The following is a 53,513-nucleotide window of genomic DNA, read 5'->3' on the forward strand; positions in this document are numbered from 1 at the left end:
ACGCGCATGGAGCATCTGAGCTCGATGGCCACGGTCCGCCGGCGGGCCTTCGTCAACGATCAGTGGGAGGCGCCCGGCGCCCAGCTCCTGCGCGTGCGCTACCGGGACGCGGGGCGTTATTTCTCGCACGACCCGTCACAGATCGTCCGCCGCCCGGATTGCCGCGCGCGCAACGAGCCGATCCTCGAGCTGGCGCTGCAATATTTCCCGCGCAACGCCTTCGATTATGTCTGGATGATCGACATGCCGCGCGATCGCTGGCCGGTCGATCCGGACCTCGTGCCGATCTGGGAGGGCAAGCGCTTCGGCGTGCTCTACCGCGTCGTTCACCGCGGGGCGGGTTCGACCACCGCCAGCAACGAGACGCCGAAGGGCAGCGTGCCGCGCGTCACCCAGTGACGCTCGGCCGCGAAGACGCGCTCCAGAACCCGATTGACCAGCGGCGACGGCATCGCCTCGTCGCTGCCTTCGCGGTGGCGCAGCCGGCCGGCGATCCGCGCGGCGGCGATGAGCGGATAGAGCAATGTGTTGAAATAGCTCATGTGCCGGACGTGCAGGCCGCCCGCATCGAAGGCGGCGCGGAGCGTGCGGGCGGTGTAGCGGCGCTTGTGATGGTGGGCGACGTCGTGCGCGCTCCACATCCAGGGCGCGGCCGGTACGGTCAGTACCATCCGCCCGCCGGGCCTGAGCTTGCCCCGCAGCACGCGGAGCGAGCCATGATCGTCCCCGATATGCTCCAGCACGTCGAGCAGCAGGATCAGGTCGTAATGCCCATCCTCGAGATGCACCCGGTCGGGCAGCATCCCGCCCTCGACATGGATGCCCGCCCGCCGGCTGGCGAGGGCGCGGGCCCTGGCGTCGGGCTCGATCGCATCGACATGCCCCATCCCCTGAAGCATCGTCAGGTTGGAGCCGGTGCCGGCGCCGACTTCGAGAATCTCCGCATCCGGCTTCAACGGCACCTGATCGCGGATCAGCGCGGAGACGATCCGCCGCCGCGCCGCAAACCACCAATGTTCGGCATCTATTTCCGCCATGCGGTCATAGATGGCCCGATCCATCAGCCCGCCATCGGCTGGAGCGAGGCGCCTATCGTCTCGCGCACCACATAAATGGGCCGGTGCTTCGTCTCGACGAGAATGCGCCCGACATATTCGCCCAGCACGCCGAGCGAGAGAAGCTGCACGCCGCCGAAGAACAGGATCGCCACCATCAACGAGGGATAACCCGGCACGTCCCCGCCATGGATGAAGGTGCGCAGGACGAGGAAGCCCGCATAGACGAGCGCCCCCACCGCGACGAGGCCGCCCAGATAGCTCCACACCCGGAGCGGCAGCGTCGAGCCCGAGGTGATGCCGTCGAGCGCCAGCGTCCACAGCTTCCAGTAGTTGAACTTGGTGGTGCCGACATTGCGCTGCACGCGGTCATATTCCACCGCCGCTTGGCGGAAGCCCGCCCAGGCGAATAGCCCCTTCATGAAGCGGTTGCGCTCGGGCATCGAGCGGATGACATCCACCACCTTGCGGTCGAGCAGGCGGAAATCGCCGGCATGTTCGGGGATCTTGTCCGCCGAGAGATAATTGTGCGCGCGGTAATAGAGGTCGGCGGTCAGCCGCTTGGGGAAGCTGTCCGTCTCGCGGTTGCGGCGGACGCCGTAGACCACGTCATTGCCCTCGCGCCAGCGCGCCACCATCGTCCCGATCACCTCGGGCGGGTCCTGCAAGTCCACGTCGAGCGGGATCACCACCTGCCCCGCCGCATGGTCGAGGCCCGCGGACAGCGCCGCCTCCTTGCCGAAGTTGCGCGACAGCGAGATGCAGCGGACCCGCGGGTCGGTGCGGTGCGCCGCCATGATCGCGGCCAGCGTGTTGTCGCGGCTGCCGTCGTCGACGAACAGGATCTCCCAGCCCTGCGGCTCGTGCAACGCCTCCAGCACGGCGCCGACGCGATCGACGAAGGTGCGGATCGCATCCTCCTCGTCCTTCACCGGGACGAGGACGGTAATCAGGGGAGACGCATCGTTCATCATCATACCTTAGGCGCGTTCCGGCTTACTCGAAAACCCACATGCGGTTGAGCCAAAACAGAAGGGCGGGTGTCACGCAGAACATCGGCACGGACGGCCAGTGGGCGGAGAGATGCAGCACGGCGGTGAACAGCCACACCCAGAAGCTGTTGGCCGCGAAGCCCACCATGTTGGCCGCGACGAAGCGCAGGATCGCGCGCAACTCGCTCTCGCGCTCGCCATGGCCGTCGAAGGTGAAGCGGCTGTGGATGGTGTAGCCCACCACCATCGCGGCGGCGGTCGCCAGCGTGTTAGCGATGAGCGGCTGGCGATGGCCGGCGCCGATCAGCAGGTTGTAGATCGCGATCTGGAACAGCGTCACGCCGACGCCCACCACGCCATAGCGGATCAGCTGCACGAACAGGGCGCGACGCTCGGGCGCGAGCCCGTGCCACAGCCTTACCATTCCTTCACGCAAGACGCCGCCCCTTGTCCACCGCCGCGCAGGGACTAGAGCGGCGGACAGGGAATCTCAAATCCAATCGGACGAAACACCCATCGCATGACGGATACCGGCCTCCAGCCCCCTGCCCCCCTGTCGCTCGCCGATCGCCTCGAACAGATGTTCGATCGTTTCGTGGCGACGCGCTGGAAGCTCGTCACATTGCTGTTCTGGATCGGGACGGCGGCCGTGCTGATCTGGCAGAAGCAGAACGCCATCCACTGGTTCGCGCTCAGCGACACCGACGACAATATGCGCTTCGATCAGGTGCGCGACTGGCTGGGCGGGCAGGGCTGGTACGATCTGCGCCAATACCGCCTCAATCCGCCGGGCGGATTCAGCATCCACTGGTCGCGGCTGGTGGACCTGCCGATCGCCGGGCTGATCCTCGCCTTCCAGCCCTTCGTCGGCACGCAGGAGGCCTATCGCTTCGCCTGCGCCCTCGCGCCGACGCTGCCGATGCTGCTCGCCTTCCTGATGATGGCGGTGGTGGTGCGCAGGCTGGTGTCGAAGGGCAGCTATGTGGTGGCGCTCGCCCTCCTGCTCTGCGCGGGTAATGCGATGGGGATGTGGACGCCGCTGCGCATCGATCATCATGGCTGGCAGCTCGCCTTCCTGATGATGACGGTGGCGGGGCTGACCGAGCCCGACATGCGCCGCTCGGGCGCGATGATCGCGCTCTCCTCGGCGCTGTCGCTGGTGATCGGGCTGGAGATGCTGCCTTACGTCGCCTTCGCGGGCGCCGCCGTGGCGCTGCACTGGGCCTGGGACGCGCGCGAGACGGAGCGGATGCGCACCTACGGCCTCGTACTGGCGGTGACGACGGCGCTGGGCTTCCTGATCTTCGCGCCCAACGACAATTGGCGCGCCGTCTGCGACGCGCTCTCGCCCGTCTGGCTGACGACGGTGTCGGCGGCGGCGCTGCTGCTGGTCACGATCAGCTTCGCGCCCGCGCGCCACCCGGCGGCGCGGCTCGCGCTGGTGCTGGCGGCGGGCGCGGCGGCGGGCACGCTCTATGTCCTCGCCTTCCCGCAATGCTTCGGCCATCGGCTGGAGGGCATTCCCCCCGAAGTCGAGCGGCTCTGGCTCAGCCATGTCAGCGAGGCGCGCCCGATCTATCTCCACCCGCTCTCGACGCTGGTGCCGATGGCCACCCTGCCCTTCATCGGCGCGGTCGGCAGCCTGATGGCGATGTGGCAGCTTCGGGGGACGCGCAAGGCGGCCGAGTGGGCGCCCGTCTCGCTCTTCGCCCTGTTCGCGACCGCGCTGCTCTTCTGGCAGATCCGCACCGCGCCCAGCGCGCAGATGCTGAGCGTTCCGGGCGCGACCTGGCTGGCGTGGCGCATCTATCTGCGCATCGAGGCGGGCGGCTGGGTGCCGGGGCGGACCATCGGCGCGGCGATCGCGCTCTGCGCGCTGGCGGGCGTGGTCGTGGCGGGCGGCCTCGATGTCGTGCCGGCGCGCTTCGCCAACCTGAAGGTCGCCAACCTCTGGGCGATCGCCACGGGCCGCGAGAAGCTCCCCAAGGCCGCCACGCCGGGCAAGAAGCCCAAGACGCGGCAAGACCTCACCAAGCTCGCCAACCGCCGCTGCCCAACCATCCCGGCGCTGGCGCCGATCGGGAAGCTGCCGCCGGCCACCTTCTTCACGCTGATCGACAATGGCCCGCGGCTCATCACGCTGACGCACCACCGCGCCGTCGCCGGCCCCTATCACCGCAACTGGCAGGCGATCCTCGATACCGAACACGCCTTCCGCGGCACGCCCGACCAGGCGCATGCGATCATCGCCGGCCATCATGCCGACTATGTGCTGATCTGCCCGCACATGTCCGAGGCGACGATCTACGAGGTGGAGGCGCCGGGCGGCTTCTACGCCAAGCTGTCGCAGGGCTTCGTGCCGGACTGGCTGGCGCGCGTGCCGCTGCCGGCGAACTCGCCCTACCAGCTTTTCCGGGTGACGCGCTGAGGCCTCAGCCGCCGAAGGAGGCGCGCACCCCGTCGACCACGAACTGCGCCGCGAGCGCCGCCAGCAGCACGCCGAGCAGGCGGGTGATCACCGCCTCCACCTTGTAGCCCAGGAAGCGCATCAGCGGCCCCGCCGCGAGCAGTGCGGCCATCATCATCGCCAGCACCACGGCCAGCGCGCCCAGCACGACGATGTGCGCGATGAGGCCATGGCTGCGCTGCATCATCAGCATGACCGAGGCGATCGAGCCCGGCCCCGCGATCATCGGCATCGCCATCGGGAAGATGGAGATGTCCTCATATTGCTCGGGGTGCAGCTCGATCTCGTGGGCGCGTTCCTCGCGGCGCTGCTGGCGCTTCTCGAACACCATCTCCAGCGCGATCAGGAACAGCATGATGCCGCCCGCGATGCGGAAGGCGTCGAGGCTGATGCCCAGCGTCCCGAGCAGCGGCTCGCCGAGCAGCGCGAACACCAGCAGGATCGCGGCAGCCACGAGCGTCGAGCGGATCGCCATCTGGACACGGTGGGCCATGTCGGTGCCGCGCGTCAGGCCCGCGAAGATCGGCGCGCAGCCGGGCGGATCGATCACCACGAAGAAGGTGACGAAGGCGGAGACGAACAAAGCAATCATGAACGCGTCCCCGTCACATCGAACACCGCAAGACGATAGCGCCGCCCGTCCCACGACCAGATGCGCAGCAGATGCGCGCCGGTCGCGGCATCGCGCACCGGATTGATCCGCCAGCGCAGCGTGCGGTCCGTCGACGCCCCCTCCTCCGTCGCATGGCCGAGATGGAGCGAGGCCGGCATCGGCCCGTCGGAGGCCATGATCAGGCCGGCGAGCCCCCCGCCCTTCAAGGTCGCGACCGGCACCGCCACGTCGGGAAGCACCTCGGCCTGCTCGCCGACCGAGCCGATCGGCCCCGGACAGGCGGCATGATCCTCGGCGACGACGCCGATCGGCGCAGAAGCCAGCACGCCCCCGTCATGACCGCCGTCATAGATCCACTTCCAGCCGGCCGTGTCGTGCCGCCACAGCGTGCCGAAGCTCCCCGACTTGCCGTCCTTGGTCCAGGGGCCGGTCGAGTAAGCGAGCGAGCCGTCGCAGGAGGTGATCGTGTGCGCCGGCCGCCAGAGCAGCGGCGTCGGCGGCTCGGTCGAGCGCGAGAGCACGGTGCGGGCCGGCGTCGCGCTGGGCGAATAGAGCACGGCGTCGGGCGCGGCGAAGGCGCGGAAGGCGTTCCACTGGCCACCGGTGCGCGCCTGCTCGGCGAAGGCGCGTTCCGCATCGGCGACCGTCTGGCCCGCCGCGGCGGCCGCGGCGAGCAGGGCCAGCGCGGCGATCACCTCAGATCGTTCCCTTGTCCAACGGAACGCCGGCACGGCGATAGGCCGAGACGAGCGTGTTGCGGAGAAGCACGGCGATGGTCATCGGCCCGACACCGCCCGGCACCGGGGTCACGGCACCGGCCGCTTCGGAGGCTTCCGCGAAGTCGACATCGCCGACCAGCTTCGTGCCGCCCTCGCCATTGTCGATGCGGTTGATGCCAACGTCGATCACGGTGGCGCCGGGCTTGATCCAGTCGCGCTTCACCATCTCGGGCCGGCCGACCGCCGCCACGAGGATGTCCGCAGTGCGGCAGAGCGCGGGCAGATCCTTCGTCCGCGAATGCGCGATGGTGACGGTGCAGCTCTTCGAGAGCAGCAGTTGCGCCATCGGCTTGCCGACGATGTTGGAGCGGCCGATCACCACGGCGTTGAGGCCGGAAAGGTCGCCAAGGCGATCCTCCAGCAGCATCAGGCAGCCGAGCGGCGTGCAGGGCACGAAGCCGTTGAGCCCGGTCGCGAGGCGGCCGACGTTCACGACATGGAAGCCGTCGACATCCTTGTCCGGGTCGATCGTCGCGATGACGCGCTGCTCGTTGATATGCCTGGGCAGCGGCAACTGGACGAGGATGCCGTCCACCGCGCCGTCCGCGTTGAGCTGGCGGACGAGATCGAGCAGCGCTTCTTCGCTGGTCTCGGCGGGGAGCTTGTGGGTGAAGCTCGCCATGCCCGACGCCTCGGTCGCCTTGCCCTTGGAGCGGACATAGACCTGGCTCGCCGGGTCTTCGCCGACGATCACCACCGCGAGGCCGGGCTTGCGCCCCGCCGCCGCCTCAAAGGCCGGCACGAGGCCGGCAACCTTCTCGCGCAGACCGGCGGCGAACGCCTTTCCGTCAATGATCGCAGCGCTCACGCGGTCGCTCCGATCAGCGAGGAGAAGATGTTGGGCAGCAGGATCTTCTGGAGGATGGAGATCGCCAGCAGCACCACCATCGGCGAGAAATCGAGCCCGCCGAAATCGGGCAGGATGCGGCGGATCGGCCGGTAGAGCGGCTCCGTCACCCGATCGAGCGCATAGAGGAACTGGCGCACGAAATCGTTGCGCGTGTTGATGACGTTGAACGCCACCAGCCAGGACAGCACGATCTGGATCATGATGATCCAGAACAGCAGGTCGAGCAGCAGGTTCAGAATCTGGTAGATCGAAAGCATCGACAAATCCCTCTCGCCCGAGGCCCTTCTATCCGAGCCCCGCGCCGCTTTCCACTCAGCCCGCGCGCACCAGCGTGCCGGCGCCCTGACGGGTGAAGATTTCCAGCAGCATCGCGTGGCGGATGCGCCCGTCAAGGATGACGGCGGCGTCCACCCCCGCCTCGATGGCATGCACGCAGGTCTCCATCTTGGGGATCATCCCGCCGGAGATGGTGCCGTCCGCCTTCAGCCGCTCGACATCGCCGGGCACGAGGTCGGAGAGCAGCTTCTTCTCCTTGTCGAGCACGCCCGCCACGTCGGTCAGCAGGAAGAGGCGCGAGGCGCCCAGCGCCGCCGCGATCGCGCCCGCCATGGTGTCTGCGTTGATGTTGTAGGTGTGGCCGTCCATCCCGATCGCGATCGGCGCCACCACCGGGATCACGCCCGAGGCCGAGAGCTGGTCGAGGATGGTGCGGTCGACGTGGGTCGGCTCGCCGACGAAGCCGAGATCGACATGACGCTCGATGCCCTGGAGCTTGTCCGGCGTCGTGCGGCCGACCTTCTCGGCCGTCACCAGCCGCGCGTCCTTGCCCGAGATGCCGACGGCGCGGCCGCCCGCCGCCCCGATCCAGCCGACGATTTCCTTGTTGATCGATCCGGCGAGCACCATCTCCGCGATCTGCGCCGTCTCCGCATCCGTCACGCGCAGGCCGTCGACGAAGCGGGATTCGACGCCGAGGCGCTTCAGCATCGATCCGATCTGCGGGCCGCCGCCATGCACCACCACCGGGTTGATGCCCACCGCCTTCAGCAGCACGACATCCTCGGCGAAGCTGCGCGCCAGCTCCGGATCGCCCATGGCGTGGCCGCCATATTTGACCACGAAGGTCTTGCCCGCATAGCGCTGGAGATAAGGCAGCGCCTCGGTGAGCGTTTCCGCCTTGGCGAGCATGGCGGGATCGGGGAGGAGATCGGGCAGCAGCGTCATGGCTGCGCCATAGCGGGAGCGGGGCCCCGCCGGAACCCTCTTATGCCGCGCGCGCGTCGATCCGGCGGCCGAGCCACACCAGTCCGGTGATCAGCCATGGCACGAACACCACCGACAGCACCACCTTGGTGAGCATCTGCCCCGCCATCAGCGCCAGGATCGGGCGCTCGCCGAGGAAGGAGATGGTGATGAACAGCAGCGTGTCGATGATCTGGCTGACCATGCTCGCGATCATGCCACGCAGCCAGATCAGCTTCCCCTCGCCCCGCGACAGCTTGGAGAAGATCAGCACGTTGAGCGTCTGCGACGTGCCGTAGGAGATGAAGCCCGCCATCATCATCCGCGCGCCCTGCCCGACGACGATCGGGAAGGCGGCCACGGCCGGCGCGTACATGTCCTTGTCGGCCGGCAGCAGCAGCACGATCTGGATCAGCACGGCCGCCGTGATCATCGGCACGAAGCCGAAGCGGACCAGCCGGGTGGCGGTGGCCTGCCCGTAAAGCTCGGCCGTGGCGCTGCCCAGCGCGACCAGCAGCAGGAAGGCGAAGATGCCCGCTTCCACCGCGAGCGGCCCGAGCGCGACCTGTTTCACGCCGAGAATGCCCGCCATGCAGACCATCCCGCCATAGAAGAGCGAGAAGAGAAACAGCGAACGGGGAATCTGGTGGGTGGCGGGCGCCGTCGTCGTGGACATGCGCCCCACTATCCGCTTTCGGCGGAGACGAAAAGGCCGGACGCATCATGATCCGTCCGGCCTCTCCATCGATCAGATGCTGTTGCGCGGGATCGGGCCGGGCTTGGCCTCGGCCGGGGTCGCCGGCGCGGCCGAAGGCTGGGCCGCCGCCGTGCCGCAGGCGCCCGAGCTGCTGCGCTCGACCTTGGGCGCCTTGCCGTCGCCCATGGAGGTCACCTGCACGCTCCGGGTGCAGACGCCCTGCCCGTTCGAGGTCGACACCATGCTGAAGCTGCTCGCGCCCGCCGGAGCGCCGGCCAGCGTCGCCGCGTGGAGGGCGGCGTCGGGCGAGGCGTGCATCAACGCCGCCTGCCGCATCATCAGCGCGGCCTGCCGGTCCATCTCGGCGGAGATGCGGTCGAGTTCGGCGAAGGGCGAGTCGACACCGAAGGCAGCGTCGAGGAAACCCGCCGCGACCATCGGCGCGGCCTCGTCGCGCACAACGATGCGCGGGGCGACATTGCCGGTGTAGTGAATCTGCTCGACGCTGCCGTCGGGAAGCTGGACGGTCATCACATGAACGGGCACGCGCTCGGCCGCGGCAACCGCAGTGACGCCGGCCAGCGCCACGGCCACGCCCGTGAACATCAGGAGTCGCTTGGAAGGCATCGGAACATTTCCCTCATCGGTGGTGGACGGATGCGGGGCCTATCCTGCGCAACGCCACTGAACGCCCGTTGAACGGGCCGGGACGAACCGCGCGATCGAGGCTGGCCCAAATCACCGCGCTGTGTATGAGTGCGATCCCGGCGCAGCCGGGGGGCGAGCGCCTTCCGCCCATGGGGAAGCCTGCCACTCGATGACCAAGTTCCTGACCGGCCTTGCCGGCATCGCCGTAATCCTGCTGATCGCATACATCTTCTCGGCCGATCGCCGTGCCATCCGGCTGCGCGTGGTGGGCGCCGCCTTCGCGCTTCAGGCGGCCATCGCCGTGCTCGTCCTCTATGTGCCGACAGGCCGCTGGGTATTGGCGCAGATGTCGGGCGGGGTGGCCGATCTGCTCGGCTATGCGAACGCGGGCACGCAGTTCCTGTTCGGCGCGCTCGCGACCGACCGTCTCGGCCAGATGTTCGCGATCCAGGCGCTGCCGGTGATCATCTTCTTCGCAGCCTTGGTCTCGATCCTCTACCATGTCGGGATCATGCAGCTCGTCGTGCGCTGGATCGGCGGCGCGATCGAGGCCGTGGTCGGCGTCTCCAAGGTCGAGTCCCTGTGTGCTGCGGCCAACATCTTCGTCGGGCAGAGCGAATCGCCGCTCGTCATCCGCCCCTATCTGGCGGGCCTGTCGCAGACGCAGGTGTTCGCGGTGATGACCAGCGGCATGGCGGGCGTCGCCGGCACGATCCTCGCGGCCTATGCCTCGATGGGGATCAAGATCGACTATCTGCTGGCGGCGAGCTTCATGTCGGCGCCGGGCGGCCTGCTGATGGCCAAGATCATCATGCCCGACCGCGTCGACCCGCATGTGCAGGACGCGCAGATCGAGCTGGCGCAGGCCCGCATCAGCGGACAGGGGCCGGCCGCCCTCCTCCCCGAAGGCGAGGCGCCGCCGCAGATGGAAGTCCATCATGGCGACGAGAAGCCCGCCAACATCATCATGGCGGCCGCACAGGGCGCGCAGACCGGCGTCCGCCTCGCGGTGGCGGTGGGCGCCATGGTGCTGGCCTTCGTCGCGCTGGTGGCGCTCGCCAACGGCCTGCTGACCGGCGTCGGCCACTGGTTCGGGTTCGAGGACCTCACCTTCCAGCGGCTGCTCGGCTATGCCTTCGCGCCGGTGATGTTCCTGCTGAACGTGCCGTGGCATGAGGCGGGGATCGCGGGCGGGCTGTTCGGCGAGAAGATCGTGCTCAACGAGTTCGTCGCCTATATCTCGCTCGGCAAGGATCAGGCGATGCTCTCGCCGCACACGGTCGCGGTGGTGACGTTCGCCCTTTGTGGCTTCGCCAACTTCTCGTCGATCGCGATCCAGATGGCGGTGACGGGCAATCTCGCGCCCAACCAGCGGCCGACCATCGCCAAGCTCGGCCTGCGCGCGCTGCTGGCCGGCAGCCTCGCCAACCTGATGTCGGCGGCCTTCGCGGGGCTGCTGCTCGCCTGATCGCGGGAGGGGGCGCCGCGCCTCGGCGTCCCCCCGATCTGCTTACTTCTTCAGGCGGGTGTTGCAGGCGCTCCAATATTGCGGCCAGGTCTGGCCGGCCGGGATCTTGCCGGCGGCCTTGTCGGCCTTCCACATCTGGCCGCACTGGCGCTGGCGATCGTGCATGGCCTGCATCGCCGGGCTCTGTGCGGAGGGCAGATGCGAGGCGGGGTTCGCCTTCGCCGACGGCACCGCCGCCGCGACCGGCTTGACCACGGGCGCAGGCGCAGCCGGCTTCGCGGCAGGAGCCGGAGCGGCGGCGGCCCCCGATCCGCGGCACTGGGCGAGGAACTGGTTCCAGGTCTGGCCGGCGGGCAGCGTCTTGTTGGCCTTGGCCGCCTGATATTTGGCGCCGCAGACCTTCATGATGTTGTCGGCGGCGTGCGCCGGCATGGCCAGCCCCGCGACCAGCAGCATCGAACTCGCGAAGATCACCTTCATGCTCGTTCCTCCTCCTTGACCCCGAGGAACCATAACATAGGCGGCACGACATGCCATGGCCTGCTCAGCGCATGGCGGACCGGATTTTCGTCGCAATCGCGGCCAGTTCCCTCGGATCGGCGGGCGGCTGCTTGTAGGAGGTCTGTGCGAGCGGCACGGTCTTCCACTGCGGCGTGACGTGCATGTGGAAGTGGAAGACGGTCTGCCCCGCCGCCTCGCCGCTGTTCTGGCGGATGAAGATGCCGTCGGGATGGAGCGCACGGGCCTCAGCCTTCGCCAGCCGCTGCGTCACCCGCATCAGATGGTCGAGCACGGGCGGGGGAATATCCATCAGGTTGCGGTAATGCCCCTTGGGGATCACCAGCAGGTCGCCGGTCGACAGCGGATGGATGTTCATGAAGGCGAGCACCTGCTTGTCTTCATACACCCGCGTCGCCGGCAGCCTGCCCGCGAGGATGCGCGCGAAGGCGTTGCCCCGGTCATAGGCGCCGGTGAGCCCCGTGGCGGAGCCCGGCGTGGTGCCGGGCGCCACCTCGGCCGCCGCAGGCGCGGCGAGCGCGAGCGCCGCCAGCGCAAGGAGCGCCCGCATCAGCGGGTCGGCACGGGCTCGGCGCCCGAATAGTCGTAGAAGCCGCGCTTCGTCTTGCGGCCGAGCCAGCCAGCCTCGACATATTTCACCAGCAGCGGCGCCGGGCGGAATTTGGGATCGCCGGTGCCGGTGAACAGCACCTTGGTGATCTCTAGGCAGGTATCGAGGCCGATGAAGTCCGCCAGCGTCAGCGGGCCCATCGGATGGTTGAGCCCGAGGCTCACCGCCGCATCGATGTCGCGGACATTCGCCACGCCCTCGCCCAGCGCGAAGATCGCCTCGTTGAGCATCGGCATCAGCACGCGGTTGACGATGAAGCCCGGCGCGTCGTTGGCGTGGACGACCTCCTTGCCCAAGGCCTTCGCGAACGCCTCGACGCGCGCCACCGTCTCGTCCGAGGTGGCGAGGCCGCGGATCAGCTCGATCGGCTTCATCACCGGCACGGGGTTGAAGAAATGCACGCCCATGAAGCGGCCGGCATCGGGCGCGGCCTGCGCGAGGCGGGTGATCGGGATCGACGAGGTGTTGGTGGCGAGGATCGCGTTCGGACCCATCCGCGCGCCGACCTCGGCGAAGATGGTGCGCTTGATCTCCTCGCGCTCGGTCGCCGCCTCGATGACGATGAAGGCGTCGCCGAAGGCGCCATAATGGTCGACCGTCTCGATCCGGGCGAGCGCAGCCTCGGCCTCCGCCGCCGTCACCTTGCCCTTCTCGACCGCCGAGCCGAGCCGCTTGGCGATGCCGGCCTTGCCCTTCTCGGCCAGCGCCACGTCGCGATCGGACAGCAGCACGCGGAAGCCCGACTGGGCCGCCACCTGCGCGATCCCCGCGCCCATCTGACCAGCCCCGATGACGCCGACGGTTTCCATGTGACTCTCCTTCAGGATCTTTCCGCCCGCCTAGCGGGGTTCGCGCCCGAAGGACAGGGGCGTCAGGGGGCCGTGCGCGGCGGCTTCACCTCGGCGAGCAGGATGGCGAAGCGATCCTGCGGATCGGTCCATTCCGCGATCGGTGCCCAGCCGCCGGCGGCCAGCAGCAGGCGCGCGCTGCGGCGATCATATTTGTGGCTGTTCTCGGTGTGGATCGTCTCGCCGCCCCGGATCGCGAAGCGATGGCCGGCGGCGGTGAAGCTCATGTCACGCACTGCTTCCAGATGCATCTCGATCCGCGCCTCGGGATCGTTCCACCGTGCGACGTGGCGGAAGGCCTCCACCGGAATGTCGCCATCCAGCTCGCGGTTGATGCGGTGAAGGAGGTTGAGGTTGAACGCCGCCGTCACCCCCTGCGCATCGTCATAGGCGGAGATCAGCGCCGCCTCGTCCTTCACCCGGTCCATGCCGATCAGCAGCATCGCGCCGACGCCCAGCGTCCCCGCCATCGCGCGCAGCAGGTCGACGGCGGTCGGAGCCGTCAGGTTGCCGACCGTCGATCCGGGAAAGAAGCCCAGCCGGGGTGCGTGGCCGATCGCCTCGGGTAGCGCGATCGGGTGCATGAAATCCGCCTCGATCGGATGGACCGGCAGGCCGGGGAAGCGCTCCGCCAGCGCGGCGGCGGATTCGCGCAGAAAGTCGCCCGAGATATCAATCGGCACATAAGAGGACGGCTGGACGGCGCCCAGCAGCAAAGGCGTCTTGGCCGACGATCCCGATCCGAACTCGACCACCGCGCGGCCGGGGCCGGCGAGCTTGGCCACGTCGCACGCATAGATCTCCAGCAGCGCGCGCTCGGTGCGGGTGGGGTAATATTCGGGGAGGTCGGTGATCTCCTCGAACAGCTCCGATCCGCGCCGGTCGTAGAACCAGCGCGCCGGGATCGCCTTGCGCGCGCCCGAGAGCCCCGCAATCACATCGGCGCGGAACGCGGGATCGACATCGGGCTTCGTTTCGCGTTCCGCTTCCAGCAGCATGTCAGAGATCCTTCGCGAGGCGGACGCCGGTGAACTGCCAGCGCTGATGGGGGTAGAAGAAGTTGCGGTAGCTGGCGCGGGCATGGCCGCGCGGGGTGGCGCAGCTCCCGCCCTTGAGCACGAACTGCCCGGACATGAACTTGCCATTATACTCGCCGACCGCCCCCGGCGCCGCGCGGAAGCCGGGATGGGCGAGATAGGCGGACGCGGTCCATTCCCAGACATCGCCGAACATCTGCCGGAGCCCCGCGCCGGGCGCGGCAGGCAGCGGGCGGATCGCACCCGGCCCATCAAGGAAGGTGCCGTGCGCGGGATCGAGCCCTTCCGCCGCCGTCTCCCACTCTGCCTCGGTGGGCAGCCGCGCGCCGGCCCAGCGGGCATAGGCGTCGGCCTCGTAATAGCTGATGTGGCGGACGGGCGCGGACGGGTCCATCGCGGTCAGCCCGTCGAGCCCGAAGCGGCGACCCCAGCCGTCCTCCTCGTCCCGCCGCCAGTGGAGTGGCGCCTCGATCCGGTTCTCGCGCACCCAGCCCCAGCCGTCCGACAGCCAGAGCGAGGCGGTGGCATAGCCGCCATCCTCGACGAAGGCGCGCCACTCGCCATTGGTGACGACGCGATCCGCCAGCGCATGAGGCGCAAGCCAGACGGTATGGCGCGGCCCCTCGCAGTCGAAGGCGAAGCCCTTGCCGTCATGGCCGACCTCTTGGCGTCCGGTGCGACCCTCGATCCAGCGGAGCGGTTCGGGCGCGGGGCTCGGCCGGCGCGGCTCGGCGGGCCAGAGCGCGGGCGCCAGCGGGTTCTGCGCGAAGAGGTGGAGGATGTCGGTGACCAGCAGCTCCTGATGCTGCTCCTCATGATGGCAGCCCAGCTCGACCAGAAGACGCGCCGCCTCGGGCAAATCGTCCCACGTCGCCGTGATCGCGGCATCGACATGCGCGCGATAGGCCCGCACCTCGTCGAGCGAGGGGCGCGTCAGCATTCCGCGCGAGGCGCGCGCGATCCGTTCGCCCTCGGCCTCGTAATAGCTGTTGAAGAGGAAGGGCCAGCTCGCGTCGAACGGCCGGTAGCCCGCCACATGGTCGCGCAGCACGAAGGTCTCGAAGAACCAGGTGACGTGCGCCAGATGCCATTTGGCGGGCGAGGCATCGGGCATCGACTGGGCGGTGGCGTCGGCATCGGAGAGCCTTTCCGCCAGCGCAAGCGTCAGCGCGCGGACGCGCCCGAAACGATCGAGGAGCCCCGATTCCCCTTTTGACGTGTCGCATGTCGGCGCGATCGCGTCGGCTCGTGCGGCCATCCTATCACTCCCGGATCAGGAAGATTAACGAGTTCGATCGCGTAAAGGTTGCGACGATGGGTCCGATTTCAAGGGCTTCAGCCCTCGCGCGTCGCACCCGGCTGCCAGAGGACGTCCCGCGCGCCGCCGTCGTTGAGCACGCGGCAGAGCGTGAAGAGATGGTCCGACAGGCGATTGAGATAGCGCAGCGCCAGCGGATTGAGCGGGTGAGCGACCGCCGCCGCCACCGCGCTCCGCTCCGCCCGGCGCACCGTCGCGCGGGCGACATGGAGATGCGCCGCGCCGGGGTCTCCGCCCGGCAGGACGAAGCTGCGCAGCGGCGCGAGGCCCTCGTTCATCGCGTCGATCTCGCGCTCCAGCCGCTCGATCTGGGAGGCCACGATGCGCAGCGTCATCTCGGTCGGGGCGAAATCCTCGCCGGGCGTCGCGAGATCGGCGCCGAGATCGAACAGCTCGTTCTGGATGCGGCCGAGCATCGCGTCCGCTTCACCGCCGACATGCAGGCGGGCGACGCCGATCGCCGAGTTCGCCTCATCGACATCGCCGATCGCGGCGAAGCGGGGATCATGCTTGGGCGCGCGCGAACCGTCGACGAGGCCCGTCTCGCCGCCGTCGCCGGTGCGCGTGTAGATCTTGTTGAGCTTCACCATGGCCGGGCGGCGATCAGCCGTGCGGATGGGCGAGGAGGAGCAGCAGCACCGCCGCGATCACCGCCAGCGCCTGGAACTGGATGCGCCGCCACATCATCTGGTTCTGCTTGAGGCTCGACTGGCTCGGCCCCTCCTGCGGATCGCGGCGCAGCTCCTCGTCGGTCGTGCGCAGGAAGGTGATGATCCCCCGCACCAGCGCGACCAGCGCGCCGATCGCGAACAGGATCACGAGGATGAACAGCACCGTCTGCATCCCCTCACCCTAGACCTGTTGACGCCCTTGGCAATCCTCTCTTCACAGACTGCCGAGCATCGCCCCGAAGCCGCGGGGCAGCCGCCCGGCCCTGAGCGTCCCGACCAGATCGGCAGGGTCCGCCCCCGCCTCGCGTAGGTCCGCCAGCGTGCGCGCGCCGGCCCGCTTGGCCAGCCTGCGCCCCTCCGCGTCGGCGAGCAGCGGGTGGTGGTGATAGCGCGGCGTCGGCAGGCCGAGCAGCGCCTGGAGCAGGCGATGGACATGCGTCGCCTCGAACAGGTCCAGCCCGCGCACCACGTCGGTCACGCCCTGCCACGCATCGTCGACGGTGACGGCGAGATGGTAGGAGGCGGGCGCATCCTTGCGCGCCAGCACCACGTCGCCGAAACTTTGAGGATCGGCCTCGATCATGCCGGCGGTGGCGTCATGCCAGCGCAAAGGCCCCGCGAACGCCGCCGCGCGCGCCATGTCGAGGCGCCATGCATGGGGCTCGGCCGCGATCCGCGTCCGCCGCGTCGCGGGATCGAGCGCGCGGCAGGTACCGGGATAGGCCGCCCCTTCCGGCCCATGCGGCGCCGTCGCCGCGGCCGCGATGTCGGCGCGCGTGCAGAAGCAGGGATAGAGCAGCCCCGCCGCGCCGAGCGCGCCCAGCGCCGCGCGGTACGCATCGAGCCGCGCCGACTGGCGCAGCACCGGTCCGTCCCATGTCAGCCCCAGCCAGCGCAGATCCTCCTCGATCCCCGCCACGAACGCCTCGCGCGAGCGACCGGGATCGATGTCTTCCATGCGCAGCAGGAAGCGCCCGCCCGTCGCGCGCGCCAGATCATGCGAACGCAATGCCGAATAAGCGTGTCCCGGATGCAACCGCCCGGTCGGGCTCGGTGCGAAGCGGGTGACGACGGCGCTGGCAGGGGTCAAATTCATCAAGCCGGCTCTTGACCGCGAGTCGTGAGACATGTTGTCATGCTCCGGTCACGCTGTTCGGGCATCCGATGCGCGACGAAGAGACGACGCAGTGCCCTTACCGGCAACGCGTCCTGAGTGCGACAGGGCATGAAGCTGGCTCGGGCGGGCGCCGCCGAGCGGAGGTCATGTCGTTCCATGTATCACCCCGATCTGATCCGGCACCCCGATGGATGCCCCACGCTGGTGCTCAACGCGGATTATACGCCGCTGAGCTATTATCCACTGTCGCTCTGGCCCTGGCAGACCGCCATCAAGGCCGTGTTCCTCGAACGGGTCGACATCGTCTCCCACTATGAGCGCGAGGTGCATTCGCCCAGCTTCTCGATGAAGCTGCCCTCGGTGATCGCGCTTCGGCAATTCGTGAAGCCGTCGGCCTATCCGGCGTTCACGCGCTTCAACCTGTTCCTGCGCGACAGCTTCGCCTGCCAATATTGCGGTTGCCGCCACGATCTGACGTTCGACCATGTCGTCCCCCGTGCACAAGGCGGCCGCACCACATGGGAGAATGTGGCCACCGCCTGCGCCCCATGCAACCTGCGCAAAGGCGGCCGCACGCCCCGGCAGGCGCACATGGAGCTGGCCAGCACGCCCGAACGGCCGACGAGCTGGGCGCTTCAGGAGAATGGCCGGCGCTTCCCGCCCAACTATCTCCACGATAGTTGGCACGACTGGCTCTATTGGGATGTGCCGCTGGAGGCATGATTTCAGAAAGATTCTGACAGATATCAGGGAATACAACGCAACAAAGCATTGACGCGACCGCTGCTGCGATGCAGCACCCCCCGCCATGGCCACGACCTTTCCCATCACGCAGAATCCTGATGTCCGTTTCCTCGGCAAGCTGCTGGGGGATGTGATCCGCGCGCATGGCGGCGACGCGCTGTTCCGGCGCATCGAATATATCCGCTCCGTCTCGGTGGACCGCGCGCGCGGCATCGCCGGCGCCGACGCGATCGACACCGGGCTCGACGCGCTGACGCTGGACGACACGCTGGCCTTCGTGCGCGGCTTCATGCTGTTCTCGATGCTCGCCAACCTCGCCGAGGACCGGCAGGGCGTCGCCGCCGAGCCCGACGCCGACGTGGCGCGCACGCTGACCCGTCTGGAGCGGCAGGGCATCGGCCGCGACAAGGTGCTGGCGCTGCTCGAGCATTCGCTGCTCGTCCCCGTGCTCACCGCGCACCCGACCGAAGTGCGCCGCAAGAGCATGATCGACCATCGCAACCACATCGCCGAGCTGATGCAGCTCAAGGATGCCGGCGCGCTCGAGACGGAAGACGGCGATCTGGTCGAGGAGGCGATCGTCCGCCAGATCGCGCTGCTCTGGCAGACGCGGACGCTGCGCCGCGAGCGCCTCTATGTGGTCGACGAGATCGATACGGCCCTCGCCTATCTGCGCGACGTGCTGCTGCCGACGCTGCCGGCCCTCTATGCGCGCTGGGACCGGGCGCTGGGCGAGCACACGCCCTCCTTCCTGCGGCTGGGCAACTGGATCGGCGGCGATCGCGACGGCAATCCCAATGTCGGCGCGGATTCGCTGAATCATGTCCTTGCCCGCTCGGCGGAAGCGGTGATCGGCCATTATCTCGACGAGATCCACGCGCTCGGTGCCGAGCTTTCGATCTCGACCGAGCTGGCGCCAGTGAGCGAGGCGCTGGTCGCGCTGGCCGATGCCGCGCACGATCCGGGCCGCGCCCGTGGCGACGAGCCCTATCGCCGCGCGCTCACCGGCATCTATGCGCGCCTGGCCGCCACCTATGCCGAAATTGTCGGCCATGCCCCGCCCCGCCCGGCGCGGGTGGAGGCGGAGGCCTATCCCGATCCGCAGGCGCTGCGCCACGATCTCTCGATCCTCGCCGAGGAGCTGGGCAGCGAAGGCGGCGGCGCGCTCGCCCGGCTGATCCGCGCGATCGACATCTTCGGCTTCCACCTGGCGACGCTCGACCTGCGCCAGAATGCCGATGTGCACGAGCGCGTCGTCGCCGAGCTGCTCAGGGTGTCGGGCGTCGAGGCCGACTATCTCGCGCTCGACGAGGCGGCGCGCGTCGCCCTTCTCCGCCGCGAGCTCGCCCATGCCCGCCCGCTGTCGAGCCCGTGGGGCGACTATTCGGACGAGACGCGCTCCGAGCTCGCCATCCTGCGCGCGGCTGCCGAGGCGCACCGGCGCTACGGCCCGGCCTCGATCGGCATCTACAACATCTCCAAGTCCGAGAGCGTGTCGGACATGCTGGAGGTCCACACGCTCCTCAAGGAGGTCGGCCTCTATCGCCCGGCCGCCAACGAGGGCGAGGCGCCCCATGCCGCGATCATGGCCGTCCCCCTGTTCGAGACGATCGGCGACCTTGAGAATGCCCCGAGCGTGATGGCCGACTGGCTCGCGCTTCCCGAGATTGCCCTCCTCACCCGCGCGCGCGGGCATCAGGAGGTGATGGTCGGCTATTCGGACTCCAACAAGGATGGCGGCTATCTCACCTCGGTCTGGTCACTGCATCAGGCGAGCCGGGCGCTGGCGCCGGTGTTCGCCAAGGCGGGCGTCCGCATGCAGCTTTTCCACGGCCGCGGCGGCGCGGTCGGGCGTGGCGGAGGCTCCTCCTTCGCGGCGATCCAGGCGCAGCCGCCGGGCACCGTCAACGGCCGCATCCGCATCACCGAGCAGGGCGAGGTGATCGCCGCCAAATATGGCACGCGCGATTCCGCCGCGGTGAATCTGGAGGCGATGGCGTCCGCCACCCTCCTCGCCTCGCTGGAGGCGCCCAAGCTGTCGAATGCGGACTATGAACGCTTCGCCGGCGCGATGGCGTCGATCTCGGACACGGCATTCAAGACCTATCGCGATCTCGTCTATGGCGACGACCGCTTCCGCACCTTCTTCCGCCAGATCACGCCGCTGCCCGAGATTTCCGGCCTCAAGATCGGCTCCCGCCCCGCCAGCCGCACCAAGTCGGACCGGATCGAGGATCTGCGCGCGATCCCGTGGGTCTTCTCCTGGGCGCAGGCGCGGATCATGCTGCCGGGCTGGTACGGCGTCGGGCGCGCGCTCAGCGACTTCCCCGACATGGGGCTGCTGCGCGAGATGCTGGAGGGCTGGCCCTTCCTCGCCGCCACGCTCGCCAACATGGAGATGGTGCTGGCGAAATCGGACATGAAGATCGCCGCCCACTATCTCCCGCTCGTCGAGGACAAGGCCGCGGGCGAGGCGATCTTCGGCCGCATCCGCGACGGCTGGGAACGCTCGCACGATGCGCTGCTGGCGGTCACGCGCCAGACGCGGCTGCTCGAGAAGCTCCCCGCGCTCGACAGCTCGATCCGCCTGCGCCTGCCCTATATCGAGCCGCTCAACCTCCTCCAGGTCGAGCTGCTCAAGCGCCACCGCGCCGGCGAGACCGATCCGCGCATCCGCGAAGGCATCGAGCTGTCGATCAACGCGATCGCGACGGCGCTGCGCAACAGCGGCTAAGCCGCGGCCGGAAGCTCCACCGTCACGGCCAGGCCGCCGCCGTCGCGATTGCCGGCCTGGATCGTGCCGCCATGCGCCTGCGCGATCGACCGCGCGATGGCGAGGCCGAGCCCCAGCCCGCCGGTCGAGCGGCTGCGCGACGGGTCGCGCCGCTCGAACGGCTCGAACATGCGCTCCAGCTCGTCCTCGGGGATGCCCGGCCCGCGATCCGCGACGGTCAGCCGCGCCCGATCGATATCGCGCTGGACGATCAGCTCGGCGCCGCCGCCATATTGCACGGCATTGTCGATGAGATTCTGGATCATCCGCTCCAACGCCGAGCGGTCCCCGTCCACCACCGCACGCTCGATCATCGCGATCGAGACCGGCGAACCCGTGTCGCTCGCCTCGCCCGCCAGCCGGCGCGCCAGCGCCGCGAGGTCGACGGGATGGCGCTCGCCCGTCCCCGCGTCACCGCGCAGGAAGCCGATCGTCGCGGTCACCATCTGGCGCATCTGCTCGATATCGGCCTGCACCGGCGTGCGGATCTTGTCCGGCGCGCCCTCGATGCGGAAGGCGATGCGCGCCATCGGCGTGCGCAGATCATGCGCGATGGCGCCGATCATCGCGGTACGCTCGCGCAAATGGGCGTGGAGGCGGGCGTGCATCTCGTTCAGCGCCTGCGCGGTCAGGCGCAGCTCCGACGGCCCCTCGACTGGCACGGGCGGCGCGTCGCGATCATGGCCCAGCCGCTCGACCGCCCCGACGAACCGGCGGATCGGCCGCGTCAGCCGCCGCGCGAACAGCCAGCCGAAGGGCAGCAGCGCCAGCGCCGTCAGCCCGAACCAGATCATCGTGCGCTGCTGCCACGCGGTGATGCCGGCCTTGGGCGGCGTCCTCAGCACGCGCCAGCCGCCTGCGGGATCGCGCTCGGCGGCTTCCACCGTGTTGAAGAAATAGGGCTGGCCGTGACGGATCGGCACGGCGCTGCTGCCCGGCTGGCGGGTGAAGGGGAAGACCTCCGACTGATCCGCCTCGAACAGCAGGCGGACATCGTCCACCGGCCGGCCGAGCTGATAGGCCAGCCGCGCGGTGATCGCGGGATCGGAAATCATGCCGCCTTCGGCCACAGGCTCGCTGTCGACATGGCGGACGGTCAGTTCGTGGACCGAGCCCGGCTCCAGCCGCAACCGTTCGGCGATCTCCGTCATGGTGTAGAAGTCCGGCCGCGGCGCCGGCAGATAGATGACCAGCAGGATCGAGATGATCTGCGCCATCACCAGCCCCGCCAGCAGCAGGACCAGCGTCTGCCAGAAGATCGGCAGCGCCCCGAAGCGCAGGCTGGGCCGCCCCTCAGCCATCCTCGGGCCTCAGCGCGAGCATATAGCCTTCGTTGCGGATGGTGCGGATCGGATCGCCCGGCCCGAGCTTCTTCCGCAGCCGGCTGATGGTGACGTCGATCGCGCGATCGAACACGTCGGCGTCGGAGCCCTTGGCCAGCTCGATCAGCGTGTCGCGCGAGAGGACTCGCTGCGGCCGGTCGAGGAAGGCGGTGAGCACCCGAAACTCCGCGTCGGTGAGCGGCGCGTCGGGATAGCCGGTGCGATAGAGGGTCCGTTCCACCAGATCGAGCGACCAGTCGCCGAAGCGCCGGCGCGGCGTGGCACCACCGCCCAGATCGGTCGTCACCTCGTCAGGGCGGGACGTCCGCCGCAGCAGCGCGCGCACGCGAGCGAGCAGCTCGCGGGGATTGCAGGGCTTGGCGAGATAGTCGTCCGCGCCGACTTCGAGGCCGACGATGCGGTCCACATCCTCGCCCATGGCGGAGAGCATGATGACGGGCGTGCGGTCCTTCCCCCGCATCCGCCTGAGCACAGAGAGGCCGTCCTCGCCCGGCATCATCAGGTCGAGGATCACGCAGTCGAAGCGCTGGCGGGCGAGCGCCGCGTCCATGCCTTCGGCGTCGGCGGCGGTCTCGACATCGATATGATGGTCGCGCAGGAAGCCGGCGATCAGGTCGCGCAGGTCGGCATCGTCGTCGACGACCAGCAGGCGGGGCGGGGTGAGGTCGTTCATCGCTTCTTCCTATCGGCCTCGGCGCGGCACGCGTCGATGTCCTTCTGCGCCGGCGAGCGGGGCAGTGTATCGTATGTCAGATAGCCGCGCCCCGTGGGATCGAGCAGCGGGAAGCGACGGGACGCCACCTCCGCCAGCTCGGCGCGCGACACGCCGCGATTGAGATCGAGGTCGGCCGAGACGATCGGCTGCGGGATGTTGAGCGACGCCCAGATCCCCGCGCCATAAGGCGCTTCATAATCGGCGCGCTGGCGGGCAGCGGCCTTGGCCTCGCGCTTCTGCTTGCCCGTGCGGGGGCGCTTGTCCTGCCCGCGCTGATAGAGCTTGATCTCGGGCGCGAGCTGATTCTCGTAGAAGGACATTTCCTCGGGATCGATCTCACCCGAACGATCGCGATCCAGCACGGTGAAATAGCGATCCGCGTCCGCCTGGAACTCGGCCAGCGTCAGCTTCCCGTCATGGTCGGCGTCGGCGGCGGTGAACCACGCCTTCATCGGATCGCTCTGCCCGTCGGTGCGGAAAGGCTGGCCCATCGGCGCGATATAGGCGCGCGCGAAGGGCGGACCGCAGCCGGCCGCAGCCCCCGTGACGACGATGTCGGACGGCGGCGGTGCTGGCGGCGGCGGAGTGTCCTGCACCGCCGCGAGCAGGGCGAGGAGCAGCATCATTCGTGGCGCAGCGCGTCGATCGGGTTGAGCGAGGCCGCCCGCCGCGCCGGGAAGTAACCGAACACCACCCCGATCAGCCCCGAGAAGACGAACGCCATCAGGTTGGTCCAGGGATCGAACACGAAGGGCACATGGAGCAGCCTGGCGAGCCCGATCGAGGCGAACAGCGCCAGCACCAGCCCGATCAGCCCGCCGATGCAGGAGAGTACCACCGCCTCGACGAGGAATTGCAGCATCACCTCGCGCGCCACCGCGCCGATGGCGAGGCGGATGCCGATCTCGCGGGTGCGCTCGGTGACGGAGACGAGCATGATGTTCATGATCCCGATCCCGCCGACCAGCAGCGAGATCGCCGCCACCGCGCTCACGATCGCGGTCAGCACGCCGGTGATGCCGGAAAGCGTGTCGGCGATCTGGCGGTTGTCGAACACGGTGAAGTCGTCGACCTTGCCGCCAAAGATATTCCGCCGCTCACGCATCAGCGCGGCGATGGATTGCTGGATATCGGCGCTGTCATAAGCGGGGTCCGCGGCCACGATGATCCCGCGAATCTCCTGATTTCCGGTGACGCGGCGCTGAACCGCCTTGATCGGCATCAGCACGGCATCGTCTTCGTCCTGATGAATGCCGCCGCCGCGACTGGCGAGGATGCCCACGACCTGGCACGCCATGTTCCCGAGCCGCAGCCAGGAACCAAGGGCGCGGCTCCCCTCCTCACCCTGGTAAAGCTTGTCCTTCACGGTCACCCCAAGGAGGCAAACCGTTTTTCCGGCCTCCTCTTCCTCCGGCGTGAAGGTGCGGCCATCCGTGACCGCCCATGATTCGACATCGAGATAGTCGTTGCTCGCTCCGGTAAGCGTCGTGGACCAGTTGGACGCGTTGTGGACGGCCGTGACGCTGGTCGTCACGACCGGCGCGACGCCAATGACGCCAGCCACCTGACCGCGGATTGCCGTGACATCCTCCGGCTTGAACGGGGCCGGCGCCTGTCCTCCGCCACCCCGGCTCGCTGCCCCTCCCGGCACGAGCGTCAGCAGATTGCTACCAAGGCTCGCCACCTGATCGTGCACCGACTTGGTCGCGCCATGGCCGAGCGTCACCATCGTTACCACCGCGAACACGCCGATGACGATGCCGAGCACGGTCAGGAACGACCGCATCAGATGCCGCCGGATCGCCCGGATCGCGAGCAGCATCGTGGTGCCGAGCAGCCGCGTCGAGGAGATATGGCCCGGCGGCGGCGGGGCGTCCTGATCGAAGCTCATGCCGCCGCCTTCCGCTCGACTGTCTCGACGAGGCCGTCGCGGAAATGGACGATGGTGCGCGCGTAAGAGGCCATTTCCGCCTCGTGCGTCACCATCAGCACGGTGATGCCGCTCTCGCGGTTGAGCTTGGTGAGCAGCTCCATGATCTCGATCGAGCGCTCGCTGTCGAGATTGCCGGTCGGCTCGTCGGCGAGCAGCACGTCGGGCTTGGTGACGATCGCCCGCGCGATGGCGACGCGCTGCTGCTGGCCGCCGGAGAGTTCGGCGGGCGTATGCTTGGCCCAGTCGGCGAGCCCGACCTGCTCCAGCGCCGCCATCGCAGCGGCGTGGCGCGTCCAGCGGTCCTCGCCGCGATAGAGGAGCGGCAGCTCGACATTCTCCAGCGCGGTGGTGCGCGCGAGCAGGTTGAAGCCCTGGAACACGAAGCCAAGATAGCGCCGCCGCAGCAGTGCCCGCTCATCGCGCCCGAGGCTCTCAACATGGTGGCCGCGGAACAGGAAATGTCCCGTCGTCGGCACGTCGAGACAGCCGAGGATGTTCATCGTCGTCGACTTGCCCGAGCCCGACGGGCCCATCACCGCCATGAAGTCGCCCGCCTCGACATCGAGGTCGACGCCCTTCAGCGCCTGAAACGCCGCCGCCCCCGCGCCGAAGCGCTTGGTGACGCCGCTCAGCCGGATCAGCGGTTGGGTCACAGGCCCGCTCACTTGCCCTTCTGGGCGAGGCGGCCGGTGATGACGGCCATCCCCGGCTTGAGGTCCGCGCCGGTGACGGCGGTGAGCGTGCCGTTGCTGCTGCCGACCGTCACGCGGATCGCCTTGGGATCGCCCTTGCCGTCGAGGGTATAGACGGTCTGCTGGCTGCCCCGGCCGATGTCGGCGGTCTTCTCCTGACCTGCCACGCCGAAGCCGCTGTTACCGCGCTTGGGCCCGCCGAGCTGGAACGGGCCGCCGCCGCCGCTCGTCCAGCCCTCGGGCGTGAAGCGCAGCGCCGCGTTCGGCACCAGCATGGCGTTATGCAGCGTCTTGGTGAGGATCGCCGCAGTCGCCGTCATGCCGGGGCGAAGCAGCGTCTCGGGGTTCGCGACGGTCAGTGAGGCGGTGTAGGCGACCACCGTGCTCGTCGAATTGGTGGTGGTGCCGGCGCTGTTGACCGTCGGCGTGGCGTTGGCACCCAGGTCGATGCGCGTCACCCGGCCGAGGAAGGTGCGGCCCGGATAGGCGTCCACGGTGAAGTTCGCCGGATCGCCGACCGCGACCTCGCCGACGTCCGCCTCGTCGACCTTCACGTCGAGCTTCATCTGGGTGAGGTCTTCGGCGATCGTGAACAAAGTCGCGACGTTGAACTGCGCGGCCACCGTCTGCCCCGGCTCGACCTGCCGCGACAGCACCACGCCGTCGACCGGCGAATAGATCGTCGCCTTGGCGAGGTTGGTCTGGTTGGTCGAGACCTCGGCCTTGGACTGCGCCACCTGCGCCTCGGCCGACTTCAGGTTCGCCACCGCCCGCGCATAGTCGCCCCGCGCGGTGTCCATCTCGGTCGCGGATGGCACCTTGCCGCCCGAGAGGCGGGCGACCTCCTGATAGCGCTTCAGCGTCGCGCCCGACTGATCCACCGTCGCCTGATTCTGGAGCACCGCCGCCTGCGAGGCGAGGAGCTGCGCCTGACTCTGCACCAGCGCGTCTTTCAGACGCGAGGTGTCCAGCCGGGCGAGCGGTTCGCCCTTGGTGACATGATCGTTGTTCTGGACGAACACGTCGGTGACGATGCCGGACTCCTCCGAGCCGACATTGATCTGCTTGGTCGGCGTGAGGTTGCCCGTCGCCGAGACGGTGACGGCGAGGTCGCCCTGCTTCGCCGGCACGGTCGAGTAATGCGGCCGCTCCTTCGCGCTCGATACGCAGCGGATGACGAGCAGCAGCACCAGCACCACGCCCACCACAATGGCGGCACGGCGCGCGATGCGGCGGCCCTTGTGCTGGCCCTCCACGCCGAGGAAGCTGTCCAGATCGGTGTCGGCGGGCGCCGCGTTGGTTTGATCCACGTCAGGGCCTTTCGGAAGGGCGGATGGCGGTGGTCTTGATCGGGGCCGGGGTCGCATTGGCGTCCGGCAGCTCGATCGCCGCGGGGGTATAAGGAAGCGCGCTCGCCGGCATAGGGGCGGCCTGCCAGCCGCCACCGAGCGCCTTGTAGAGCTGGACGAGCGCGGTCGCCCGGTCGGCGCGCGCCTGCGCGAGGCTGTCCTGGCTGGAGAGCAGGGTCCGCTCGGAATCGAGCAGGGTCTGGAAATCGATCAGGCCGGCGCGATACTGGCTCTGCGCGAAGACATAGGCCGCGTGCGAATCCTCGACCGCCTCATCGAGCGTCACCACCCGGCGGCGGCTGTTGGCGAGCGAAACCAGCGCGTTCTCGACGTCCGAGAGCGCGGTCAGCACCGCCGTGCGATATTGCGCGAGCGCGAGATCGGCGCCGCCGCGCGCATTCTCGATCTGGGCGCGGATCGCCCCGCCGTCGAAGATCGGCGCGGTGACGGCCGCCAGCAAGGTGCCGGTCGAGAACCGGCTGATATCGCTGATCCGCGTGCCGTTGCCGCCGAGCGAGCCGGTGAGCCGGAGCGCGGGATAGAGCTGCGCCTTGGCGACGCCGATCCGGGCGGTCGCGGCGGCGAGCGTGCGTTCGGCGGCGCGGACGTCGGGCCGCTGGGCAAGGATCGCGGCGGGCACGTCGGCCCCCAGCGCGCGATCCGCCACCGGCACGGGGCGCGGCGGCTGCAATTCGTCGGTGACGGCGCCGGGCGCCTGACCGATCAGGATCGAGAGCGCGTTCGCCGACTGGGCGAGGCTCGTCTCCAGCGAGGGGACGGTCGCGGCGGTCTGCTCGCGCTGGGCGCGCGCCTGCGCGAGGTCGAGGCTGGAGACCAGCCCCGCCTTCACCCGCCATTCGACGAGCTGCACGGTCTCATTCTGACTCTTCAGGTTGGAGCGCGCGATCGCCAGCCGCTCCTGCGCCGAGCGCGCGTCGACATAGTTGAGCGCCACTTCGGCGACGATGCTGCGCTGGGTGTCGCGGAGCTGCTCGGCGGCGCTGGCGTAATCGCCCTTGGCCGCCTCGACCGAGCGGCGCACGCCGCCGAACAGATCAACCTCGTAGGAGGCGTCGAGCCCGGCGCTGAACTGATCGGAATCGCCGCCGGTCGCAAAGGAGGTGGTACCGCCGCCGGGATTGGTGATGAGCCCCGCGCTCCCCTTGCCGAGCACCGACGTGTGGCCGACCGAGGCATTGCCCGATATCGACGGGAAGAGCGACGCCCGCGCCCCCTTGTAGCTCGCCCGCGCCTGCCGGAGCCGCGCGCCGGCGGCCGAGATATCCGGATTGGCGGCGAGCGCCTGCGTCACGAGGCTGTCGAGCACCGGGTCGCCAAGCGACGCCCACCAGGTCGCCAGCTCCTGCTCGCCGGGCGCCACAGCGCCGGCGGGGATGGTCGTCGAGAAACGATAGGGCACGCCGAGCCTCGTCGCCGATGGCGCGTGATAATCGGGGCCGACAGCGCATCCCGACAGGGCAAGCGACAGCGCGGCCGCGGCGATGCCCGCCGCGCCCCGTCCTGTCTTCCCCCCATTCCCTCCGGCAACCGCCATGTCGGCTCTGTTCACCCCATGTCTTGCTTGGCGATGTCGGCGCTGCAACGTCGACCCCGCCAGTGATAGCGTTGCATCTCGCGAATGCGAAAGCCCCGATGCGGATCAGTCGGCGGCGAGATGAACCAGTTTCGCCACCAATACCGCCGTGCTGTCGACGAGCGGGACCGGACTCTGCTCAGGCCGGAGCAGCAGCGGCACCTCGGTGCAGGCCGCGACGATCAGCTCGGCCCCCCGTGCCGCCAGCGCTTCCGCCTGCGCCGCCATCCCGGCCTGCGCGGCCGTGCCCGTCTCGCCGGCTTTGACGCCGTAGATCAGCGCCATGAAGCCGGGCTGGTCCCCGCTGGTCAGCACCTCGTAGCCGGCCCGGCCGAGCGGCTCCTGATAGAGCCCGGCACCGAGGCACGCGTCCGCCGCCAGCAGGCCGACCCTGCGCAGACCCGGATGATCGCGCCCGATCGCCTCCGCCGTCGCGTCGATCATCGAGACGAGCGGAATGGAGGTCGCCGCGCGAATCTCCCCGGCCCAAGCGTGGGCGGAGTTGCAGGCGATGGCGAGCATGTCCGCCCCCTGCGCCTCCAGCCCCCGTGCCATGGCGGCGAGCGGAGGCCCCGGCGACGGCCCCTCGCCCGCGATCGCGCGGTTACGGTCCGGCACCGCCGGATTGCTGTCGACCAGCAGGCGGAGATGGCCGGCATCGCCCCCCGCAGGCGTCGCCGCGATGATCCGCGCCATCAGGTCGACGGTCGCCGCCGGCCCCATGCCGCCGAGGATGCCGATCGCACGGCTCACGCGAGCGGCACGCCCTTGGCCAGCGTCGGGCGATAGGCATAGAGCGCGGGCGATCCGCCGGTGTGGACGAAGAGGATATTCTCGCTTTTCTTCCAGCGGCCCTCGCGGACCTGACCGATCAACCCGGCCATCGCCTTGCCCGTATAGACCGGATCGAGCAGCACGCCCTCCAGGCCCGCCAGCATCCTGACCGCCTCGACCATCGTGTCGGTGGGGATGGCATAGCCCTCGCCCACCCAGCGATCGTCGACGCGGACGGTGCCGGCGACCACCGAGGAATCATGGCCAAGCAGCTCGGCCGTCCGCACCGCCAGACCTTCGACCAGCGCGGTCTGCTCGGGCACGGCGCGGCGGACGCTGACGCCGGTCAGCGGCATTTGCGAGCGCGCCGCCTCCAGCCCGACGAGCAGGCCGGCATGAGTCCCCGCGCTGCCGCTGGCGCACACCACCGCGTCGAACGCCACGCCCATGTCCGCCGACTGCGCCACAATCTCACCCGCGCAGGCCACATAGCCGAGCGCGCCCAGCGGATTGGAGCCGCCGCCGGGGATGACATAAGGCTTGCGGCCCTCCGCCTTCAGCCCTTCCGCGATCCGCGCCATGCCGGCAGCGAGATCGGTGCCGGCGGGCACCACCTCGATCGATTCCACGCCGAGCAGATCGAACAGGAAATGATTGCCGGTCGCGTCCTGAGCGAAGCTGCCGGGGATGCGCTCCTCGATCAGCAGGCGGCATTTCAGCCCCTCCTTCACTGCGGCAGCCGCGGTCAGCCGGCAGTGATTCGATTGCGGCGCGCCGGTGGTGACCAGCGTGTCGGCGCCCTGCGCCAGCGCGTCCGCGACGAGGAACTCCAGCTTGCGCGTCTTGTTGCCGCCCGCCGACAGGCCGAGCTGGTCGTCGCGCTTGATCCAGATCGTCGGCCCGCCGAGCGCTTCGCTCAGCCGGTCCAGTCGTTCGATCGCAGTCATTCCGGCTGTGTAACGGCGGCGGGGAAAGCGGGCGATGCTCATGCGATGCTCCGAGAGAAACCGGGTTTTGCAACGGCATGACGCGCATGTCCGCGATCGGCAAGCCCGCCCTATCCTTTTACGGGGGTGATTTTACCCCCCCGAAACGGGACAGCATACACGCTTCCTTAGGAGGCTTACGAAGATGATACCGATGATGTCGGCTGGCGGATGCCCGGTTACGCCGATTCCATCATCCTATTCTTGCGGACTGACGCCATGGACCTGCCCCTGATCCGGCCCAACCCTCCGAAGCTCAGCCAGCTCACCGCCGGGCTGGAGGCGATCGAGGCCTCGGGCACCTTCAGCAACAACGGCCCTGTCGCGCGCCGCTTCGAGCGCGAGGCGACCGAGGTGCTGTTCGGCGGACGCGGCGCCTGCCTCGCGGTCGCCAACGCCACGCTGGGGCTGATGCTGGCGCTGCGTCTCGCGCGGATCGGGCAGGAGGAGGATCGCCAACTCGCGCTCGTCCCCGCCTTCACCTTCGCCGCTACGGGCCATGCCGCGATCTGGGCCGGGCTCACCCCCCTGCTCGCCGATTGCGACCCGGACGACTGGGCGCTCTGCCCGCGCGCCGAGGAGCGGCTGCTCGCCGAGCATGGCCGCCGCATCTCGGCGATCATGCCCTATGCCACGTTCGGCAACTCGATCGACCTCGAACGCTATGCATGGCTGTCGCGCCGGCATGACGTCGCCATCGTGGTGGATGCCGCCGCCTCGCTCGGCTCGCTCGACGCGGAGGGGCGCGGCTTCGGCACCGACTGCCCCTTCCCGGTCGTCTATTCGATGCACGCGACCAAGACCTTCTCGACCTCCGAGGGCGGCCTCATCCATTGTTCGGACCCTGCCACCATCGAGAAGCTGCGCGCCATGGCCAATTTCGGCTTCGAGGCAGGCCGCGCCGCCACGCTGCCGGGGATCAACGCCAAGCTCGCCGAAGTCTCCGCGCTGATCGCCGAGGCCAAGCTCGGCGAGATCGGCCGCATCGCCGCCCACCGCGAGGCGCTGGCCGAGCGTTATCGCGAACGCCTCGTCGCCTTCTCGCTCCAGAAGCCGCGGGGCCATGCGCAGGCGATGCAGTTCATGGCGGTGCTGCTGCCCCGTGCGCTTGCGCCGCACCGCGCCCGCATCATCGCCATGCTGGCCGAGCAGGGCATCGGCGCCGGCACCTATTTCAGCCCGCATCTGGGCGAGCAGCCTTATTTCCGCGAGGCCTGCGTGCTCGACGCGCTGCCCGTCACCGACGATATCGCGGCGCGGATGCTCGTCCTCCCCGTCACCGACAATATGACGATGGCGGACGTCGATCGCGTGTCGGACGCGCTGATCGCGATCTGCGACACGCTGCCCCGCACACTGCCCACCACCGTCGCCGCGACGCCGCGCGACCGCGTGCTCGGCGCTGTGGTGGTCGGCGGCGGGCCGGGCGGCACGGCTTTGCTCTGCGCGGCGGGCAAGGCGGGGCGGCTCGACGCGCTGGCGCGGGCCGGCATCGCCATCCTCGACCGGGGCACGGCGATCGGCGCGGGCGAACTCGGCCGCTACGCCATCACCTCGGACAGCACGGCCGAGACCTTCCTCACCGCCGACAATGCACTGCCCGTCGGCCTCGGCATCGCGGAGGAGGCGGTCGGCCGCGCCATTGCCGAGCATAAGGGCGCGCTCGGCGTGCCGTTGCCCAAGGTCGGCGCCTATCTCGACCGGCTCGGCACGGTGCTCGCGCAGCGGCTCGCCGCGCTCGGGGGCGACATCCTCACCGGCCACGAAGTCGTCTCGGCGCAACAGACGGCCGACGGCCTGTGGCGCACCCGCGCGCGCCGCGTCGCCGACGGCGGATCGATCGAGCTGCTCTCGCGCAGCCTCATCGTCGCGACCGGCGGGCATCAGCCGCCGATCCGGCTGGTCGAGCAGAAGGTCGCCGGCGCCTCGCTGGTCGAGCGCTGCGGCGACCGGCTGATCCAGTCCGGCACGCTGCTCGCCGAGGGCGGCCTCGAAGCCATCCGTGAGCGTCTGCCGCAGGATCGCCCGGTGCGCATCGCCATCGTCGGCGGATCGACCAGCGCGGTGACGGCCGCCGTCCGCCTGCTGAAGGCGAACCCCGCGCTGTCGCTGGGCCCGCAATCGGTGACGCTGCTGCACCGCCGGCCGCTGCGCCCCTTCTATCCGTCCGCCGAATCCGCGCGGGCGGACGGCTACAGCGATTTCGGCCCGGACGACATCTGCCCGATCTCGGGCTTCGTCTATCGCCTCGGCGGCTTCCGGCTGGAGGCGCGAGAGGCGGTGATCCATGCCCTCGGCATCGGCGGGCGCATCGGCGATCCGCGCCTGCGTCTCCACCAGCTCGCGGGCGAGGATGACGCGGCCGCCGCCGGCATTCTCGACGAAGCCGATCTGGTGGTGGCCGCGCTCGGCTACCAGCCGCACGCGCTGCCGCTGATCGACGCGCGCGGCCGCGCGATCCGCCTGCGCTGCGAAGGGCCGGTGCGCGGGCCGATGGTCGACGATCTCTGCCGCGTGGTGGATACCGACGCGATGCCCGTGCCCGGCGTCTACGGCATTGGCCTCGCAGCGGGCTTCGTGCCGCGCGGCAAGCTCGGCGGCGAGGCGAGCTTCCGGGGGCAGGCCAACGGGCTGTGGCTGTGGCAGAATGACGTCGGCCAGCTTATCGTCGACCAGATCCTGTCGTCTTGTCCGGCCTATGCCGCGGAGCGTGCCCTGGGATGAGTCTCGAACATCCGGCGGTCAGCGTCGTCATGGCCGCCTATAACGGCGCGGCGTTCATTCGCGAGACGATCGACAGCCTCTTCGCCCAAACCATGACGGACTTCGAGATCGTCGTCGTCGACGACCGCTCGAAGGACGACACGCTGGTGGTGCTGGCGGCGATCGGCGATCCGCGCCTGCGCGTCTTCCAGGCCGAGGAGAATGGCGGCCCCGCCGTCGCGCGGACCATCGCCATGGGCCATGCGCGCGGACGCTTCATCGCCGGGCTCGATCAGGACGATCTCTGCCGCCCCGATCGCTTCGCGGTGCAGCTCGCCTATCTGGCGGCGCATCCCGATATCGTTCTGGTCGGCTCCGCGATCGAGCCGTTCGACGGCGAGCGCGTGCGTTCCGGCCCCTTCCCCGATCTCGTCGAGCCCGCGCGGATCGACTGGATGATGACGATGCTCAATCCCATCGCCTGGTCGACCGTGATGATGCGGGGCGAGGCGGCGCGGGCGCTCGATCCGTTCGAGCGCGACGACTATCGCTTCGCCGAGGATTTCGATCTCTATCGCCGCATCCGCGCGCAGGGCCGCATCGGGCGCATCGCCGAGCCGCTGGTCCGCTATCGCCTCCACCCCGGCGGCGCGTCGCAGCGCCATGAGGAAGGGATGATCGCCTCGGCCGCACGGGTGCTGCTCGAACGCTATCAGGCGCTGTTCGGGGATGGCGCGCTCGACGCCGCGCTGCTGATGAGCCGCTACGCCAGCGCGCGCCACGCCCCGCCCGACGCGCTGGTGCTCCGGCGTTGCGGCGCGGTGATGGAGCATCTGCTCGCGACGCAGGACGCGCTGCCGGCCGAGGAAGCCCTGGAAAGCGCCTCGCGGCTCTGGTGGCGGATGGCACGGACCGGCCTGCGCGCGGGCAGTTACGGCTTGCCGGCACTGCTGCGTGCGCAACCAGGCTTCGCGCGAGTGCGCGACGCGCGCGGACGCTCGATCGGAGATGCGGCGATCGGCGCGGCCCGGATGCTCCGCCGACGCCCCTGAGCGGGCATGCGAAAAACACGTCGGACGGCAATCGCCGGGCGCTTGGATGACCACCGTGGAGGGCTTGTCTTTCGGGATTGGGGCCGATCGAACCGCATTTACGCCCGAAATCGCCGCCAATTCATCGGCCGCCTTCACATTGACCATGCGAATATGCTGATATAGCGATGAATGCCCTATTTCATCGCCATCATTCCCAACTATCACCATCGAAATGCGATACAATAGTTCTGATACTGCTCGCAATAAATCAAACCTGACAGAATAATCCTCTTATCCAGTCGAAGATGGTCTCGTTTCGTCCATCCGCAGGGAGTAGAATTGTGAAGAGCGAGATCAATTGGCGTTTCCCGGCCCGCAATGCCGCCCTTCGCACGGTCGTCGGCGAGAAAATCGGGGACGTCATTCGCGTCCGGGCGCATCGCGGATGCGCACTGCACGGACCCTATCTCGATCTTCCCGCAGGGCGCTGCACCGTGCGCGTGCTGCTGCGCGGGCCGAGTCATGGCCGGGTGCGGATGGATCTGACCACAGCCGACGGCAAGCGGACGCTCGCGTCCGAAGCCTTCCACCTGCTCAACTGGAGCAGGAAGACGATCGAGATGTCCGTCGACATCCCCGCCGTCACCGGATTCGAGGTTCGCCTCTTCTGCCGGCTGGGCGTGTCGCTCGAAATCGAGGGGGTCGAGATCGACCATGCCTTCGAGACACTGGAGACCCTGACGCCGGATCGCACGGTCGGCTTCGAGAGCAGCAAGACCTATGGGGACAAGATAGCGAGCGGCTTCTTCGACCGTTACCTCTCCGGCCCGCGGATCATGGAGGTCGGCTACAAGGGCTATGACGGCGGCACGGTGCCCATCGTGCCGCAGGCGATCGGCGTGGACGTCGATTATCCGGGCTATGACGGATCGAGCTTCCCCTTCGCCGACGAGAGCTTCGACGGCATCTACAGCAGCCATTGTTTCGAGCATATCGGCCCGTGGAAGGAAGTGCTGCGCGACTGGTATCGCCTGCTGCGCTATGGTGGCCACCTCGTCATCGTCGTGCCGCACCAGTTCCTCTTCGAGAGGAAGCGGCACCTGCCGTCCTATTTCAATCCGGACCACAAGCGATACTACACCTCCAAGGGCTTGCTGGCCGAAATCGAGGAGGCGTTCGAGGAGAACTCCTATCGCGTCCGCCATCTGGTGGAGAATGACAAGGATTTCGACTATTGGCCCGCGCCGAGCGAGGGATCGTCGGGCTGCTACGAGATCGAGCTGGTGATCGAGAAGATCCGCCCGCCCTATTGGCATCCGGACGACGGCTCGGTGCGGGCCTATCCGGTGCATGAGTTTCGCACATCGCTCGACAGGGCGACTCCCTGGTCGGTCGATCTCGACCTGTCGGACAAGAATCGCTGCTTGTTCTGGGGCCCCTATGTCGGTCTGCGCCCGTCCGACTATGTCGCCGAATTTCACTTCGACGGCGACATCACCGAGGAAGGCATCGGCGATTTCCACCTCGTGCTCGACGTGGCCCGGTCAGGCGAACGCGTCGCCTTCCGCGAGCTGCGCGGTGACGGACTCAGGCAAGCCTTGCAACAGGGCAAGGTGAGCCTCGAATTCAGCAATGACGAGGCCGGTGGCATCCACGAGTTCCGCGTGTTCAACGGGAATGTGACGACCGGCCCGAAGCTCGCCTTCAACGGCGTCCTTCTGGACTATAAGAGGCCGGAGCGGACGGCCGCCTGAGCAGGGACGCTGCCAAGCGCCTTCTGCCCGAGGAAGGCGCCTGGTCCGCTCCCTGCGGTTTGAAGATGGTGGGAGCGGAGCCGCGATTCGCGATCCTCCGCACCGTGCGCAGAAAAATCCGGGTGGGCGGGAGCGATCCAAACGCCCGTTCCATTGAAGGAACGAAGTGCCCCGATGGGGGGATTGATCCAGCTCTGTCTGTAAGATGGTGCGGTCGAGAAGACTCGAACTTCCACGGCCTTTCGGCCACAGCGACCTCAACGCTGCGCGTCTACCAATTCCGCCACGACCGCACGTCGTCTTGCCCGCCAGAAGGACCCGGCGGCCGGTAGGCGGGTGCCTCTAGCAGGGGCTTTCGGACCACGCAATGCACTTTGTTGCGCTTTTTTTCAGTGGTCGCTCGTGCCCGCGAAGCTGAGGTTCAACGCCTTCGATCCGCGCGGCACGTCCACCTCGGCGCTGTCGAAGTCGGCCGAGCCCTTGGGGGCGAGCGCGCGCACCGGTGCGTTGATCGTCCAGCCGTAGACGACGCGCCCCTGCCCGTCGCGGAGTTCGGCCCGGATGTCGGGCACCGGCTGTCGCACGTCGGTGGGGTTCACGATCCGGCCTGACACGGCGAACAGCTCGTTGCCGGTCGCCAGCGTCCGCCGCTCGGGCTTGCGCACCACCTGAAGCATCAGCGGGCTTTCCGCTGCCTTGCCCGTCAGGCCGGCGAACAGGCGCGGGCCGGCCCAGGCCACCGCCACGGCGGCCGCAACCAGCACCACCGCGATCGCCACGGCGAGGATGGTCATCCGGCGCGCCGGATTGCGGCGCGGGCGGAAGGGCGGCTCGGGCGCATAGGGATCGGCCATCTCGTCCGCCGGCTGGCGGACATGGGCGAACGCCTCGGGCGGTGGAGGCGCCGTCTCGATCCCCGTCGGCGGCGCGGTCATGGCGCGCGCCGGCTCGGGCGGGGGCATCGGAATCTCGCCCTGCACCGGTTCCGATGCCCGGGGCGGCGGAGGCGGCGCGGCCTCGATGGGCGTCGGTTCCTGGAACCAGCTGTGACGACACGAAGCGCAGCGCACCTGGCGCCCGTTCACGCCGACCGCGCTGTCGGGCACCAGATAGCGGGTGCCGCACGCCGGGCAGGTCAAGATCATGCCTTTGTCGTCCGGCCTTTCTCACGCCGTATCAGAGGATCGCACCGGTCTAGGACGCAAGGCCGCCAACTGGCAAGCACCCCCGCGCTTGCTCCGGCCATCGGCCTTGTGCGAAAGCGGCCCGAGTGCTCACCGGTGAAAGGCGTGAAGGCGAACGAATGGCCGGCATCGTGCAGTTCGAGAATGTCGGTCTGCGATACGGCACCGGCGCCGAGACGCTGTCGGACCTGAGCTTCAGCCTCGCGCAGGGCGGGTTCTATTTCCTCACCGGCCCATCCGGCGCGGGCAAGACCTCGCTGCTCAAGATGCTCTATCTGGCGCAGCGGCCGTCACGGGGCAGCATCCGGCTGTTCGGCGAGGATGTGGTGCAGCTCCGTCGCACGCGCCTGCCGGGCTTCCGCCGCCGCATCGGCATGGTGTTCCAGGATTTCCGCCTGATCCCGCACCTCTCCGCCTTCGACAACATCGCGCTGCCGCTCCGCATCGCGGGCGTCGACGAGCGCGACCTCGTGACGCCGGTGCGCGAGATGCTGGCGTGGGTGGGCCTCGCCGACCGCGCGTCGGCCCGTCCGCCGACGCTCTCGGGCGGCGAGCAGCAGCGCGTCGCGATCGCGCGCGCGGTGATCGGCCGGCCGGAGATGCTGGTCGCCGACGAGCCCACCGGCAACGTCGATCCCGAGATGGCGGCGCGCCTGCTCCATCTGTTCGATGCGCTCAACACGCTCGGCACGACGATCATCGTCGCCACCCACGACATCCATCTGCTGAGCCGCGTGCCGAGCGCCAATGTGATGCGGCTCGATCGCGGCCAGTTGCAGGACCCGACCGGCGCCTTGCGCTATCCTCCGCGCCCCGATTTCGGACAGGAGGCGCGGCCATGATGATGTTCGGCGCCTCCAAGGCCGATCGCCGCCTTCTGCCCGAGGGGCGGCTCGCCGGGCCGATGCCGTGGGTGATCGCGATCATGATGTTCCTGACCGCGCTGGCCGCGGCGGGCGGCCTCGCGATGGAATCGGCGGCGTCCGGGCTGGGCGCCGATCTCGGCCGTCAGGTGACGGTGCAGATCGTCCTCGCCGACCCGGCGAAGCGCGATCAGGAGGCGGATGCCGCCCAGCGCCTCCTCGCCCGGCAGCAGGGCGTCACCGGCGTGCGCCGCATCGGCAACGACGAGATGCAGGCGCTGCTCCGTCCCTGGCTCGGCGATGCGGGGCTGGAGCGCGACCTGCCTCTGCCCGCGATGATCGACGTCTCGCTGTCGCGGGCGGGACGCGACCGGCTGGAGGCGATCACGAATGCCGTCCGCGCCGCCGCACCCCATGCGCGGCTCGACGATCATGCGAGCTGGCTGGCGCCTCTGGTGTCCCTGATCCGGGCGCTCGGGCTGCTCGCCGGCGGCATCGTCGCGCTGATGGTGGGGGCGACCGCCGCCGCCGTGGTGCTCGCCGCGCGCACCGCGCTCAACACGCACCGCCAGACGATCGACGTGATGCATCTGATGGGCGCGACCGACGTACAGATCGCTCGCCTCTTCCAGCGCCGCATCGCGCTCGATGCCCTGTTCGGCGGGGTGCTGGGCCTCGTCGGCGCGGTCGGCGTGATCCTGCTGCTCGGGCGGAAGCTCAGCGAAATCGGCTCGGGGCTGGTCGGTTCTATCGCCCTTCCGTGGACGGCGTGGATCGTGTTGCTCGCGCTGCCGCTCTTCGCCGGCATTCTGGCGTTGACCGTGGCGCGCATCACCGTGCAGCGCGCTCTGGGGCGGACGCTGTGATCCTGCGCATCTTCTCTTTCCTCGTGATGCTGTGGGCGCTCGGCTTCGCGCTGTTCGCGCTCACCCTTCCCCGCCCGGCCGACGGCCGCCAGACCGATGCCATCGTCGTGCTGACCGGCGGCAAGGGCCGGCTGGAACGGGGCATCGCGCTTCTCGCGCAGCACAAGGCGCAGCGGCTGTTCGTGTCGGGCACCCAGCGCACGGTGCGCAAGAAGGAGCTGGCCCTGCGCACCCACATGCCGGAGGCGCTGTTCGACTGCTGCGTCGATCTCGGCCGGGAATCGGTGGACACCCGCTCCAATGCGGTCGAGACGGCGAAGTGGCTGCGCGAGCATCATTATGCCAGCGTCCGGCTCATCACCACCGACTGGCACATGCCGCGCGCCCACGCGGACCTTGCACGCGAACTCGGGAAGGATCACATCAGCATCCTTCCAGACCCGGTGCGCAGCGAGCCCGGTTTCGCCACGCTGTTCACCGAGTATCACAAATATATCCTACGCCGCCTCGCAGCTCCCTTCGGCTACTGACGCTCGAGACCTATGACCGCGATCCGCTCGGTACTGTTCTATCTCCTGTCCTATGTGACGACCGCCGTGATGGTGCTGGTCGGCATTCCGGTCGCGCTGGCGAGCCGGCGGGCGCTGGCGCTGTATGCGCGGGCATGGGCGCGCATCCTCGCCGCCTATGCGCGAACTGTGCTGGGCGTACGGCTGAAGCTCGAAGGGACGATGCCCGAAGGACCGGTGCTCTACGCAGCCAAGCATGAGTCAGCCTACGAGACTCTGCTCCTCCTCGCGCTGATCGAGGACCCGGTGATCGTGCTCAAGCGCGAGATCGCCGACGTGCCGCTGTTCGGCAAGCTGACGCGCCGGCACGGCGTCATCCCCGTCGACCGCTCGGCCTCATCGGCAGCGCTGCGCGCCATGCTCACCGCCGCCGACGAGGCCAAGGCGCAGAATCGCCCCGTGCTGATCTTCCCCGAGGGCACCCGCGTGCCGCGCGGGCAGCGCCCGAAGCTCCAGGCGGGCTTTGCGGGGCTTTACGGGCGGCTCGGGCTGCCGGTGGTGCCGGTCGCGACCGACGCCGGGCTGGCGTGGCCGCGCGGCTTCCTCAAGCGCCCCGGCACCGTCCGCATCCGCTTCGGCGAGGTCATCCCTGCCGGTATGCCGCGCAAGGAGATCGAAGCCGAAGTCCACAGCGCGATCAACGCGCTGAACGACTGAGGCTTAGTGCTTGCGCCCGAAGTCGGGCGCGGGATCGTCCTGCCCCTGCTCGACGATCGAGCGGCGCACCGCGCGGGTGCGGGTGAACAGGTCGAACAGCTGGTCGCCATCCCCCCAGCGGATCGCGCGTTGGAGCATCGTCAGATCCTCGGTGAAGCGCTGGAGCATCTCCAGCACCGCTTCCTTGTTCGACAGGAACACGTCGCGCCACATCGTCGGGTCGGACGCCGCGATACGGGTGAAGTCGCGGAAGCCGCCGGCCGAGAACTTGATCACCTCACTCGACGTCACCTCCTCCATGTCGGAGGCGGTGCCGACGATCGTGTAGGCGATCAGGTGCGGCAGGTGGCTGGTGATGGCGAGCACGCGGTCATGGTGCGCGGCGTCCATCGTCTCGACCTCGGAGCCGAGCCGGTGCCAGAACTCGACCACGCGGGCGACCGCCGCCTCGTCCGCGCCCTCGGGCGGGGTGACGATGCACCAGCGCCCGCGGAACAGCGAGGCGAAGCCCGCGTCCGGGCCGCTATGCTCGGTGCCCGCGACGGGGTGCGCAGGGATCACCTGACGGCCCGGCAGCGCCGCCAGCAGCTCGGCCAGCACCGCTTCCTTGGACGAGCCCACATCCGACACCACCGCGTCGGCCGGCACGTCGGCGGCGATCTCGCGCCCGACCGCGCCGATCGAGCGCGGCGGCACGCAGAGGATGACGAGATCGGCATCCGTCACCGCAGCCCCCGCCGTGTCGGCCACGTCGTCGACCAGCCCCAGCGCGACGACACGCGCGCGCACCGCCGGATCGGCGTCATGGCCGGTGAGGCGGACGGTCGGCATTGTGTCGCGCACAGCGCGCACGATCGAGGAGCCGATCAGCCCCAGCCCGATCACCGAGACACGCGAGAAAGGCAGCATCAGCCCGCGACGATCTCTCGCAGCGCGGCCATCATGCCCTGCGTCTGCTCCTCGGTCCCGATCGAGATACGCAGGCCATGGCGCAGCCCCTGCCCCGGCAGCCAGCGCACGATATAGCCGCGCTCCATGAGGCCGGTATAGGCCTCCTCGGCACTCATCTTGCCCTCGAACAGCACGAGGACGAAGTTCGCCTTGGACGGCACGGCGCGCAGGCCCGCATTGCCGAGGCTCCCGATCTGCTCGACCAGCCAGCCGCGCCATGTCTCGTTGTGGACGCGGCTCGCCTCGACGAAATCCATCGCCTTCAGGCTCTGAATCGCGGCCTGCTGGCCGGCGGTCGAGACGTTGAAGGGCGCGCGGATCTTGTGCATCGCCTGAATGACCTCGGCCGGGCCATAGCCCCAGCCAATGCGCTCGGCAGCGAGGCCGAAGATCTTTGAGAAGGTGCGCGTGACGAGGACATTCGGCTCGTTGGTCGCGAGCTCGAAGGCGCCGTCGTCGTCCTCGGGCGAAAGATATTCGGTGTAGGCCTGATCGACCACGAACAAGCAGTCCTTGGGGAGCCCCGCGTGGAGGCGCAGCAGCTCGCTCTTGGGCAGATAGGTGCCGGTCGGGTTGTTCGGATTGGCGATGAAGACGACGCGCGTCTTCTCGGTCACGGCCGCGAGCAGCGAATCCACGTCGGTCGCGTAATCGACGTCGGGCGCCTCGACCGGGGTCGCGCCCACGCGCCGCGCCGCGATCGGATAGACCGAGAAGCCGTAGCGGACATAGAGCACCTCGTCGCCCGGCCCCGCAAAGGCGCCGCAGGCGAGATGGAGCACCTCGTCCGAACCCGTGCCATGGATCACCCGCGCCGGATCGACGCCATAATGCGCGCCGATCGCCTCGCGCAGCGCGGTCGCGCCGGCATCGGGATAGATGTTCAGCGTCGCCGCCGCGCTGGCGAAGGCCTCGCGGACGCTGGGCGCGGTGCCGAGCGGATTCTCGTTGGACGAGAGCTTGGCGGCCTTCACGCCGCTGTCGGTGGTGGAGCGGCCGGGCACATAAGGCGCGATCGCGTCGATCCAGGGTTTCGGCTTGAGCGTCGTCATGGGGTGCGGTGTAGCGGCGAAGCGGCGCGCTGCAAACGGCCGACCGGGATTTTTGAGGAACTGCTCCAAATCGGATCAAACCATCTCGATATGGGACGATGTATCGACTTTGGTCCACGCACAGCGCCCCCGATCTGCGGTAGCGAGGCGCCGAACCTGATGTAGCGCAAGGGCTTCCATGTTGCTCGGTGTACCGATGGTGACGATCCATCTTCTCTTCGCGGGCGCGTTCGCGGCCCTGATCGCGCAGGCCGCCTTCCGCCGCGATCCCGTCTGGATGCTCGCGCTGGCGCTGCCGCTCCTCTACTGCGCCGACCGGGCCGGCCTGCCGGAGACGCTCGTCGCATGGGGCTGCGCGCTCTTCGCCCTGGGAGCCGGCCTCTTCCTGATCGCCATGGTGGTGCGCTCGATCGGTTCGGGCGAAGTCGTGATGCTGCTCGCCGCGGCAGCGATGCTCGGGCTGGCGAGCGGCACGGCGGACGCGCGCTACATCGATCTCTCCCGCTCCTCCCTGCACAATCCGCCACTGCTCGGCGTGCAGATGGAATCCTGGCTTCGCGTCCTCACGCTGCGCTGAAGATTGACAAGCCTTCCCGGCCGCCCCTAGCGCGGTCGCCATGGAGCATGACGAGCGTTTCGGACCCGCGCGCAGCGTCACCCTGCCCGGGCCGCTGGCGCTCGACGGCGGGCAAAGCCTGTCCCCCGTCACCATCGCCTACGAGACCTATGGCCGGCTGAACGCGGACGGCAGCAACGCCATCCTGATCTGCCACGCGCTGACCGGCGACCATCATGTCGCCAGCGCCCACCCCCGCACCGGCAAGCCCGGCTGGTGGACGCGCATGGTGGGCGAAGGCAAGCCGATCGATCCCAAGCGCCACTTCATCATCTGCTCGAACGTGCTGGGCTCGTGCATGGGCTCGTCCGGTCCGGCGACCTGCGCTGCCGACGACACGCCTTATGCGATGCGTTTCCCGGTCATCACCATCCGCGACATGGTGCGTGCACAGGCGATGCTGATGGACCATCTCGGCGTCCGCGCGTTGACCACCGTCGGCGGATCGATGGGCGGGATGCAGGTGCTCGAATGGGCCGCGACCTATCCCGATCGCGTGAAGTCCGCCGTCATCATCGCATCGGCCGCGCGCCATTCGGCGCAGAACATCGCCTTCCACGAGGTAGGCCGCCAGGCGATCATGGCCGATCCGAAATGGCGCGGCGGCGATTATTACGAGGCGAACGACCCGCCCGCCGCCGGCCTCTCGGTGGCGCGGATGGCGGCGCACATCACCTATCTTTCCGAAGCCGGCCTCACCGAGAAATTCGGGCGGCGATTGCAGGCCCGTGACGCCAAGGGTTTCGGGTTCGATGCCGACTTCCAGGTCGAGAGCTATCTGCGCCATCAGGGGATCAGCTTCACCGATCGCTTCGACGCGAACTCCTATCTCTACATCACCCGCGCGATGGACTATTTCGACCTCGCCGAGGAGCATGGCGGCCGCCTTGCCGATGCCTTCCGGGGATCGAAGACGCGCTTCTGCCTCGTCTCCTTCGACACCGACTGGCTCTACCCCACCCGCGAATCGCGCAGCGTGGTCCACGCGCTGAACGCGGCGGGTGCTGCGGCGAGCTTCGTCGAGCTGTCCTCCCCCTTCGGCCATGACGCCTTCCTGCTTGAAGTGCCCGAGTTGTTCCGGGTGGTAGACGGTTTCCTCAAGGCGGGCGGGCTATGAGCTGGACCCTCTCCTTCGATCCGCGCGCGCTGGATCTCGACACGATCCACGGCTTCCTGACGACGAGCTACTGGTCGCCCGGCATCCCGCGCGAGACGGTGGCGCGCGCCATCGCAGGGTCGCTCTGCGTCGGCGCCTATCGCGCGGGGCGGCAGATCGGCTTCGCCCGCGTTGTGTCCGACCGCGCGACCTTTGCCTATCTCGCCGACGTGTTCGTGCTGGAGGAGGCGCAAGGGCAAGGTATCGGCCGCGCGATGGTACGCGCGCTGATGGAGCATCATGAGTTGCAGGGCCTGCGCCGCTGGTTCCTCGCCACGCTCGACGCGCATGGCGTCTATGAGGCGCTCGGCTGGCAGCCGGTCGCGCACCCCGAGCGGCTGCTCGAAATCACCGTCCCGGATATCTATCGCCGATGAACACCAGCGCTCTCCTCGGCCTGCGCCCGGACCTGCGGATCATCGCGGACAATGTCACGGCGGGCAGTCGCGCGCTCGACATCGGCTGTGGCGACGGCGCGCTGATGGCGGCGCTGCGTGACCATGCGGCCGTCGATGCGCGCGGGATCGAGATCGACGCCGTCAATGTCGCGAGCGCGGTCGGGCGCGGGCTCTCGGTGGTGCAGGGCGACGCCGACATCGACCTCGCCGACTATCCCTCCGACGCCTTCGACTATGCGATCCTGAGCCAGACGCTCCAAACGACCCGCGCGCCCGACAAGGTGCTCGACGAGTTGCTGCGGATCGGGCGCAAGGCGTTCGTGTCTTTCCCGAACTTCGCCTATTGGCGGGTGCGCGCGTCGCTGATGTGGGGTGGGCGGATGCCGGTGACGCGGACGCTGCCGGTGGCGTGGTATGCGACGCCCAACATCCACCACCTAACCATCGACGATTTCCGCGCCTTCCTGAAGGAGCGCGACATCGTCACCGAGGGGGCGTGGTTCCTGAACGGCGACAAGCTCACCAGCGCGGCGGCGGCCAATTTTCGCGCCGAGCACGCGGTGTTCCTGATCCGGCGGGGATAGGCTCCCCGCCGGACCGGACGTTCATTCCCCGATCGCCGCCTTGCGCTGGCCGCTCCAGAGAACGGCCTGACACACGATCGGATGCTCGCCGTTGAAGCTGATCGAGGGCGAGCCATAGAGCGTATAGCCCATGGCCAGCGCCTCCGAGACGCGGCGGCAGAAGGCGTCATCGTCCTTGCCGGTCAGCAGGCGATAGACGAGCTTGCCCTCGGGCGGCATGGTCATGTCCTCAGCCACGAAGCGTCGCTCCCTGCTTGGCGGCCGCCGCGACGATCTTGTCGGCGATGGCCTTCAAGGCCGCTTCGTCGAAGCTCTTGTCGGCCGGCTGCAACACCACCTCGAGGCCGAGCGACTTCTGCCCCTCGGGCACGCCCTGTCCGGTGAACACGTCGAACAGCGAGACTTCGACGATCGCCTGCTTGTCCGCGCCCTGGATGGCGCGGATCAGCTTGTCGGCCTGAAGATCGGCCGCGACGAGGAAGGCGAAGTCGCGACGCACCGCCTGCAATGCCGACGGCGCATAGGCAGGCCGCGTGCGGCCGGTGTCGCGCTTGGCCGGGATCGCATCGAGATAGATCTCGGCGGCGACCACAGGCCCTTCGACATCGAGCGCGCGCAGCGTCTCCGGGTGAAGCTCGCCGAAGGTCGCGAGGATCATCTTCGGGCCGAGACCGAGCTGGCCCGAGCGACCCGGATGCCACGTCTCACCACCCGGACCGATGAGCTGGAGCCGCTCGACAGGAGCCCCTGCCGCCGCGAGGACGGCGAGCGCCTCCGCCTTGGCGTCGAAGGCATCGGCGGCGTGCGCCTTGCCCGTCTGCCAATCGCGGCCCTGCGATTCACCCGCGATCAGCACGGTGAGCGTCTGCCGCTCGGCATCCGCCAGATAGCGGCGGCCGAGTTCGAACAGCTTGACCGAGCGCTCGCCCCGATCGCGGTTGCGCTGGGCGGCGCGCGCGAGGCCGGGGATCAGCGACGGGCGCATCACCTTCAGATCCTCGCTGATCGGGTTGGAGAGCGTCCAGTGCCCGCCACCGAACACGGCGGCCTCCTTCTCGGAGAGGAAGCTCCACGTCACCGCTTCCGCGAAACCGCGCGCAGCGGCCGCACGGCGCGCCTTGCGCTCGATGCGCTGCTCGGGCGTGGCGGTCGGCTTGGCGACGCCCTCGGCGCGGGGGAGCGGCGTCGAGGGGAGCTTGTCGAGCCCCTCGATGCGGATCACCTCCTCGACCAGATCGGCCGGGCCGTCGACGTCGCGGCGCCATGTCGGCACCGTCACCGGCCACGCACCCTCGATGGTCGAGAACAGCGCGTCGCTGAACGCATCGGGACTCGTGATCGCGCCGACCGAGAAGCCGAGCGAGAGCAGGATGCGCGCCTGCCGCTCGGGCGCGACGAACATGCCGCCGAGATCAGCGCAGAGGCGCGGATGGTAGGCTATGACACGCTTCGCCAGCGGCGGTTCGCCAGCGCGCGTGATGGCGCTGGCCGTGCCGCCGCAATGGTCGAGCACCAGCTTGGTCGCGATGGCGAGGCCGTCGTCGAGGAAGGCCGGATCGACACCGCGCTCGAAACGCTGGCGCGCGTCGCTGGTGAGCACCAGCTTCTGGCCGGTCAGCGCGATATGGTCGGGATCGAAGTAGGCGCACTCGATCAGTACGTCGGTGGTCGTCTCCGACACGCCCGAATGCTCGCCACCCATGATGCCGCCGATGTCGTGCACCGCCGCGTCATCGGCGATCACCGTCATCGTGGCGTCGAGCGTATAGGTCTTGCCGTTGAGCGCCTCGACCTGCTCGCCGTCCTTCGCCTTGCGCGCGACCAGAGCACCCGAGAGCTTGGCCCGGTCATAGACGTGGAGCGGGCGGCCGAGATCGATCGACACGAAGTTGGTGATATCCACCAGCATCGAGATCGGCTTCTGCCCGATCGCCTTGAGCTTGGCACTCATCCACTCGGGCGAGTCACCGTTGGTGACGCCCGACACGCTCTGCGCGAAGAAGGCGGGGCAACCGGCGGTGTCGTCGGTCCGCACGTCCGGCGCGGGGTCGTCGCCCGCGACTGGCATGAGCGATTCCATGCGGTAGACGTCCGCCAGCGGCTTCAGCGTGCCGAGACCCGCCGCCGCGAGGTCGCGCGCGATGCCGCGCACTCCCATGCAGTCCTGCCGGTTGGGCGTGATCGCCACGTCGAAGAGCGGATCGTCGAGGCCCGCCCACTCGGCATAGCTCTCGCCCACCGGCGCATCCTCGGGCAGCTCGACGATGCCGTTATGATCCTCGCCCAGCAGCAGCTCGCGGAACGAGCACATCATGCCGTTCGATTCGACGCCGCGGATCGAGGTGAGCTTGAGCGTCATCTCCGGGCCGGGCACATACATCCCCGGACCACCGAAGATGCCGACGAGGCCCGCGCGCGCGTTCGGCGCGCCGCAGACGACCTGCAACGGCCCCTCGCCCGCATCGACCGACAGCACCTGGAGCTTGTCGGCCTGCGGATGTGGGGCGGCGGTCAGCACTCGCGCGATGCGGAACGGGCGCAGCACATCGGCGGGGTTGGAGATATCCTCCACCTCCAGACCGATGCGGGTCAGCGCGTCGGCCACCTGCGTGGCGTCGGCGGTGGTGTCGAGATGCTCCTTGAGCCAGCTCAGCGTGAACTTCATGCGCCCACTCCCTGCGCGAGCGTGGGCACATCCAGCGCCGCGAAACCATAATGACGAAGCCAGCGCAGATCGCCGTCGAAGAAGGCGCGCAGGTCGTCGATGCCATATTTGAGCATCGCCAGACGATCGATGCCGCAGCCGAAGGCGAAGCCCTGCCACTCGTTCGGATCGAGATCGCAGGCCTCGATCACCTTGCGGTGGACCATGCCGGAGCCGAGGATCTCCATCCAGCCGTCGGGCTCAGCGCCGCCGATGATGCGGCGGCCCGACTTGTCGCGCGTATAGCCGACATCGACCTCCATCGACGGCTCGGTGAAGGGGAAATAGCTCGGGCGCAGGCGCAGCACGATGTCGTCGCGCTCGAAGAAGGCTTTGACGAACGTCTCAAGCGTCCACTTGAGATGGCCCATCGTGATGCCGCGATCGATCACGAGGCCCTCGACCTGATGGAACATCGGCGTGTGGGTGGCGTCGCTGTCGGAGCGATAGGTCCGGCCCGGCGCGATGATGCGGATCGGGGGCTTCTGCCCCACCATGGTGCGGATCTGCACCGGCGAGGTGTGCGTGCGGAGCAGCATCTTGCGGCCCTCACCGTCCACTTCATCGAAGTAGAAGGTGTCGTGCATCGCGCGCGCCGGATGCGTCTCCGGAATGTTGAGCGCGGTGAAGTTGTGCCAGTCGTCCTCGATCTCCGGGCCGGTCGCGACCGCGAAGCCCAAGTCGGCGAAGATCTCCGCCAGCTCTTCCATCACCTGCGACACCGGGTGGACCGAGCCGGTCGCAAGCCCGCCGATCGGCAGCGACATGTCCAGCGTCTCGGAGGCGAGGCGCGCGTCCAGCGCCTCGCGGTCGAGCGCGCCCTTGCGCGTCGCCAGTGCCTCGGTGACGGCTTCGCGCAGGCTGTGGATGCGGGGGCCGGTCGTCTGCCGCTCTTCGGGCGACAGCGCGCCGAGCGTCTTGAGGAGGCCGGTCACGGTCCCCTGCTTGCCGAGGGCGGTGACGCGCACGGCTTCGAGCGCGGCCAGATCGGCGGCGCCTTCCACGGCAGCCAGAAGCTCGCTCTGGAGCTGGTCGATGTCGGTGGTCATGTCGATCCGCATGATAGGAGAGGTGGCCGAGCCCTTAGGACAGACGAGGCCCAAAAAGCAAAGGGCGCGGCAGCCATATGGCCACCGCGCCCTCTACCGAAGCTATTCGCGTGTCGGCTTAGGCCGCGACGCGGGCACCCTCGGGCAGAGCCGCCTTGGCCTGCGCGACGATGGCCTTGAACGCCTCGCCCTCGTGCATCGCGAGATCGGCCAGGACCTTGCGGTCCAGTTCGATGTTCGCGAGCTTCAGGCCGTGCATGAACACGCCGTAGGTGAGACCCTCGGTGCGGACCGCGGCGTTGATACGCTGGATCCAGAGCGCACGGAACGAGCGCTTCTTAACCTTGCGGTCGCGATAGGCGTACTGGCCGGCCTTCTCGACGGCCTGACGGGCGATGCGGATCGTGTTCTTGCGACGGCCATAATAGCCCTTCGCTGCGTCCAGGATCCGGTTATGCTTGGCGCGGGTGGTCGTACCGCGCTTGACGCGTGCCATTGCTCAGTACTCCTTAGTTCAGACCGTAGGGCGCCCAGAGCTTCACGCGGGCCGTATCGGCCTCGGCGAGCACGGTGGTGCCGCGGTTGGTGCGGATGTACTTCGAGTTATGGCTGATCAGGCGGTGGCGCTTGCCGGCGACGCCGTGCTTCACCTTGCCGGTGGCGGTGAGCTTGAAGCGCTTCTTCACGCCGCTCTTCGTCTTGAGCTTGGGCATTTTCGACTCCTTTTTGATGTCGATTGCGGAACGCCACGGCAGCCCTTCCAGCCGGACGATCCCTCGATCGAAGCGCGGGCCTATAGGGGGATAACCGATTCGATGCAACCGGCGGGCGGATCAGCCGCCCAGCCGCTCCAGCACCGGCTCGAGCAGCCGCGAATCGCCGAGCGCCACGACGCGACCGTCGCTTGCCGCCCCGAGCGGCTGGCCCTTCCAGTCGCGCATCACGCCGCCCGCTCCCTCGACCACGGGCACCAGCGCCGCGAAGTCGTAGAGCTTCAGATTCGCCTCAATCACGCCGTCGAGCTGGCCGAGCGCGACGAGGCCGTAATTGTAGCAGTCGCCGCCCCAGATCGCGTCGCGCGCGTCCTGAGTCACGCGGGTGTAGGCGGCGAGCTGGTCGCCCGAGAAGGCGGCCGGCGCGGTGCTGCCGAAATGCGCCTCCGCGAGGTGCGCGCAGTGGCGGACGCCGGCAAGGCCCTGATTGAAGCGCGTGCGCTGGCCCTCGGCGCCCGTCCAGCGCTCGTGGAGGATCGGCTGGTCGATCACGCCGACGACCGGGCGGCCGTCCTGCAGGAGCGCGATCAGCGTGCCGAACAGCGGACGGCCGGTGATGAAGGCACGGGTGCCGTCGATCGGATCGAGCACCCAGACGCGGGCCGCATCCTCGCGGACATTGCCATATTCCTCGCCGACGATGCCGTCCTCGGGGCAGCGCTCTTCGAGGATCGCGCGCATCGCGGCCTCGGCGGCGCGGTCGGCCTCGGTAACGGGCGAGGCATCGGCCTTCTGCTCGCGGTCGAAGCGGTTGCGGAAGAAGGGACGGATCGCCGCCCCGGCCGCCTCGGCGAGAGCGTGGGCGATGGCAATGTCGGCGGAACGGTCGGCTACGGTCATGTGGTCGGCCCTTACGAAAGCGTCTAGGCTCCCTGCCATCCTTCCGCCCTTACGGGGAGCCCCGAATCATGTCCGTCCGCCCAGCCATCATCCCCTGCCTGCGCTATGAGGATGCTCCGCAGGCGATCCTCTTCCTCTGCGACGCCTTCGGCTTCGTGCCGCACGCCATCTACACCGACGAGGAGGACCAGCAGATCGTCCACCACGCCCAGCTCCTGCTGGCCGACAACATGGTCATGCTGTCGAGCGCGCAGGAAGGCGAGGTGCAGGAGCTTTATGGCTGGAAGACGCCGGGCGAGGCCGGGGGGATCACGCAGTGCATCTATGTGGTCGTGGACGACCCGGATGCGCACCACGATCAGGCCAAGGCGTCGGGCGCGGACATCCTGACCGAGCCGCACGACAATGAGGGCTATCCCGGCCGCGGCTATACGGCGCGCGACCCGGAAGGGAATGTGTGGAGCTTCGGCAGCTACGATCCCTTCGCCCCGCCGCCGGCCGACGCCTGAACCCTATTTGGGCGGAAGCGTCCGCACGAAGGACAGCGCCGCCGCGATGAGGCGGCGGCGCAGCTCCTTATCCTCTAGGCTCGCCTCGTGCGTGACGCGGACCCAGCCGGGCATGGCACGGTCGCGCATCACCATCGTCTGCACATCGGGATGCGCCAGCGCCCAGCCATCCTCGCCCTTGCCGAGCCGGGCGAGCATCCCCCGGCTGCTGGCGATGCACAGCATATGCCCGTCGAGCAGCCAGACGAGGCCGCCGAACATCGCCTTCTCGGTGAGGCCGCCTACGTCCTCCAGCTCCGCGCGGACCATCTCCTCCAGGATCAGGTCGCGCGGCACCGGGATCAGTCGAACAGCGAGGAGACCGAGCTTTCGTCGGCGATGCGCTTGATCGCCTCGGCGAGCAGCGGCGCGATGGGAAGCTGGCGGACCTTCTTCGCCTCGGCCACCGCCGGCGGGGCGGCGATCGAATCAGTCACCACCAGCTCGGAGAGCTGCGAGCCCTCGACGCGCGCCACGGCACCGCCGGAGAGCACGCCATGGCTCACATAGGCCACCACGTCCTCGGCGCCCGCCTCGCGCAGCGCGGCGGCCGCGTTGCAGAGCGTGCCGGCCGAATCGACGATATCGTCGACGAGGATGCAGAAACGGCCTGCCGGATCGCCGATGATGTTCATCACCTCGGACTCGCCCGGCTTCTCGCGGCGCTTGTCGACGATGGCGAGCGGCGCGTTGTTGAGCCGCTTGGAGAGCGCGCGGGCGCGCACCACGCCGCCGACGTCGGGCGAGACGACCATCAGGTTCCTGCCCGAGAAGCGCGCGAGGATGTCGGCCGACATCACCGGCGCGGCATAGAGATTGTCGGTCGGGATATCGAAGAAGCCCTGGATCTGCCCGGCATGGAGATCGACCGACAGCACGCGGTCGGCACCCGCCACCGTGACGAGATTCGCCACCAGCTTCGCCGAGATCGGCGTGCGGGGGCCGGGCTTCCGGTCCTGCCGCGCATAGCCGAAATAAGGGAGCACCGCCGTGATCCGCCGCGCCGACGCGCGCTTCAGCGCATCGATGATGATCAGCAGCTCCATGAGATTGTCGTTGACCGGGAAGGCCGTCGACTGGACGACGAACACGTCCTCGCCACGCACATTTTCCTGGATCTCGACGAAGATTTCCTCATCGGCGAAGCGGCGCACGCTCGCCTTGGTCAGCGGAATGTCGAGATAGCCGGCGATTTCCTTCGCCAAGGTCAGGTTAGAGTTGCCCGACAGCAGTTTCATGGACAATTATCCCCAGCGGCACCGCTCAGGCGGGCATCTGTTCGCGCGCCTTAGCGGCGAGTCGCGCGCCTGCCAAGTTGCCGACCTGCCACAGGCTGCTAGAGAGCGCCGCATGACCGTCGTCACCCGCTTCGCTCCTTCGCCCACCGGCCGGCTCCATGTCGGCAATATCCGCACCGCTCTGGTCTGCTGGCTGGCGGCGCGGGCGGCGGGCGGACGCTTCATGCTGCGCCTCGACGACACCGATCGGGCGCGCTCCACCGAGGCGTTCGTCGACGCGATCCGCGCCGATCTCGACTGGCTCGGCCTCGTGCCCGACGGCGAGGTTCGTCAGTCGGATCGCTTCGCCCTTTATGAGCGCGCCTTCGAGACGCTCCACGCCGCTGGCCGCGTCTATCCCTGCTACGAGAGCGAGGAGGAGCTGTCGATCAAGCGCAAGGTGGCGCTCGGCCGCGGCCTGCCGCCGATCTACGACCGCGCGGCGCTGAAGCTGACGGCGGAGGAGCGGCAGAAGCTGGAGGCCGACGGCATCCGTCCGCACTGGCGCTTCCAGCTCGACGCGAAGCCGATCGAGTGGACCGATCTCGTGCGCGGCCCCCAGCATTTCGAGGGCGCGGCGCTCAGCGATCCGGTGATCCGGCGCGCGGACGGGAGCTGGCTTTATCTGCTGCCCAGCGTCATCGACGACATCGACATGAAGGTGAGCCATGTGGTGCGCGGCGAGGATCATGTCGCCAACACCGCGATCCAGCTCCAGATGTTCGAGGCGCTGGGCGCGGCCGTGCCCGAGTTCGCGCATATGGCGCTGCTCGTCGGCACCGACGGCAAGCTTTCCAAGCGCGAGGGCGCGATCGGGGTCGGCCAGCTCCGTGACGAGGGGATCGAGCCGCAGGCGATGCTCGCGCTGCTGGCACGGCTCGGCACCAGCGAGCCGGTGGTCGCGGTGGCGGAGATCGCCGATCTGATCGGGGGTTTCGCCTTCTCGCACATGGGCCGCGCGCCGGCCCGCTTCGATCCGGCCGAGCTGACCCAGCTCAACGCCAGGACGCTGCATCTCCTCTCCTACGAGGCCGTGCGCGAGCGCCTGCCCGAGGGCATGGGCGAGGCGGCATGGCTCGCCATCCGCCCGAATCTGACGACTCTGACCGACGCCGCCGATGGATGGGCGATGATCGAGGGCCCCATCCCCGCCCCTGCCTTCGAGGCCGAGGACAAGGCCTTCTGCGCCCGCGCCGCCGAGATCGCCGAAACGCTCGACTGGTCGGCCGATCCGTGGGGCCAGCTCGTGGGCGCGCTCAAGGCCGGGACGGGGCGCAAGGGCCGCACGCTCTTCCTGCCGCTGCGTCAGGCACTTACCGGGCGCGACCATGGCCCGGAGATGGCCGCCCTCCTCCCCCTGATCGGCAGGGATCGCGCCGTGGCGCGGCTCGCCGCCTAGCGTCCCGGCCCGAGGAGTCCTATCTTGCGAGCCATGGCCATCCCCGTTCTGTCGCGCTTTGCCGGCGCGTGGCGCGATCTGCGCGCCTTCCTGGTGACCCGCCAGCGGCACCAGATCGTCTTCGCGACTCTCTCGGTCGGCATCTGCGTGCTGCTGGTGCTGGGTTTCTACCACGACTCGAAATTCCCGTATCAGGAGCGGGTCATCTACGTCCAGAACTGGCCCGCCAACCGCACCGACGCCGAGATCATCGCGCAGCAGAAGGTCGAGCGGGCCCAGAAGCAGAAGGCGATGGCCGAGCGGCAGGCCGCCTATCGCCGCCTCGCCAAAATGACCGGCATCGAGTGATCCCACGGGGATGACGAAGGCCACCGCCGATGACGCGCGCTGGATGGCGGCAGCGGTGGCGCTGTCCGAACGCGGGCGCGGGCGGACCTCCCCCAATCCCAATGTCGGCTGCCTGATCGTGCAGGACGGCCGCGTCGCAGGGCGCGGCTGGACCCAGCCCGGCGGCCGCCCCCATGCCGAGGCGATGGCGCTGGCCGAAGCCGGCGCAGGGGCGCGGGACGCCACCGTCTATGTCACGCTGGAGCCCTGCGCCCACCAGAGCCCACGCGGCCCCGCCTGCGCCGACCTGCTGGCCGCGGCCCGCCCTGCCCGAGTCGTCGGCGCGCTGACCGATCCCGATCCGCGCACCTCGGG

General features: G+C 68.9%; 58 protein-coding genes and 1 tRNA gene (2 of these 59 cut by a window edge). 20 read left to right on the forward strand and 39 right to left on the reverse strand.

The window, feature by feature from the left end; all coding sequences use genetic code 11:
• On the forward strand, positions 1 to 399 hold the final stretch of the coding sequence (locus tag ST3T6A_RS0116595; protein ID WP_019834079.1) for a hypothetical protein. Its footprint begins 1,212 nt before the window's first position; the window shows 399 of its 1,611 coding nt (coding positions 1,213-1,611); its start codon lies off the left edge, out of view; the stop codon is at positions 397 to 399.
• Here the strand turns inward: ST3T6A_RS0116595 and ST3T6A_RS0116600 are convergent.
• Genes ST3T6A_RS0116600 through ST3T6A_RS0116610 form a run of 3 tightly spaced genes read right to left on the reverse strand, consistent with a single transcriptional unit; the run spans position 327 to position 2,483 of the window.
• On the reverse strand, positions 327 to 1,061 hold the full coding sequence (locus ST3T6A_RS0116600; RefSeq protein ID WP_019834080.1) for a class I SAM-dependent methyltransferase: 735 nt from the start codon (positions 1,059 to 1,061) through the stop codon (positions 327 to 329). The genes ST3T6A_RS0116595 and ST3T6A_RS0116600 overlap by 73 nt on opposite strands.
• A complete protein-coding gene (locus tag ST3T6A_RS0116605; RefSeq protein WP_019834081.1) occupies positions 1,061 to 2,032 on the reverse strand; it encodes a glycosyltransferase family 2 protein in 972 nt (323 codons plus the stop codon). The genes ST3T6A_RS0116600 and ST3T6A_RS0116605 overlap by 1 nt, the downstream gene beginning before the upstream one ends.
• 19 nt (positions 2,033 to 2,051) lie before the next feature.
• On the reverse strand, positions 2,052 to 2,483 hold the full coding sequence (locus ST3T6A_RS0116610; RefSeq protein WP_157602949.1) for a GtrA family protein: 432 nt from the start codon (positions 2,481 to 2,483) through the stop codon (positions 2,052 to 2,054).
• 84 nt (positions 2,484 to 2,567) lie between these two features.
• Between ST3T6A_RS0116610 and ST3T6A_RS0116615 the strand changes: the two genes are divergently transcribed.
• Positions 2,568 to 4,475 (forward strand): hypothetical protein, encoded by a 1,908-nt coding sequence (locus ST3T6A_RS0116615; RefSeq protein ID WP_019834083.1) that lies wholly within the window; start codon positions 2,568 to 2,570, stop codon positions 4,473 to 4,475.
• 4 nt (positions 4,476 to 4,479) lie between these two features.
• Here ST3T6A_RS0116615 and ST3T6A_RS0116620 read toward each other — a convergent pair whose 3' ends face one another.
• The 7 genes from ST3T6A_RS0116620 to ST3T6A_RS0116650 all read right to left on the reverse strand — a co-directional run bounded on the left by ST3T6A_RS0116620 (position 4,480) and on the right by ST3T6A_RS0116650 (position 9,322).
• Complete coding sequence (locus ST3T6A_RS0116620) at positions 4,480 to 5,106, reverse strand: MarC family protein (RefSeq protein WP_026359806.1); 627 nt, start codon at positions 5,104 to 5,106, stop codon at positions 4,480 to 4,482.
• Positions 5,103 to 5,822 carry a hypothetical protein gene (locus ST3T6A_RS20960; RefSeq protein WP_019834085.1) on the reverse strand — a complete coding sequence of 240 codons (720 nt, stop codon included), beginning with the start codon at positions 5,820 to 5,822 and terminating at the stop codon, positions 5,103 to 5,105. Before ST3T6A_RS20960 ends, ST3T6A_RS0116620 begins: the two co-directional genes overlap by 4 nt.
• A gap of 1 nt (position 5,823) precedes the next feature.
• Positions 5,824 to 6,714 carry a bifunctional methylenetetrahydrofolate dehydrogenase/methenyltetrahydrofolate cyclohydrolase FolD gene (folD, locus tag ST3T6A_RS0116630; RefSeq protein WP_019834086.1) on the reverse strand — a complete coding sequence of 297 codons (891 nt, stop codon included), beginning with the start codon at positions 6,712 to 6,714 and terminating at the stop codon, positions 5,824 to 5,826.
• Positions 6,711 to 7,013 (reverse strand): YggT family protein, encoded by a 303-nt coding sequence (locus ST3T6A_RS0116635; protein WP_019834087.1) that lies wholly within the window; start codon positions 7,011 to 7,013, stop codon positions 6,711 to 6,713. The genes folD and ST3T6A_RS0116635 overlap by 4 nt, the downstream gene beginning before the upstream one ends.
• 55 nt (positions 7,014 to 7,068) lie before the next feature.
• Positions 7,069 to 7,980, reverse strand: coding sequence for an acetylglutamate kinase (gene argB, locus ST3T6A_RS0116640; RefSeq protein WP_019834088.1), 912 nt, complete (start codon positions 7,978 to 7,980; stop codon positions 7,069 to 7,071).
• A gap of 40 nt (positions 7,981 to 8,020) precedes the next feature.
• Positions 8,021 to 8,674 carry a queuosine precursor transporter gene (locus tag ST3T6A_RS0116645; RefSeq protein ID WP_019834089.1) on the reverse strand — a complete coding sequence of 218 codons (654 nt, stop codon included), beginning with the start codon at positions 8,672 to 8,674 and terminating at the stop codon, positions 8,021 to 8,023.
• 72 nt (positions 8,675 to 8,746) lie between these two features.
• Entirely contained in the window at positions 8,747 to 9,322 is a 576-nt protein-coding gene (locus tag ST3T6A_RS0116650; RefSeq protein ID WP_019834090.1) for a hypothetical protein, read from the reverse strand.
• 190 nt (positions 9,323 to 9,512) lie between these two features.
• On the opposite strand from ST3T6A_RS0116650, the gene ST3T6A_RS0116655 reads away from it, so the two are divergent.
• Positions 9,513 to 10,811, forward strand: a complete 1,299-nt coding sequence (locus ST3T6A_RS0116655) for a NupC/NupG family nucleoside CNT transporter (RefSeq protein WP_019834091.1) — start codon at positions 9,513 to 9,515, stop codon at positions 10,809 to 10,811.
• Positions 10,812 to 10,853: 42 nt separating this feature from the next.
• Here ST3T6A_RS0116655 and ST3T6A_RS20965 read toward each other — a convergent pair whose 3' ends face one another.
• The 8 genes from ST3T6A_RS20965 to gluQRS form a co-directional block, all read right to left on the reverse strand.
• Positions 10,854 to 11,291, reverse strand: coding sequence for a hypothetical protein (locus tag ST3T6A_RS20965; protein ID WP_019834092.1), 438 nt, complete (start codon positions 11,289 to 11,291; stop codon positions 10,854 to 10,856).
• 64 nt (positions 11,292 to 11,355) lie between these two features.
• A complete protein-coding gene (locus ST3T6A_RS0116665; protein ID WP_019834093.1) occupies positions 11,356 to 11,880 on the reverse strand; it encodes an HIT family protein in 525 nt (174 codons plus the stop codon).
• Entirely contained in the window at positions 11,880 to 12,749 is an 870-nt protein-coding gene (locus tag ST3T6A_RS0116670) for a 3-hydroxyacyl-CoA dehydrogenase NAD-binding domain-containing protein (protein ID WP_019834094.1), read from the reverse strand. Before ST3T6A_RS0116670 ends, ST3T6A_RS0116665 begins: the two co-directional genes overlap by 1 nt.
• A gap of 62 nt (positions 12,750 to 12,811) precedes the next feature.
• Positions 12,812 to 13,786: an L-histidine N(alpha)-methyltransferase gene (gene egtD, locus ST3T6A_RS0116675; RefSeq protein WP_019834095.1), complete on the reverse strand. Its 975-nt coding sequence runs from the start codon at positions 13,784 to 13,786 to the stop codon at positions 12,812 to 12,814.
• 1 nt (position 13,787) lies between these two features.
• Positions 13,788 to 15,083, reverse strand: coding sequence for an ergothioneine biosynthesis protein EgtB (gene egtB / locus ST3T6A_RS0116680; protein WP_019834096.1), 1,296 nt, complete (start codon positions 15,081 to 15,083; stop codon positions 13,788 to 13,790).
• 77 nt (positions 15,084 to 15,160) lie between these two features.
• Positions 15,161 to 15,733: a cob(I)yrinic acid a,c-diamide adenosyltransferase gene (locus ST3T6A_RS0116685; protein WP_019834097.1), complete on the reverse strand. Its 573-nt coding sequence runs from the start codon at positions 15,731 to 15,733 to the stop codon at positions 15,161 to 15,163.
• Positions 15,734 to 15,746: 13 nt separating this feature from the next.
• The gene (locus ST3T6A_RS0116690; protein ID WP_019834098.1) at positions 15,747 to 15,986 is read right to left on the reverse strand and encodes an HIG1 domain-containing protein; all 240 of its coding nucleotides are present in this window, start codon (positions 15,984 to 15,986) and stop codon (positions 15,747 to 15,749) included.
• A 42-nt stretch (positions 15,987 to 16,028) separates the two neighbouring features.
• The gene (gluQRS, locus tag ST3T6A_RS0116695) at positions 16,029 to 16,910 is read right to left on the reverse strand and encodes a tRNA glutamyl-Q(34) synthetase GluQRS (RefSeq protein WP_019834099.1); all 882 of its coding nucleotides are present in this window, start codon (positions 16,908 to 16,910) and stop codon (positions 16,029 to 16,031) included.
• A gap of 177 nt (positions 16,911 to 17,087) precedes the next feature.
• Here gluQRS and ST3T6A_RS0116700 point away from each other — a divergent pair, with 177 nt between their 5' ends.
• Both ST3T6A_RS0116700 and ppc read left to right on the forward strand, forming a co-directional pair.
• Complete coding sequence (locus tag ST3T6A_RS0116700) at positions 17,088 to 17,654, forward strand: HNH endonuclease (protein WP_019834100.1); 567 nt, start codon at positions 17,088 to 17,090, stop codon at positions 17,652 to 17,654.
• Positions 17,655 to 17,739: 85 nt separating this feature from the next.
• Positions 17,740 to 20,409 (forward strand): phosphoenolpyruvate carboxylase, encoded by a 2,670-nt coding sequence (gene ppc, locus ST3T6A_RS0116705; RefSeq protein ID WP_019834101.1) that lies wholly within the window; start codon positions 17,740 to 17,742, stop codon positions 20,407 to 20,409.
• Here ppc and ST3T6A_RS0116710 read toward each other — a convergent pair.
• The 9 genes from ST3T6A_RS0116710 to ST3T6A_RS0116750 all read right to left on the reverse strand — a co-directional run bounded on the left by ST3T6A_RS0116710 (position 20,406) and on the right by ST3T6A_RS0116750 (position 29,837).
• Positions 20,406 to 21,749 (reverse strand): sensor histidine kinase, encoded by a 1,344-nt coding sequence (locus tag ST3T6A_RS0116710; protein WP_019834102.1) that lies wholly within the window; start codon positions 21,747 to 21,749, stop codon positions 20,406 to 20,408. The genes ppc and ST3T6A_RS0116710 overlap by 4 nt on opposite strands.
• Positions 21,742 to 22,464: a response regulator gene (locus tag ST3T6A_RS0116715; RefSeq protein ID WP_019834103.1), complete on the reverse strand. Its 723-nt coding sequence runs from the start codon at positions 22,462 to 22,464 to the stop codon at positions 21,742 to 21,744. Before ST3T6A_RS0116715 ends, ST3T6A_RS0116710 begins: the two co-directional genes overlap by 8 nt.
• Positions 22,461 to 23,132 carry a hypothetical protein gene (locus tag ST3T6A_RS20465; protein WP_235785844.1) on the reverse strand — a complete coding sequence of 224 codons (672 nt, stop codon included), beginning with the start codon at positions 23,130 to 23,132 and terminating at the stop codon, positions 22,461 to 22,463. The genes ST3T6A_RS0116715 and ST3T6A_RS20465 overlap by 4 nt, the downstream gene beginning before the upstream one ends.
• Complete coding sequence (locus ST3T6A_RS0116725) at positions 23,129 to 24,343, reverse strand: ABC transporter permease (RefSeq protein WP_026359811.1); 1,215 nt, start codon at positions 24,341 to 24,343, stop codon at positions 23,129 to 23,131. The genes ST3T6A_RS20465 and ST3T6A_RS0116725 overlap by 4 nt, the downstream gene beginning before the upstream one ends.
• A gap of 50 nt (positions 24,344 to 24,393) precedes the next feature.
• Positions 24,394 to 25,092 (reverse strand): ABC transporter ATP-binding protein, encoded by a 699-nt coding sequence (locus ST3T6A_RS0116730; protein WP_019834106.1) that lies wholly within the window; start codon positions 25,090 to 25,092, stop codon positions 24,394 to 24,396.
• An 8-nt stretch (positions 25,093 to 25,100) separates the two neighbouring features.
• A complete protein-coding gene (locus ST3T6A_RS20470) occupies positions 25,101 to 26,441 on the reverse strand; it encodes an efflux RND transporter periplasmic adaptor subunit (protein WP_019834107.1) in 1,341 nt (446 codons plus the stop codon).
• Position 26,442: 1 nt separating this feature from the next.
• The gene (locus ST3T6A_RS0116740; RefSeq protein ID WP_019834108.1) at positions 26,443 to 28,035 is read right to left on the reverse strand and encodes an efflux transporter outer membrane subunit; all 1,593 of its coding nucleotides are present in this window, start codon (positions 28,033 to 28,035) and stop codon (positions 26,443 to 26,445) included.
• A gap of 105 nt (positions 28,036 to 28,140) precedes the next feature.
• Complete coding sequence (locus tag ST3T6A_RS0116745; RefSeq protein ID WP_019834109.1) at positions 28,141 to 28,827, reverse strand: aspartate/glutamate racemase family protein; 687 nt, start codon at positions 28,825 to 28,827, stop codon at positions 28,141 to 28,143.
• Positions 28,824 to 29,837: a D-cysteine desulfhydrase gene (locus ST3T6A_RS0116750; RefSeq protein ID WP_019834110.1), complete on the reverse strand. Its 1,014-nt coding sequence runs from the start codon at positions 29,835 to 29,837 to the stop codon at positions 28,824 to 28,826. Before ST3T6A_RS0116750 ends, ST3T6A_RS0116745 begins: the two co-directional genes overlap by 4 nt.
• 216 nt (positions 29,838 to 30,053) lie before the next feature.
• Between ST3T6A_RS0116750 and ST3T6A_RS0116755 the strand changes: the two genes are divergently transcribed.
• The 3 genes from ST3T6A_RS0116755 to ST3T6A_RS20970 all read left to right on the forward strand — a co-directional run bounded on the left by ST3T6A_RS0116755 (position 30,054) and on the right by ST3T6A_RS20970 (position 35,325).
• Positions 30,054 to 32,558 (forward strand): DegT/DnrJ/EryC1/StrS family aminotransferase, encoded by a 2,505-nt coding sequence (locus tag ST3T6A_RS0116755; protein WP_026359812.1) that lies wholly within the window; start codon positions 30,054 to 30,056, stop codon positions 32,556 to 32,558.
• Positions 32,555 to 33,589, forward strand: a complete 1,035-nt coding sequence (locus tag ST3T6A_RS20475) for a glycosyltransferase family 2 protein (RefSeq protein ID WP_019834112.1) — start codon at positions 32,555 to 32,557, stop codon at positions 33,587 to 33,589. Before ST3T6A_RS0116755 ends, ST3T6A_RS20475 begins: the two co-directional genes overlap by 4 nt.
• Before the next feature lie 323 nt (positions 33,590 to 33,912).
• On the forward strand, positions 33,913 to 35,325 hold the full coding sequence (locus ST3T6A_RS20970; RefSeq protein ID WP_026359813.1) for a class I SAM-dependent methyltransferase: 1,413 nt from the start codon (positions 33,913 to 33,915) through the stop codon (positions 35,323 to 35,325).
• A gap of 206 nt (positions 35,326 to 35,531) precedes the next feature.
• Here ST3T6A_RS20970 and ST3T6A_RS0116770 read toward each other — a convergent pair.
• Together ST3T6A_RS0116770 and ST3T6A_RS0116775 are read right to left on the reverse strand one after the other, a co-directional pair.
• Positions 35,532 to 35,618, reverse strand: a tRNA-Leu gene (locus ST3T6A_RS0116770).
• A gap of 96 nt (positions 35,619 to 35,714) precedes the next feature.
• On the reverse strand, positions 35,715 to 36,470 hold the full coding sequence (locus ST3T6A_RS0116775; protein ID WP_019834113.1) for an MJ0042-type zinc finger domain-containing protein: 756 nt from the start codon (positions 36,468 to 36,470) through the stop codon (positions 35,715 to 35,717).
• A gap of 158 nt (positions 36,471 to 36,628) precedes the next feature.
• Between ST3T6A_RS0116775 and ftsE the strand changes: the two genes are divergently transcribed.
• Genes ftsE through ST3T6A_RS0116795 form a run of 4 tightly spaced genes read left to right on the forward strand, consistent with a single transcriptional unit; the run spans position 36,629 to position 39,464 of the window.
• Entirely contained in the window at positions 36,629 to 37,351 is a 723-nt protein-coding gene (gene ftsE, locus ST3T6A_RS0116780) for a cell division ATP-binding protein FtsE (protein ID WP_019834114.1), read from the forward strand.
• Positions 37,348 to 38,238 carry a cell division protein FtsX gene (locus ST3T6A_RS0116785; protein ID WP_019834115.1) on the forward strand — a complete coding sequence of 297 codons (891 nt, stop codon included), beginning with the start codon at positions 37,348 to 37,350 and terminating at the stop codon, positions 38,236 to 38,238. The genes ftsE and ST3T6A_RS0116785 overlap by 4 nt, the downstream gene beginning before the upstream one ends.
• The gene (locus ST3T6A_RS0116790; RefSeq protein WP_019834116.1) at positions 38,235 to 38,768 is read left to right on the forward strand and encodes a YdcF family protein; all 534 of its coding nucleotides are present in this window, start codon (positions 38,235 to 38,237) and stop codon (positions 38,766 to 38,768) included. Before ST3T6A_RS0116785 ends, ST3T6A_RS0116790 begins: the two co-directional genes overlap by 4 nt.
• Positions 38,769 to 38,780: 12 nt before the next feature.
• Complete coding sequence (locus tag ST3T6A_RS0116795) at positions 38,781 to 39,464, forward strand: lysophospholipid acyltransferase family protein (protein ID WP_019834117.1); 684 nt, start codon at positions 38,781 to 38,783, stop codon at positions 39,462 to 39,464.
• 3 nt (positions 39,465 to 39,467) lie between these two features.
• Here ST3T6A_RS0116795 and ST3T6A_RS0116800 read toward each other — a convergent pair whose 3' ends face one another.
• Complete coding sequence (locus ST3T6A_RS0116800) at positions 39,468 to 40,373, reverse strand: prephenate/arogenate dehydrogenase family protein (protein ID WP_019834118.1); 906 nt, start codon at positions 40,371 to 40,373, stop codon at positions 39,468 to 39,470.
• Complete coding sequence (hisC, locus tag ST3T6A_RS0116805; protein ID WP_019834119.1) at positions 40,373 to 41,467, reverse strand: histidinol-phosphate transaminase; 1,095 nt, start codon at positions 41,465 to 41,467, stop codon at positions 40,373 to 40,375. The genes ST3T6A_RS0116800 and hisC overlap by 1 nt, the downstream gene beginning before the upstream one ends.
• Positions 41,468 to 41,645: 178 nt before the next feature.
• Here hisC and ST3T6A_RS0116810 point away from each other — a divergent pair, with 178 nt between their 5' ends.
• From ST3T6A_RS0116810 to metW, 4 genes are read left to right on the forward strand one after another with little or no spacing between them, the layout of a single operon-like run.
• Positions 41,646 to 42,044 (forward strand): hypothetical protein, encoded by a 399-nt coding sequence (locus tag ST3T6A_RS0116810; RefSeq protein WP_157602952.1) that lies wholly within the window; start codon positions 41,646 to 41,648, stop codon positions 42,042 to 42,044.
• 40 nt (positions 42,045 to 42,084) lie between these two features.
• Entirely contained in the window at positions 42,085 to 43,200 is a 1,116-nt protein-coding gene (gene metX / locus ST3T6A_RS0116815) for a homoserine O-acetyltransferase MetX (protein WP_019834121.1), read from the forward strand.
• On the forward strand, positions 43,197 to 43,616 hold the full coding sequence (locus ST3T6A_RS0116820; protein ID WP_019834122.1) for a GNAT family N-acetyltransferase: 420 nt from the start codon (positions 43,197 to 43,199) through the stop codon (positions 43,614 to 43,616). The genes metX and ST3T6A_RS0116820 overlap by 4 nt, the downstream gene beginning before the upstream one ends.
• Positions 43,613 to 44,221, forward strand: a complete 609-nt coding sequence (metW, locus tag ST3T6A_RS0116825; RefSeq protein WP_019834123.1) for a methionine biosynthesis protein MetW — start codon at positions 43,613 to 43,615, stop codon at positions 44,219 to 44,221. The genes ST3T6A_RS0116820 and metW overlap by 4 nt, the downstream gene beginning before the upstream one ends.
• Before the next feature lie 21 nt (positions 44,222 to 44,242).
• Here metW and ST3T6A_RS0116830 read toward each other — a convergent pair whose 3' ends face one another.
• The 6 genes from ST3T6A_RS0116830 to hisN all read right to left on the reverse strand — a co-directional run bounded on the left by ST3T6A_RS0116830 (position 44,243) and on the right by hisN (position 49,587).
• Complete coding sequence (locus ST3T6A_RS0116830; RefSeq protein ID WP_019834124.1) at positions 44,243 to 44,458, reverse strand: DUF1737 domain-containing protein; 216 nt, start codon at positions 44,456 to 44,458, stop codon at positions 44,243 to 44,245.
• The gene (gene pheT, locus ST3T6A_RS0116835) at positions 44,451 to 46,886 is read right to left on the reverse strand and encodes a phenylalanine--tRNA ligase subunit beta (RefSeq protein WP_019834125.1); all 2,436 of its coding nucleotides are present in this window, start codon (positions 46,884 to 46,886) and stop codon (positions 44,451 to 44,453) included. Before pheT ends, ST3T6A_RS0116830 begins: the two co-directional genes overlap by 8 nt.
• Positions 46,883 to 47,974: a phenylalanine--tRNA ligase subunit alpha gene (pheS, locus tag ST3T6A_RS0116840; RefSeq protein WP_026359815.1), complete on the reverse strand. Its 1,092-nt coding sequence runs from the start codon at positions 47,972 to 47,974 to the stop codon at positions 46,883 to 46,885. The genes pheT and pheS overlap by 4 nt, the downstream gene beginning before the upstream one ends.
• A gap of 118 nt (positions 47,975 to 48,092) precedes the next feature.
• Entirely contained in the window at positions 48,093 to 48,470 is a 378-nt protein-coding gene (gene rplT / locus ST3T6A_RS0116845) for a 50S ribosomal protein L20 (protein ID WP_019834127.1), read from the reverse strand.
• Between the two features lie 13 nt (positions 48,471 to 48,483).
• Positions 48,484 to 48,687, reverse strand: coding sequence for a 50S ribosomal protein L35 (gene rpmI / locus ST3T6A_RS0116850; RefSeq protein ID WP_012048647.1), 204 nt, complete (start codon positions 48,685 to 48,687; stop codon positions 48,484 to 48,486).
• 120 nt (positions 48,688 to 48,807) lie between these two features.
• Positions 48,808 to 49,587 carry a histidinol-phosphatase gene (gene hisN, locus ST3T6A_RS0116855; protein ID WP_019834128.1) on the reverse strand — a complete coding sequence of 260 codons (780 nt, stop codon included), beginning with the start codon at positions 49,585 to 49,587 and terminating at the stop codon, positions 48,808 to 48,810.
• A 68-nt stretch (positions 49,588 to 49,655) separates the two neighbouring features.
• Between hisN and ST3T6A_RS0116860 the strand changes: the two genes are divergently transcribed.
• Positions 49,656 to 50,096, forward strand: coding sequence for a VOC family protein (locus ST3T6A_RS0116860; protein WP_019834129.1), 441 nt, complete (start codon positions 49,656 to 49,658; stop codon positions 50,094 to 50,096).
• Between the two features lie 3 nt (positions 50,097 to 50,099).
• On the opposite strand, the gene ST3T6A_RS0116865 is transcribed toward ST3T6A_RS0116860, so the two are convergent.
• Both ST3T6A_RS0116865 and ST3T6A_RS0116870 read right to left on the reverse strand, forming a co-directional pair.
• A complete protein-coding gene (locus tag ST3T6A_RS0116865; RefSeq protein ID WP_019834130.1) occupies positions 50,100 to 50,432 on the reverse strand; it encodes a TfoX/Sxy family protein in 333 nt (110 codons plus the stop codon).
• A 5-nt stretch (positions 50,433 to 50,437) separates the two neighbouring features.
• Complete coding sequence (locus ST3T6A_RS0116870; RefSeq protein WP_019834131.1) at positions 50,438 to 51,373, reverse strand: ribose-phosphate pyrophosphokinase; 936 nt, start codon at positions 51,371 to 51,373, stop codon at positions 50,438 to 50,440.
• A 112-nt stretch (positions 51,374 to 51,485) separates the two neighbouring features.
• Between ST3T6A_RS0116870 and gltX the strand changes: the two genes are divergently transcribed.
• The 3 genes in view from gltX to ribD are tightly spaced (at most 43 nt apart) and all read left to right on the forward strand, a layout consistent with a single transcriptional unit that may run on beyond the window.
• Entirely contained in the window at positions 51,486 to 52,811 is a 1,326-nt protein-coding gene (gene gltX, locus ST3T6A_RS0116875) for a glutamate--tRNA ligase (protein ID WP_019834132.1), read from the forward strand.
• A gap of 33 nt (positions 52,812 to 52,844) precedes the next feature.
• The gene (locus tag ST3T6A_RS0116880) at positions 52,845 to 53,159 is read left to right on the forward strand and encodes a hypothetical protein (RefSeq protein WP_019834133.1); all 315 of its coding nucleotides are present in this window, start codon (positions 52,845 to 52,847) and stop codon (positions 53,157 to 53,159) included.
• A gap of 43 nt (positions 53,160 to 53,202) precedes the next feature.
• Positions 53,203 to 53,513: the 5' portion of a bifunctional diaminohydroxyphosphoribosylaminopyrimidine deaminase/5-amino-6-(5-phosphoribosylamino)uracil reductase RibD gene (gene ribD, locus ST3T6A_RS0116885; RefSeq protein WP_026359816.1), read on the forward strand. 643 nt of this gene lie beyond the right edge of the window; 311 of the gene's 954 nt are visible here — the first part of the coding sequence; the start codon lies at positions 53,203 to 53,205; the stop codon falls past the right edge of the window.

Source organism: Sphingomonas sp. PR090111-T3T-6A (genome assembly GCF_000383095.1).
Classification (GTDB): domain Bacteria; phylum Pseudomonadota; class Alphaproteobacteria; order Sphingomonadales; family Sphingomonadaceae; genus Solisphingomonas.

Excerpts from the sequence above, each read along its gene's own strand:
- ST3T6A_RS0116600 (WP_019834080.1), bottom strand. The coding sequence starts at position 1,061 with ATGGATCGGGCCATCTATGACCGCATGGCGGAAATAGATGCCGAACAT.
- ST3T6A_RS0116605 (WP_019834081.1), bottom strand. The coding sequence starts at position 2,032 with ATGATGATGAACGATGCGTCTCCCCTGATTACCGTCCTCGTCCCGGTG.
- ST3T6A_RS0116615 (WP_019834083.1), top strand. The coding sequence starts at position 2,568 with ATGACGGATACCGGCCTCCAGCCCCCTGCCCCCCTGTCGCTCGCCGAT.
- ST3T6A_RS0116620 (WP_026359806.1), bottom strand. The coding sequence starts at position 5,106 with ATGATTGCTTTGTTCGTCTCCGCCTTCGTCACCTTCTTCGTGGTGATC.
- ST3T6A_RS0116635 (WP_019834087.1), bottom strand. The coding sequence starts at position 7,013 with ATGCTTTCGATCTACCAGATTCTGAACCTGCTGCTCGACCTGCTGTTC.
- argB (WP_019834088.1), bottom strand. The coding sequence starts at position 7,980 with ATGACGCTGCTGCCCGATCTCCTCCCCGATCCCGCCATGCTCGCCAAG.
- ST3T6A_RS0116645 (WP_019834089.1), bottom strand. The coding sequence starts at position 8,674 with ATGTCCACGACGACGGCGCCCGCCACCCACCAGATTCCCCGTTCGCTG.
- ST3T6A_RS0116650 (WP_019834090.1), bottom strand. The coding sequence starts at position 9,322 with ATGCCTTCCAAGCGACTCCTGATGTTCACGGGCGTGGCCGTGGCGCTG.
- ST3T6A_RS0116655 (WP_019834091.1), top strand. The coding sequence starts at position 9,513 with ATGACCAAGTTCCTGACCGGCCTTGCCGGCATCGCCGTAATCCTGCTG.
- ST3T6A_RS20965 (WP_019834092.1), bottom strand. The coding sequence starts at position 11,291 with ATGAAGGTGATCTTCGCGAGTTCGATGCTGCTGGTCGCGGGGCTGGCC.
- ST3T6A_RS0116665 (WP_019834093.1), bottom strand. The coding sequence starts at position 11,880 with ATGCGGGCGCTCCTTGCGCTGGCGGCGCTCGCGCTCGCCGCGCCTGCG.
- ST3T6A_RS0116670 (WP_019834094.1), bottom strand. The coding sequence starts at position 12,749 with ATGGAAACCGTCGGCGTCATCGGGGCTGGTCAGATGGGCGCGGGGATC.
- egtD (WP_019834095.1), bottom strand. The coding sequence starts at position 13,786 with ATGCTGCTGGAAGCGGAACGCGAAACGAAGCCCGATGTCGATCCCGCG.
- egtB (WP_019834096.1), bottom strand. The coding sequence starts at position 15,083 with ATGGCCGCACGAGCCGACGCGATCGCGCCGACATGCGACACGTCAAAA.
- ST3T6A_RS0116685 (WP_019834097.1), bottom strand. The coding sequence starts at position 15,733 with ATGGTGAAGCTCAACAAGATCTACACGCGCACCGGCGACGGCGGCGAG.
- ST3T6A_RS0116690 (WP_019834098.1), bottom strand. The coding sequence starts at position 15,986 with ATGCAGACGGTGCTGTTCATCCTCGTGATCCTGTTCGCGATCGGCGCG.
- gluQRS (WP_019834099.1), bottom strand. The coding sequence starts at position 16,910 with ATGAATTTGACCCCTGCCAGCGCCGTCGTCACCCGCTTCGCACCGAGC.
- ST3T6A_RS0116700 (WP_019834100.1), top strand. The coding sequence starts at position 17,088 with ATGTATCACCCCGATCTGATCCGGCACCCCGATGGATGCCCCACGCTG.
- ppc (WP_019834101.1), top strand. The coding sequence starts at position 17,740 with ATGGCCACGACCTTTCCCATCACGCAGAATCCTGATGTCCGTTTCCTC.
- ST3T6A_RS0116710 (WP_019834102.1), bottom strand. The coding sequence starts at position 21,749 with ATGGCTGAGGGGCGGCCCAGCCTGCGCTTCGGGGCGCTGCCGATCTTC.
- ST3T6A_RS0116715 (WP_019834103.1), bottom strand. The coding sequence starts at position 22,464 with ATGAACGACCTCACCCCGCCCCGCCTGCTGGTCGTCGACGACGATGCC.
- ST3T6A_RS20465 (WP_235785844.1), bottom strand. The coding sequence starts at position 23,132 with ATGATGCTGCTCCTCGCCCTGCTCGCGGCGGTGCAGGACACTCCGCCG.
- ST3T6A_RS0116740 (WP_019834108.1), bottom strand. The coding sequence starts at position 28,035 with ATGGCGGTTGCCGGAGGGAATGGGGGGAAGACAGGACGGGGCGCGGCG.
- ST3T6A_RS0116750 (WP_019834110.1), bottom strand. The coding sequence starts at position 29,837 with ATGAGCATCGCCCGCTTTCCCCGCCGCCGTTACACAGCCGGAATGACT.
- ST3T6A_RS0116755 (WP_026359812.1), top strand. The coding sequence starts at position 30,054 with ATGGACCTGCCCCTGATCCGGCCCAACCCTCCGAAGCTCAGCCAGCTC.
- ST3T6A_RS20475 (WP_019834112.1), top strand. The coding sequence starts at position 32,555 with ATGAGTCTCGAACATCCGGCGGTCAGCGTCGTCATGGCCGCCTATAAC.
- ST3T6A_RS0116775 (WP_019834113.1), bottom strand. The coding sequence starts at position 36,470 with ATGATCTTGACCTGCCCGGCGTGCGGCACCCGCTATCTGGTGCCCGAC.
- ftsE (WP_019834114.1), top strand. The coding sequence starts at position 36,629 with ATGGCCGGCATCGTGCAGTTCGAGAATGTCGGTCTGCGATACGGCACC.
- ST3T6A_RS0116785 (WP_019834115.1), top strand. The coding sequence starts at position 37,348 with ATGATGATGTTCGGCGCCTCCAAGGCCGATCGCCGCCTTCTGCCCGAG.
- ST3T6A_RS0116795 (WP_019834117.1), top strand. The coding sequence starts at position 38,781 with ATGACCGCGATCCGCTCGGTACTGTTCTATCTCCTGTCCTATGTGACG.
- ST3T6A_RS0116800 (WP_019834118.1), bottom strand. The coding sequence starts at position 40,373 with ATGCTGCCTTTCTCGCGTGTCTCGGTGATCGGGCTGGGGCTGATCGGC.
- hisC (WP_019834119.1), bottom strand. The coding sequence starts at position 41,467 with ATGACGACGCTCAAGCCGAAACCCTGGATCGACGCGATCGCGCCTTAT.
- ST3T6A_RS0116810 (WP_157602952.1), top strand. The coding sequence starts at position 41,646 with ATGTTGCTCGGTGTACCGATGGTGACGATCCATCTTCTCTTCGCGGGC.
- metX (WP_019834121.1), top strand. The coding sequence starts at position 42,085 with ATGGAGCATGACGAGCGTTTCGGACCCGCGCGCAGCGTCACCCTGCCC.
- ST3T6A_RS0116820 (WP_019834122.1), top strand. The coding sequence starts at position 43,197 with ATGAGCTGGACCCTCTCCTTCGATCCGCGCGCGCTGGATCTCGACACG.
- metW (WP_019834123.1), top strand. The coding sequence starts at position 43,613 with ATGAACACCAGCGCTCTCCTCGGCCTGCGCCCGGACCTGCGGATCATC.
- pheT (WP_019834125.1), bottom strand. The coding sequence starts at position 46,886 with ATGAAGTTCACGCTGAGCTGGCTCAAGGAGCATCTCGACACCACCGCC.
- pheS (WP_026359815.1), bottom strand. The coding sequence starts at position 47,974 with ATGACCACCGACATCGACCAGCTCCAGAGCGAGCTTCTGGCTGCCGTG.
- rplT (WP_019834127.1), bottom strand. The coding sequence starts at position 48,470 with ATGGCACGCGTCAAGCGCGGTACGACCACCCGCGCCAAGCATAACCGG.
- rpmI (WP_012048647.1), bottom strand. The coding sequence starts at position 48,687 with ATGCCCAAGCTCAAGACGAAGAGCGGCGTGAAGAAGCGCTTCAAGCTC.
- hisN (WP_019834128.1), bottom strand. The coding sequence starts at position 49,587 with ATGACCGTAGCCGACCGTTCCGCCGACATTGCCATCGCCCACGCTCTC.
- ST3T6A_RS0116860 (WP_019834129.1), top strand. The coding sequence starts at position 49,656 with ATGTCCGTCCGCCCAGCCATCATCCCCTGCCTGCGCTATGAGGATGCT.
- ST3T6A_RS0116870 (WP_019834131.1), bottom strand. The coding sequence starts at position 51,373 with ATGAAACTGCTGTCGGGCAACTCTAACCTGACCTTGGCGAAGGAAATC.
- gltX (WP_019834132.1), top strand. The coding sequence starts at position 51,486 with ATGACCGTCGTCACCCGCTTCGCTCCTTCGCCCACCGGCCGGCTCCAT.
- ST3T6A_RS0116880 (WP_019834133.1), top strand. The coding sequence starts at position 52,845 with ATGGCCATCCCCGTTCTGTCGCGCTTTGCCGGCGCGTGGCGCGATCTG.